Annotated in this window: 54 protein-coding genes and 1 tRNA gene (2 of these 55 only partly in view); 31 read left to right on the top strand and 24 right to left on the bottom strand. The window is 62.9% G+C overall.

The genetic code is table 11. The features are described 5' to 3' along the window. Both AU381_RS08635 and AU381_RS08630 read left to right on the top strand, forming a co-directional pair. On the top strand, nt 1–286 hold the final stretch of the coding sequence (locus AU381_RS08635; protein WP_064241320.1) for an ABC transporter permease subunit. The gene continues 626 nt to the left of window position 1, outside the view; only the last 286 of its 912 coding nucleotides appear in the window; the start codon falls outside the window, past its left edge; the stop codon is at nt 284–286. A 3-nt stretch (nt 287–289) separates the two neighbouring features. After that, a complete protein-coding gene (locus AU381_RS08630) occupies nt 290–1,111 on the top strand; it encodes an ABC transporter permease (RefSeq protein WP_064241319.1) in 822 nt (273 codons plus the stop codon). An 8-nt stretch (nt 1,112–1,119) separates the two neighbouring features. Here AU381_RS08630 and AU381_RS08625 read toward each other — a convergent pair whose 3' ends face one another. Then, complete coding sequence (locus AU381_RS08625) at nt 1,120–2,940, bottom strand: AsmA family protein (protein ID WP_064241318.1); 1,821 nt, start codon at nt 2,938–2,940, stop codon at nt 1,120–1,122. A 166-nt stretch (nt 2,941–3,106) separates the two neighbouring features. Here AU381_RS08625 and AU381_RS08620 point away from each other — a divergent pair, with 166 nt between their 5' ends. Continuing rightward, on the top strand, nt 3,107–5,059 hold the full coding sequence (locus tag AU381_RS08620; RefSeq protein ID WP_064241317.1) for an acetoacetate--CoA ligase: 1,953 nt from the start codon (nt 3,107–3,109) through the stop codon (nt 5,057–5,059). Nucleotides 5,060–5,330: 271 nt separating this feature from the next. Here the strand turns inward: AU381_RS08620 and AU381_RS08615 are convergent, their stop codons facing one another. Beyond that, on the bottom strand, nt 5,331–7,013 hold the full coding sequence (locus tag AU381_RS08615) for an ABC transporter permease (protein WP_064241316.1): 1,683 nt from the start codon (nt 7,011–7,013) through the stop codon (nt 5,331–5,333). Nucleotides 7,014–7,094: 81 nt separating this feature from the next. Beyond that, entirely contained in the window at nt 7,095–10,520 is a 3,426-nt protein-coding gene (locus AU381_RS08610; RefSeq protein WP_064241315.1) for a PAS domain S-box protein, read from the bottom strand. Nucleotides 10,521–10,749: 229 nt separating this feature from the next. On the opposite strand from AU381_RS08610, the gene AU381_RS08605 reads away from it, so the two are divergent. After that, nucleotides 10,750–11,196, top strand: a complete 447-nt coding sequence (locus AU381_RS08605; protein ID WP_064241314.1) for a phasin — start codon at nt 10,750–10,752, stop codon at nt 11,194–11,196. Between the two features lie 161 nt (nt 11,197–11,357). Continuing rightward, nucleotides 11,358–11,434 (top strand) — tRNA-His (locus AU381_RS08600). Nucleotides 11,435–11,451: 17 nt separating this feature from the next. Here AU381_RS08600 and AU381_RS08595 read toward each other — a convergent pair. After that, nucleotides 11,452–12,333 carry a LysR family transcriptional regulator gene (locus tag AU381_RS08595; RefSeq protein WP_064241313.1) on the bottom strand — a complete coding sequence of 294 codons (882 nt, stop codon included), beginning with the start codon at nt 12,331–12,333 and terminating at the stop codon, nt 11,452–11,454. Between the two features lie 114 nt (nt 12,334–12,447). Here AU381_RS08595 and AU381_RS08590 point away from each other — a divergent pair, with 114 nt between their 5' ends. The 3 genes from AU381_RS08590 (at nt 12,448) to AU381_RS08580 (ending at nt 16,302) form a co-directional block, all read left to right on the top strand. Further along, a complete protein-coding gene (locus AU381_RS08590) occupies nt 12,448–13,944 on the top strand; it encodes a CoA-acylating methylmalonate-semialdehyde dehydrogenase (protein ID WP_064241312.1) in 1,497 nt (498 codons plus the stop codon). A gap of 194 nt (nt 13,945–14,138) precedes the next feature. Continuing rightward, nucleotides 14,139–15,257 carry a YjgN family protein gene (locus AU381_RS08585; RefSeq protein WP_064241311.1) on the top strand — a complete coding sequence of 373 codons (1,119 nt, stop codon included), beginning with the start codon at nt 14,139–14,141 and terminating at the stop codon, nt 15,255–15,257. Next, nucleotides 15,247–16,302, top strand: a complete 1,056-nt coding sequence (locus AU381_RS08580; RefSeq protein WP_064241310.1) for a M48 family metallopeptidase — start codon at nt 15,247–15,249, stop codon at nt 16,300–16,302. Before AU381_RS08585 ends, AU381_RS08580 begins: the two co-directional genes overlap by 11 nt. Before the next feature lie 103 nt (nt 16,303–16,405). Here the strand turns inward: AU381_RS08580 and AU381_RS08575 are convergent, their stop codons facing one another. Together AU381_RS08575 and AU381_RS08570 are read right to left on the bottom strand one after the other, a co-directional pair. Beyond that, entirely contained in the window at nt 16,406–16,909 is a 504-nt protein-coding gene (locus AU381_RS08575) for an acyl-CoA thioesterase (RefSeq protein WP_064241309.1), read from the bottom strand. 287 nt (nt 16,910–17,196) lie between these two features. Next, entirely contained in the window at nt 17,197–18,240 is a 1,044-nt protein-coding gene (locus AU381_RS08570) for a Fe(3+) ABC transporter substrate-binding protein (protein ID WP_064241308.1), read from the bottom strand. A gap of 186 nt (nt 18,241–18,426) precedes the next feature. Here AU381_RS08570 and rirA point away from each other — a divergent pair, with 186 nt between their 5' ends. The 9 genes from rirA (at nt 18,427) to AU381_RS08530 (ending at nt 26,751) form a co-directional block, all read left to right on the top strand. Further along, nucleotides 18,427–18,891, top strand: coding sequence for an iron-responsive transcriptional regulator RirA (gene rirA / locus AU381_RS08565; RefSeq protein WP_064241307.1), 465 nt, complete (start codon nt 18,427–18,429; stop codon nt 18,889–18,891). Between the two features lie 302 nt (nt 18,892–19,193). Next, nucleotides 19,194–20,789 (top strand): ABC transporter substrate-binding protein, encoded by a 1,596-nt coding sequence (locus AU381_RS08560; RefSeq protein ID WP_064241306.1) that lies wholly within the window; start codon nt 19,194–19,196, stop codon nt 20,787–20,789. 208 nt (nt 20,790–20,997) lie between these two features. Next, on the top strand, nt 20,998–22,002 hold the full coding sequence (locus tag AU381_RS08555; protein ID WP_064241305.1) for an ABC transporter permease subunit: 1,005 nt from the start codon (nt 20,998–21,000) through the stop codon (nt 22,000–22,002). Nucleotides 22,003–22,012: 10 nt separating this feature from the next. Then, entirely contained in the window at nt 22,013–22,921 is a 909-nt protein-coding gene (locus AU381_RS08550) for an ABC transporter permease subunit (protein ID WP_064241304.1), read from the top strand. Nucleotide 22,922: 1 nt separating this feature from the next. Then, entirely contained in the window at nt 22,923–23,777 is an 855-nt protein-coding gene (locus tag AU381_RS08545) for an ABC transporter ATP-binding protein (RefSeq protein ID WP_082909725.1), read from the top strand. Next, nucleotides 23,774–24,601: an ABC transporter ATP-binding protein gene (locus tag AU381_RS08540; RefSeq protein WP_064241303.1), complete on the top strand. Its 828-nt coding sequence runs from the start codon at nt 23,774–23,776 to the stop codon at nt 24,599–24,601. The genes AU381_RS08545 and AU381_RS08540 overlap by 4 nt, the downstream gene beginning before the upstream one ends. 191 nt (nt 24,602–24,792) lie before the next feature. Then, nucleotides 24,793–25,137 (top strand): RidA family protein, encoded by a 345-nt coding sequence (locus AU381_RS08535; protein ID WP_037413132.1) that lies wholly within the window; start codon nt 24,793–24,795, stop codon nt 25,135–25,137. A 151-nt stretch (nt 25,138–25,288) separates the two neighbouring features. Continuing rightward, complete coding sequence (locus AU381_RS30265) at nt 25,289–25,459, top strand: hypothetical protein (protein WP_082909723.1); 171 nt, start codon at nt 25,289–25,291, stop codon at nt 25,457–25,459. A 164-nt stretch (nt 25,460–25,623) separates the two neighbouring features. Beyond that, nucleotides 25,624–26,751, top strand: coding sequence for an AI-2E family transporter (locus AU381_RS08530; protein ID WP_064241302.1), 1,128 nt, complete (start codon nt 25,624–25,626; stop codon nt 26,749–26,751). Nucleotides 26,752–26,765: 14 nt separating this feature from the next. Here the strand turns inward: AU381_RS08530 and AU381_RS08525 are convergent, their stop codons facing one another. Beyond that, a complete protein-coding gene (locus AU381_RS08525; protein ID WP_064241301.1) occupies nt 26,766–27,563 on the bottom strand; it encodes a response regulator in 798 nt (265 codons plus the stop codon). A 243-nt stretch (nt 27,564–27,806) separates the two neighbouring features. Between AU381_RS08525 and AU381_RS31205 the strand changes: the two genes are divergently transcribed. Next, nucleotides 27,807–27,926, top strand: coding sequence for a NepR family anti-sigma factor (locus AU381_RS31205; protein ID WP_425288615.1), 120 nt, complete (start codon nt 27,807–27,809; stop codon nt 27,924–27,926). Between the two features lie 122 nt (nt 27,927–28,048). Here the strand turns inward: AU381_RS31205 and AU381_RS08515 are convergent, their stop codons facing one another. Beyond that, nucleotides 28,049–28,300 (bottom strand): glycine zipper domain-containing protein, encoded by a 252-nt coding sequence (locus AU381_RS08515; protein WP_064241299.1) that lies wholly within the window; start codon nt 28,298–28,300, stop codon nt 28,049–28,051. Between the two features lie 406 nt (nt 28,301–28,706). Between AU381_RS08515 and AU381_RS30085 the strand changes: the two genes are divergently transcribed. From AU381_RS30085 to AU381_RS08500, 4 genes are all read left to right on the top strand, one after another. Continuing rightward, nucleotides 28,707–29,087, top strand: a complete 381-nt coding sequence (locus AU381_RS30085; protein ID WP_162273409.1) for a hypothetical protein — start codon at nt 28,707–28,709, stop codon at nt 29,085–29,087. A gap of 68 nt (nt 29,088–29,155) precedes the next feature. After that, nucleotides 29,156–29,320, top strand: a complete 165-nt coding sequence (locus AU381_RS27700) for a DUF1328 domain-containing protein (RefSeq protein ID WP_064506654.1) — start codon at nt 29,156–29,158, stop codon at nt 29,318–29,320. 215 nt (nt 29,321–29,535) lie between these two features. After that, nucleotides 29,536–30,789, top strand: coding sequence for an NAD(P)/FAD-dependent oxidoreductase (locus AU381_RS08505; protein WP_064241297.1), 1,254 nt, complete (start codon nt 29,536–29,538; stop codon nt 30,787–30,789). Between the two features lie 144 nt (nt 30,790–30,933). Then, nucleotides 30,934–31,179, top strand: coding sequence for a hypothetical protein (locus AU381_RS08500; protein WP_064241296.1), 246 nt, complete (start codon nt 30,934–30,936; stop codon nt 31,177–31,179). A gap of 75 nt (nt 31,180–31,254) precedes the next feature. Here AU381_RS08500 and AU381_RS08495 read toward each other — a convergent pair whose 3' ends face one another. Beyond that, nucleotides 31,255–31,830: an MgtC/SapB family protein gene (locus AU381_RS08495; protein ID WP_064241295.1), complete on the bottom strand. Its 576-nt coding sequence runs from the start codon at nt 31,828–31,830 to the stop codon at nt 31,255–31,257. 124 nt (nt 31,831–31,954) lie between these two features. Next, nucleotides 31,955–32,356 carry a hypothetical protein gene (locus AU381_RS08490; RefSeq protein ID WP_064241294.1) on the bottom strand — a complete coding sequence of 134 codons (402 nt, stop codon included), beginning with the start codon at nt 32,354–32,356 and terminating at the stop codon, nt 31,955–31,957. A gap of 291 nt (nt 32,357–32,647) precedes the next feature. Here AU381_RS08490 and AU381_RS08485 point away from each other — a divergent pair, with 291 nt between their 5' ends. Next, on the top strand, nt 32,648–33,793 hold the full coding sequence (locus tag AU381_RS08485; RefSeq protein ID WP_064241293.1) for a fumarylacetoacetate hydrolase family protein: 1,146 nt from the start codon (nt 32,648–32,650) through the stop codon (nt 33,791–33,793). A 206-nt stretch (nt 33,794–33,999) separates the two neighbouring features. After that, a complete protein-coding gene (locus AU381_RS08480) occupies nt 34,000–34,365 on the top strand; it encodes a hypothetical protein (protein WP_064241292.1) in 366 nt (121 codons plus the stop codon). 35 nt (nt 34,366–34,400) lie between these two features. On the opposite strand, the gene AU381_RS08475 is transcribed toward AU381_RS08480, so the two are convergent. Both AU381_RS08475 and AU381_RS08470 read right to left on the bottom strand, forming a co-directional pair. Continuing rightward, nucleotides 34,401–34,727: a hypothetical protein gene (locus AU381_RS08475; RefSeq protein ID WP_064241291.1), complete on the bottom strand. Its 327-nt coding sequence runs from the start codon at nt 34,725–34,727 to the stop codon at nt 34,401–34,403. A 3-nt stretch (nt 34,728–34,730) separates the two neighbouring features. After that, on the bottom strand, nt 34,731–35,528 hold the full coding sequence (locus AU381_RS08470; RefSeq protein ID WP_064241290.1) for a DUF899 domain-containing protein: 798 nt from the start codon (nt 35,526–35,528) through the stop codon (nt 34,731–34,733). Between the two features lie 92 nt (nt 35,529–35,620). Between AU381_RS08470 and AU381_RS08465 the strand changes: the two genes are divergently transcribed. From AU381_RS08465 to cax, 5 genes are all read left to right on the top strand, one after another. Further along, entirely contained in the window at nt 35,621–36,838 is a 1,218-nt protein-coding gene (locus tag AU381_RS08465; RefSeq protein ID WP_064241289.1) for a hypothetical protein, read from the top strand. Nucleotides 36,839–36,881: 43 nt separating this feature from the next. Next, on the top strand, nt 36,882–37,514 hold the full coding sequence (locus AU381_RS08460) for a Vgb family protein (RefSeq protein ID WP_064241288.1): 633 nt from the start codon (nt 36,882–36,884) through the stop codon (nt 37,512–37,514). Nucleotides 37,515–37,635: 121 nt separating this feature from the next. Beyond that, on the top strand, nt 37,636–38,118 hold the full coding sequence (greA, locus tag AU381_RS08455; protein WP_064241287.1) for a transcription elongation factor GreA: 483 nt from the start codon (nt 37,636–37,638) through the stop codon (nt 38,116–38,118). A 394-nt stretch (nt 38,119–38,512) separates the two neighbouring features. Then, on the top strand, nt 38,513–38,920 hold the full coding sequence (locus AU381_RS08450; protein ID WP_064241286.1) for a potassium channel family protein: 408 nt from the start codon (nt 38,513–38,515) through the stop codon (nt 38,918–38,920). A gap of 173 nt (nt 38,921–39,093) precedes the next feature. Next, on the top strand, nt 39,094–40,239 hold the full coding sequence (gene cax, locus AU381_RS08445) for a calcium/proton exchanger (protein WP_064241285.1): 1,146 nt from the start codon (nt 39,094–39,096) through the stop codon (nt 40,237–40,239). Between the two features lie 66 nt (nt 40,240–40,305). On the opposite strand, the gene fabI is transcribed toward cax, so the two are convergent. The 7 genes from fabI to AU381_RS08410 form a co-directional block, all read right to left on the bottom strand. After that, a complete protein-coding gene (gene fabI / locus AU381_RS08440) occupies nt 40,306–41,091 on the bottom strand; it encodes an enoyl-ACP reductase FabI (protein ID WP_064241284.1) in 786 nt (261 codons plus the stop codon). Nucleotides 41,092–41,107: 16 nt separating this feature from the next. Beyond that, nucleotides 41,108–42,292 carry an acetate/propionate family kinase gene (locus AU381_RS08435; protein WP_064241283.1) on the bottom strand — a complete coding sequence of 395 codons (1,185 nt, stop codon included), beginning with the start codon at nt 42,290–42,292 and terminating at the stop codon, nt 41,108–41,110. Between the two features lie 4 nt (nt 42,293–42,296). After that, nucleotides 42,297–43,253 carry a phosphate acetyltransferase gene (locus tag AU381_RS08430; RefSeq protein ID WP_064241282.1) on the bottom strand — a complete coding sequence of 319 codons (957 nt, stop codon included), beginning with the start codon at nt 43,251–43,253 and terminating at the stop codon, nt 42,297–42,299. Nucleotides 43,254–43,279: 26 nt separating this feature from the next. Next, nucleotides 43,280–45,481, bottom strand: coding sequence for a DUF3141 domain-containing protein (locus AU381_RS08425; RefSeq protein WP_064241281.1), 2,202 nt, complete (start codon nt 45,479–45,481; stop codon nt 43,280–43,282). Between the two features lie 319 nt (nt 45,482–45,800). Next, on the bottom strand, nt 45,801–46,316 hold the full coding sequence (locus AU381_RS08420) for a CYTH domain-containing protein (RefSeq protein ID WP_064241280.1): 516 nt from the start codon (nt 46,314–46,316) through the stop codon (nt 45,801–45,803). Between the two features lie 95 nt (nt 46,317–46,411). Continuing rightward, nucleotides 46,412–47,359, bottom strand: coding sequence for a DUF2950 domain-containing protein (locus tag AU381_RS08415; RefSeq protein ID WP_064241279.1), 948 nt, complete (start codon nt 47,357–47,359; stop codon nt 46,412–46,414). Nucleotides 47,360–47,376: 17 nt separating this feature from the next. Further along, nucleotides 47,377–48,747 (bottom strand): DUF3300 domain-containing protein, encoded by a 1,371-nt coding sequence (locus tag AU381_RS08410; protein ID WP_064241278.1) that lies wholly within the window; start codon nt 48,745–48,747, stop codon nt 47,377–47,379. Nucleotides 48,748–49,247: 500 nt separating this feature from the next. On the opposite strand from AU381_RS08410, the gene AU381_RS08405 reads away from it, so the two are divergent. After that, nucleotides 49,248–49,718, top strand: coding sequence for a hypothetical protein (locus tag AU381_RS08405; protein ID WP_064241277.1), 471 nt, complete (start codon nt 49,248–49,250; stop codon nt 49,716–49,718). Between the two features lie 210 nt (nt 49,719–49,928). On the opposite strand, the gene ppk2 is transcribed toward AU381_RS08405, so the two are convergent. Genes ppk2 through AU381_RS08385 form a run of 4 tightly spaced genes read right to left on the bottom strand, consistent with a single transcriptional unit; the run spans nt 49,929 to nt 54,297 of the window. After that, entirely contained in the window at nt 49,929–50,786 is an 858-nt protein-coding gene (gene ppk2, locus AU381_RS08400) for a polyphosphate kinase 2 (protein WP_064241276.1), read from the bottom strand. Nucleotides 50,787–50,827: 41 nt separating this feature from the next. Beyond that, entirely contained in the window at nt 50,828–52,549 is a 1,722-nt protein-coding gene (locus AU381_RS08395) for a SulP family inorganic anion transporter (protein ID WP_064241275.1), read from the bottom strand. 16 nt (nt 52,550–52,565) lie between these two features. Further along, a complete protein-coding gene (locus AU381_RS08390) occupies nt 52,566–53,795 on the bottom strand; it encodes an HlyD family secretion protein (protein WP_064241274.1) in 1,230 nt (409 codons plus the stop codon). A 4-nt stretch (nt 53,796–53,799) separates the two neighbouring features. Beyond that, a complete protein-coding gene (locus AU381_RS08385) occupies nt 53,800–54,297 on the bottom strand; it encodes a hypothetical protein (protein WP_064241273.1) in 498 nt (165 codons plus the stop codon). 455 nt (nt 54,298–54,752) lie between these two features. Between AU381_RS08385 and AU381_RS08380 the strand changes: the two genes are divergently transcribed. Continuing rightward, nucleotides 54,753–55,892 carry an AI-2E family transporter gene (locus AU381_RS08380; protein WP_064241272.1) on the top strand — a complete coding sequence of 380 codons (1,140 nt, stop codon included), beginning with the start codon at nt 54,753–54,755 and terminating at the stop codon, nt 55,890–55,892. 39 nt (nt 55,893–55,931) lie between these two features. Here AU381_RS08380 and AU381_RS08375 read toward each other — a convergent pair whose 3' ends face one another. After that, nucleotides 55,932–56,467: the 3' portion of a hypothetical protein gene (locus AU381_RS08375; protein WP_064241271.1), read on the bottom strand. Its footprint extends 1,201 nt past the window's final position; the window shows 536 of its 1,737 coding nt (coding positions 1,202–1,737); its start codon lies off the right edge, out of view; its stop codon occupies nt 55,932–55,934.

Genomic DNA, 56,467 nt, shown 5'->3' with positions numbered 1-56,467 from the left:
TACCCCGATCAGGGCCTTCTGGCGCGTCACCTTCCCGCTGTCGCTGCCGGGCGTCGTCGCGGGCTGCCTGCTGGTCTTCATCCCGGCTGTCGGCGAGTTCGTCATTCCCGACCTGCTTGGCGGCTCGGAAACGCTGATGATCGGCAAGACGCTGTGGAGCGAATTCAATTCGAACCGAGACTGGCCGGTATCGTCGGCGGTTGCGATCATCCTGCTGATGATCCTCGTAGTCCCGATCGTCTATTTCCAGAACGTCCAGGCCAAGGCCGATAGCGAGGGCAGATAGGACATGGAAAAATGGTCCCGCTTCAACATCGCCTCCGTCGTCCTGGGGTTCGGCTTTCTCTACCTGCCGATCGTGCTTCTGGTGATCTTCTCCTTCAACGAGTCGAAACTGGTGACGGTCTGGGCCGGCTTTTCGACCAAGTGGTATAGCCAGCTCTGGCACAACCAAGGGCTCCTCGATGCCGCCTGGGTGACCATCCGCGTCGGGCTGCTGTCGGCCACCTGCGCGACGGTTCTCGGCACATTGGCGGCGCTCGCGCTGGTGCGCTATTCGCGCTTCCGCGGCCGTGTGCTTTTCTCCGGTATGGTCTATGCGCCGCTGGTCATGCCGGAGGTGATCACCGGCCTGTCGCTGCTGCTGCTCTTCGTCGCGATCGGGTTCGATCGCGGTTTCTGGACGATCACGCTCGCACACATCACCTTCACGATGTGCTTTGTCGCAGTGGTCGTACAGTCGCGCCTGTTGAGCTTCGACCAGTCGATCGAGGAGGCGGCGCTCGATCTCGGCGCGACGCCTGTGCGGACCTTCTTCGCCATCACCCTGCCGGTGATCGCCCCGGCGGTGTTTTCAGGCTGGGTCCTGGCCTTCACGCTGTCGCTCGATGACCTCGTCATATCGAGCTTCACCACCGGGCCAGGCGCGACAACGCTGCCGATGAAGATCTACAGCCAGGTGCGCCTTGGCGTGACGCCGGAGATCAATGCGATCTGCACCATCCTGATCGGTATCGTGGCGCTGGGCGTCGTCGTCGCTTCGATCGTCACCAAGCGGCGAGAGGTCCAGCGGGAAAGGGATGAGCGCGCCGCCATTGCGGCGATCGGATGACTTGCGGGCTATTTCGGGGCGACGAGCACGGAAAGCGGCGATATGACCGGATTCGGCCAGGAGCCGCCGACGAAGAAGCGAACCGGTTGGTTGCCGCCGGGCGTCTCGGCTTGCAGTGTTCCGGCAAGCGCGAGGCTGCCGTTGCGATAGGGGACGACGCCGGCAACGGACAAGTTACCCGACGTTCCGGCGAAATCGGCCCGGTCGAGCCGCGCCGTGCCGTCGGCAAAGCTGGCCTTTACGTTCGCCACCTTGAAATCGAAGCTGGCCTCATTCGCTTGAGAGAGCGAAAAGAACTCGCCCTTTCGCACGAGATCGGCGAAGGCGTGGGCGTCGAAACCGGCGATGCTGCCATTCGCCAGTGAAAAAGCGAGATTGCCCGAAAAGTCGCCAAGGCCGGCCGCCCAGACGGCGCGATCGGTTCCGATGTCGATACTGAGAATTCCCCGGCCGTCCGGGACCGGACCGCGGATGCCGAAGCCGCTGAGCACCGCGGCGAAATCCGCGTCCTTGAGGCGCGCCTGAAGGCGACCGCCGTGCTCCAGCCCTTCTTCCGAGAGCACGACCCGGCCGCTCAAGCTGCCATTGGCATAATTGCTGTCGCCAATGTCGAGTGAGGCGCGGCGGCCATCGATCATCACTCCTGCGGCCACGTCCGTGAGGTGCAGGGGACCGGCGAGGACCTCCTGGGAGGAAAGCCGAACGTCCGTGTGCCAGGCGCCGACGAAGGCTTCCACCAGGCGCCATAGACGGTCGTCCCGGCCAAGCGGTGTGAGCGCACTGACCGGTACGCCGTTGAGGTCGATGCGATCGAAGGCGAGCGTCCCCTCGAGGGTCGGCGCCTTGCCGTCCTGCAGCGCGATGTCCAGCACGCCCGTTGCGCTGGCGCCGCCCATCGTGAACGCCAAATCGTCCAGCTTGAGCGTCTTCTCGCCGGTGGTCACCCTGGTGTCGATGCTTATTCCACCCGGCGGGAGCGTCGCTGCCGAAGTGCCCTGGTACCATTCGACGAGCGTTGCGAGCGAGGTCGCGGACATCTGGAGATGGCCCGACGCGAAGGGAACGGACGAAAGATTGCCGACGCCCTCGAAGGAGAAGGTCAGCGGCGCCGATGTGATCGACGTCTTGAGAAACGCGTTCCGTCGCGCGAAGAGAGTGAGGGGGTCCTCGCAGACGAACGCCCAGGCAAGCTCCTCGCCGCCAAAGCGCGCCGACAGTTGCGCGCTCAACCGTTCAGCGAAGGAGGGCCACTTGATCGTGCCGGAGATTCCGGGAATGTCGACGTCGTTGCCACCGGCCATTCGGTCGAGCACGCGCAGCCGGCCATTGACGATCGCGATATCCCCGAAGGCGCTTGCCTGCGCCGATGCCGCAGCCTCGGGCGGGGTGAGCCAATGCGGCCTTTGCCAGTTGATCGTGCCGTCGGCCTGGCGCTCGATCGTGATGACCGGATCGACAAGGCTGATTTCCTCAAGCGCCGGTTCGCCGATAAGGGCCGAAAGCGGGCTGAACGATGCGCTAATGCGGCCGATTTCGGCAAGCGGTCGGGGTTCGGAGCCGGTCGATTCGATCGTCGCCGAAGGCAGGATCAACAGCGGTTCCGGCCAGAATCGGATCTCCGGTTCACCTTTGATCCTGCTCTTGCCGCCCGACCAGCCGTCAAGCGTCCGCTCCATCGCCGCGCGCACGCCGGTTGTCGAAACGAGCAGGGGCAGAGCGGCGTTGTACCCGACGGCGAGAACGACGCCGATCGCGGCAGACCAGACGTAATGGCTGCGGCGCAGGCGCAGCCTCAAGACGCGCGATATTTTCCGGATCGGTCTGGTCATTTCGGTCAGGTCGGCATCGCCTCGGTGAAACCGTCTGGATAGGCCCTGAAGAGGGTAAATGCAACTGACATGGAAATGTCGCGCTGGCGAGTGCCGGGCCGGCATGCATGCTGTTTATTTTGCGTTGCAGCATGGTATAGAACAGGGCAGAGGAGTGGAGGAAAACATGCAACCAGATCGACCTTTGTGGGTTCCTGATGCCGAGACGCTTGCGCTGAGTCCGGTGGCGCAGTTCATGGCCTGGTGCGAGGAGCGCTTCGGCCGTGAGTTTTCCGATTACGATGCCTTTCACGAGTGGTCCGTGGCGGCGCGCGGCGATTTCTGGACGGCCGTGTGGGAGCATTGCGGTGTTATCGGCGAGCGCGGAGACCGAGCGCTGATCAATGGCGAGCGGATGCTGGAAGCCCGCTTCTTCCCCGACGCGAAGCTCAATTTTGCCGAAAACCTGCTGCGTGCAGGCGGTAGCGATGACGCCCTGATCTTCCGTGGCGAGGACAAGGTCCGTTATCGGTTCTCCCGGGACGAGCTGCGCAGCCTCGTGTCACGCCTGCAGCAGGCGCTGAAGGCGCGAGGGATCGGCGTCGGCGACAGGGTCGCGGCAATGATGCCGAACCTGCCGGAGACAATCGCGCTGATGCTCGCCGCGGCCTCGGTCGGCGCCATCTGGTCCTCCTGTTCCCCGGATTTCGGCGAGCAGGGTGTTCTCGACCGCTTCGGCCAGATCGGCCCGAAGCTTTTCGTCGTCTGCGACGGCTACTGGTACAACGGCAAGCGCCAGGACGTCGATGCGAAGGTGCGCGCCGTTGCGAAAACGCTTCGTGTGCCGACGCTCGTCGTCCCCTATGCGGGTGACAGCGCCGCGCTTGCGGCAGGCATCGACGGGGGTGTGACGCTTCCCGATTTCATCGCCGCTTTCGAAGCCAAGCCGCTTGCCTTCGAGCGCCTGCCCTTCAGCCATCCGCTTTACATCCTGTTTTCCTCCGGCACGACGGGCGTGCCGAAATGCATCGTTCATTCGGCCGGCGGAACGCTTCTCCAGCACCTCAAGGAGCACCGGTTCCACTGCGGTCTCAAGGAGGGCGAGAGGCTCTTTTACTTCACCACCTGCGGCTGGATGATGTGGAACTGGCTGGCCTCGGGTCTCGCCGTGGGCGCGACCTTGTGTCTCTATGACGGCTCGCCTTTCCATCCGGACGGCAACGTCCTCTTCGACTTCGCCGCCGAGGAGCGCTTCGCCGTCTTCGGTACCTCGGCAAAATATATCGATGCGGTGCGCAAGGGCGGTCTCACACCGGCCACGACGCACGATCTCTCGGCGCTGAGACTCCTCACCTCGACCGGCTCGCCGCTGTCGCCGGAGGGTTTCTCCTTCGTCTATGAGGGGATCAAATCGGACGTCCAACTGGCGTCGATCTCCGGCGGCACCGATATCGTCTCCTGCTTCGTGCTCGGCAACCCGCTGAAGCCGGTCTGGCGCGGCGAAATCCAGGGACCGGGGCTCGGCCTCGCCGTCGACGTCTGGAACGACGAAGGCAAGCCGGTGCGCGGCGAGAAGGGCGAACTCGTCTGCACCAGGGCGTTTCCGTCGATGCCGGTGATGTTCTGGAACGACCCCGAGGGCGCCAAGTATCGCGCTGCCTATTTCGAGCGCTTCGACAATGTCTGGTGCCATGGCGACTTTGCCGAATGGACGCCGCATGGCGGGATCATCATCCACGGACGCTCCGACGCGACGCTCAATCCGGGCGGCGTGCGCATCGGCACGGCGGAAATCTACAATCAGGTCGAGCAAATGCCGGAGGTTGCCGAGGCCCTCTGCATCGGCCAGGATTGGCAGGACGACGTTCGGGTGATCCTTTTCGTGCGCCTGGCGCCGGGCGTCGAGCTGACGGAGCAGTTGTCTCAGGCGATCAGGACGCGGATTCGCACCGGCGCCTCGCCGCGGCACGTGCCGGCCAAGATCATCGCCGTCGCCGACATTCCGCGCACCAAGTCCGGCAAGATCGTCGAGCTTGCGGTGCGCGACGTGGTGCACGGCCGACCGGTCAAGAACAAGGAGGCGCTGGCGAATCCCGAGGCGCTCGAGCTCTTTGCTGGACTGGATGCGCTGAAGAGCTGAGGACCGGGCGTCCGTTAACCTGTTCGCCGCTGCGGAATTAACCAAGCAAGCCGAGTTGCGGCTCATTGGCTAAAATTGCCGGGTCCGGCGGTAAGGTCTTGTTTACGTTTGCCGGGGCATGGTCGATCCAACTGGAGGCCGGTGCATCAAGGCGCCGGTGCCGCAGCAGCGATGCTGTAACAGACATGACGTCCCGAGTTCTCGAGCATTTGTTGGTTAGCATGACTTCAGAGGCGGCCGCGAGCTGCCTCTTTTTTTGCCCGGATGGGCTCTAGGAGCGACTTTCAAGCGACCGCGACACTAGAATGACCGGGATCATGCCGGCGATGACGATGATCATCGCGGCGACGGAGGCATCCTCGACCTTTGCGCGCGAGGCATCCTCGTAGACGAGCGTGGCAAGCGTGTTGAAATTGAACGGCCGCAGCATGATGGTCGCGGAAAGCTCCTTCATCGTTTCGATGAAGACGAGCAATGCGGACGTCAGCACCGCCGGGCGCATCATCGGCAGCAGCACCGAGCGCAAGGTCTGGGCGCTGGTTCGGCCGAGCGCGCGGGCTGCCATGTCGAGATGCGGCGAGAGCTTGTGGAAGCCGGCCTCGAGCGTCCCCTCGGCCATGGTCAGGAACCGCACCGCGCAGGCATAGACGATCGCAAAGCCGGTGCCGCTGAGGATGAGGCCGGTGGAGACGCCGAAAACGTCGCGCATCCAGGCGTCGAAGGCATTGTCGAGCGCCGCGAGCGGAAAGAGCACGCCGATCGCCAGAACCGTGCCCGGCACGCCGTACCCGAAGGAGGCGAGCCGCCCGGCGACTTCCGTGATCGGAGAGCGGCCGGTGCGGGCCGCATAGGCCAGAACGAACCCCAGGAAGACGGCGGCGAGTGCCGTCAGTCCGGAAACAAGGACGCTGTGCAGCAAAGCGTCGAGGAGGCGCGGCGCCAGGAACTGGTCGAGGCGCCTCAGCGCGTAGTTGCCGAGGATCAGCAAGGGCACGGCGAAGCCCGATAGGACAGGCAGCAGGCAGACGAGCATTGCCGTCCATTTCTTCCAGCCGGAAAGCTCGAGGCGCACTGCGTCGTGGACGGCGGCCGTCGTCTTCTGGCTGGAGAAGCGCTGGCTGCGACGTGCGGCGCGCTCGACCATCATCAACGCGCCGATGAAGACCAGCATGATACAGGCGATCTGCGCCGCACCGGCAAGGCTGCCGCGGTTGAGCCAGGTATCGAAGATCGAGAAAGTCAGGGTCTGGACGCCGAGAAACTCGACCGCGCCGATGTCGTTCATCGTCTCCATGGCGACGAGCGTCAAGCCGATCATGATGGCTGGTCTTGCCATCGGGATCTGGATTTTCAGGAAAACCTTGACCGGCCCGGCTCCGAGCGTGCGCGCCACATCGGCCGCCGCACGGCCCTGCATCAGGAACATCGAGCGGCAGGCAAGATAGATATAGGGATAGAGGACCGAGCTCATCACCAGCACCGCGCCGCCGAGCGAGCGCACGTCCGGAAACCAGTAGTCCCGGCTCGTCTGAAAGCCGAAGAGCGCCCGGATCAGCCCCTGGACCGGTCCGGTGAAGGTCAGGAGCTCTCCGAAGGCATAGGCGGCGAGATAGGCCGGGATCGCGAGCGGCAGCACGAGCATGGCGGAGAGAAACCGGCGCAGAGGAAATTCGCAGGTCGCCACCAGCCACGCCGTCAAGATGCCGACGACGGCCGTCGACGCGCCCGTCAGTCCCACGAGCATCAGCGTTCTCAAGGTGGCGCGGGGGATCACATTCTCGATGAGGTGCGGCCAGTCCGCACCGCCGCCGGTCACCGCAAGCCACGCAATCGCGACGATCGGCATCAGCACGATTGCGGAGGCGAGGCCGGACCAGGTTGCGAGCAGCCGATGCGTCAGGCCCGTGCCCGACCTGGCATAGCGTCGCTTGAGGCTCTTGGCGGTGAAGTACAAACGATCCGTTCCGGGGCAAGGTGCTGCTGGCGGGAGCCAAACTGGCTCCCGCAGGTCAACATTTCCTTACAGCATCGGCCCTCAGTTCGCCAAGACGCGTTGCGACGGGAAGGATACTTCAACCAGCGTCCCCTCGTTCGGGGCGGAGCTGATGGCGAAATGGGCGCGGTTCGCCTCGGCCATCGCCTTCGTCAGCGGCAGCCCGAGGCCGGTGCCCTCGCCACGCTTGCGTCCGCCGGTCGTCACCTGCCTGAACGGTTTCATCGCCTGATCGAGCTCGTTGCGCGTCATGCCGATCCCCGTGTCGCGAATCCTGAGGATGACGCTGCCGTTCGTCTCGTAGGAGGTCGACACGACGATCTGCCCGCCGGACGGCGTGAAGCGGATGGCGTTCGCCAGTATGTTGAGCGCGATCTGCTTGATCGACCGGCCGTCCGCCACGACCTCCGGCACCGAGCCGGACAGCGAGGTGCGGATGATGACGCGCTGGCTGTTGGCCTGCGGCTGCACCAGCGATACGGCTTCGGAGACCGCCTCGTTGAGGTCGACGGCACTGAAATCGAGCTCCATCTCGCCCGCCTCGATCTTCGAGATGTCGAGCAGGTCGTTGACGATGTCGAGCACGTGCCGCCCCGACCGGCCGATATCGCCGGCATATTCGATGTAGCGAGGATGGCCGATCGGTCCGAAATGCTCGCTCGCCATCATGTCGGAAAAGCCGATGATGGCGTTGAGCGGCGTGCGGATCTCGTGGCTCACCCTTGCGAGAAACTCGGTCTTGTGGGCGTTTGCGGTCTCTGCGGCACGCTTGGCGTTGCGCAGTTCCTCCTCTGTCCGCTTCCATTGGGTGATGTCGCGTATCACGGCGCAATAGCCGTTGGAGGAGGAGAGCCGCCCGATGGTCATGAACAGTGGAATGAAGCCGCCGCCCGCTTCCCGGCCGATCACTTCCCGGCCATCGTTGAGCACGCTTGCGACGCCATGGCCGGAAAGGCCGTGGAGGTAGTCGATCACCGCCTTCTGGCTCTCATGGGCGAAGAGGGCGGCAAACGGCTTTCCGCGCATCTCCTCTTCGTCATAGTTGAAGAGTGCGCTCGCCGAGCGGTTCATCGTGCGGATGTCGCCGTCCTGCCCGAGGACCACCACTCCGTCGGTGGCCGTCTCGAGGATCGAGCGAAGTTCGTCGATTTCCATCCGCAGCCGCGCCTCGACTCCCGGCGAGGCGTCTGCGTGGAGCGAAGCCTCATCGGCAGCGCGTGCGGCCGCGGGAGCCAAAGCGAGCATGAGCGCGCTTCTCCCCTCCCACTGGATCGAATGGAGGTGGGCGTTGACCTGCGCAAGCTGACCATTGGCGCGGACCAGGGTCATCGTCCCATCCGGCTCACTCTCATCGGATTCGCCGCCATAGGCGAAGAGCGCTTCCAATCCTCCCTCCTGCTCGAAGGCCTCGAGTTTCGGGTAGCCGGTCAGCCGCAGGAATTCCGGATTGGCGTGCAGCAGTTCGTCGCCATGATGAATGAGGAGCGCGACAGGCAGCCGATCAAGGATTTCGCTGCTCATGCCGACGCCGCTGCGCGGGGCAGGGGGCGCATCATCGCGGGCCGCAGGCCCCATGTCGTCTGGCCGGGCGGCAGGCGCCTCGTCCGGTGATGCACTTTCCGTGTCGGCGGAGGCGGTGGCTTCGGCCGCAGGCGTCGCGCGTGCCGGGCGCTCGTCGTCCTCGCCTGCCGCATCTGCCGGCGTGGCAGGCTCGCCGAAATGGGCGCCGAGCTGGCGCGCAATCTCGCGGAAGGCCGCCTGCTCGCCGCGCGTCAACACCCCCGAACCCGCCGGCCGGCGCTCGTCGAGATCGATGACCTTGTCGGAGGGCGGCCGCGCCGGCGTATCGATAATGCGAAGGGCAGGCCGCTCGCCGGCAAACGGGCCCTCCGCCGCCGGTGTTTCTCCCGCCGCGCCGTCGACGAACTCGCTTTGCGGGGTATCGGCCGCGTCGGAAGCGTGAGATTCCGCTTCTGTCCAGCCCTGAGCCGTTGTCGGTTCCTCGGGCGTTTGTTCCGCCTGGCCCTCGACGGGCACGCCCTCGTGCCGGGGCGTCTCGGTACGGCCGAGCGCCAGCCCGCTCGCCTTCTCGTCCTCCACCGCGTCGGCGACCCTGACGATGCCGAAGCCGCGGAATCCATCGAACTCTCGCGAGCGGGAATAGGTCGGCAGCGCGGCGAGATCGACCGGCACCTTGAGGCTGGTCCCCTCCACGGGCCAGAGGATGGTTTTGCCGGACCAGGTGTCGCGGCGATGCAGAAGCTCATTGATCCTGTTGTCGGGATCGAGATCGTAGCGGGCCGCAAGCTCGGCGAAGGTCACGCCGACAACGTCGGCCGATTTCGGGCCAACGGCGGCTGCGAATTCCTCGGAAATTTCGTTGAACCGCCCCTCCGCGTCGATCTTCCATACGAACCGGACTGCCCGGCTACCCGGCGTGAAGGTAAAGCCCGACGCCGCAGCGGTGCCGCTGTCGGCGTCCGATGCCGCCATTTCCGGCGCGGGCCCGTGGGTTTCGGCGCCCGGCGTCGGCTGCGACGGCTCTGCCGCCTCGTCGTCGGACTGGAGAGCCAGTTCGCCCTGTGCTTCATTGATTGGCGCCGCATCGGCCGGCTCGTCGGCCGTGTCCACCTTTGTTGCCGGCATGGTCTCGGAAGCGTCCTCCCGCACCGTTGTTTCGGCAGGCTCGTCCGGTGCGGCCGACGAAAGCGCATCCTGCCCGGTCTCGACCTCCGCCGACGCTGCCGCGGCGATTGCGTCTGGCGCGTCCTCGGCACTGGTCTCTCCGGCATCCGGCGCTTCGATCGCCGTTTCCACGGCAAAGAGAAGATGGAGTGCCGGGTGATCGGAAATCTTGCCGATGGCGGCGGGCAATTGCCCCTTCTCGGTGGCGACGAGGCGCTTGATCAGCCGGTCCTTTTCGCGCTTCACCGCCGTCACGAGCGTCCGCCGGATTTCGGCCGACAAACCCAGGTGCTCGAAGCCGTGCGATTGGGCGACGACGCCACCGTCATCGTCGAGCACGGCCATATGCGTATCCGGTCCGTCCAACCCGGCGATCATCGCGGCGGCGCGTTCTTCCGTCGAAAGCGCCTTGCCATTGCGCGGCGCGGTGAAGAGAACGGCGTCCTCGCCCGGGCGGATGCGGACCATTTCCACCGTCGCATTGAGCGGCAGCCGGCGGAAACCGGCCGCTATCCGGATCAACAGCTGGCGACGGTCGCCGACTGCGGCAAGCTGCGCTGCAGCAGCGCGCAACTGGCGCAGCGAGAGGTCGTTCGCGTTCAATGCCCCATCGATGAAATCGTAGACCGAAGCGACGCCGAACAGCTTGGCGCCCTCGTCGTTTGCCCACAAGACGCGCGCCAAGTCCTTCGAAAAAAGAACCGACGCATCGCCGCGGGCAAAATGCTCCCGCACCCGTGCATGCACGGCAATGTCGATGAAAGGGTACTGTCTCGCGGGCATGGGCAGGCCTATTGACGGGGCGCTTGCGTGTTAACACTCTATTAATACCCGCCGCATCTGCGAGGGTCCAGCGACGGCCCCCTCTCCGCCACGCCTTTCGCCCCGCAAGGTTAATTGCGGTGATTTGTGCGATGCACAATTTTGTTGCAATGCACAAAGATATCGATTATAGGATCGGCATAACCCACGAAGGCGCCTCTTAAGAGGGCCGCACCAAGGAGCGCATACAATGGCTACCAAGAAGACCGAAGACGCATTTTCCCTTTCCTTTGACCCGGCCAAGTTTGCCGACAGCTTCCGCGAGTTCGCCGAAAAGGGCGCCGTGCAGTCGAAGGACGCCTATGCCAAGATGAAGACCGCCGCCGAAGAGGCAACGAAGACCGTCGAAGCGACGCTCGAAAACGCCCAGTCCGGCTCCGTCGAACTCGGCCTCAAGGCCATCAACGCGCTGCGCACCAATGCCGAGAACTCGCTCTCGCACATGGAAGCGCTGCTCGGTGTCAAGTCGCTCTCCGAACTCGTCGAGCTGCAGACCGCCTTCGTCCGCAAGCAGGCCGAAGTGGCCGTCGAGCAGGCCAAGACGATGCAGGAAGCCACCCGCAAGGTCGCCGAGAACGTTGCCAAGCCCGGCAAGGAAGCCGCCGAAAAGGTCGTCTCCACCTTCAAGAAGGCCTGATCGGTCCCATACGACCGTTCAAATTTGCTCAAGGGACCGGATGCTTGCCATCCGGTCTTTTTGCTTGATAATCTGAAGTTAAGGCTTGCAAATCGGCCGAAGTGACCGTATGTGAGCCGCCAACGCGACGCCCCAAGCGATTTGGGTCGCGCGCCCCGAGTGCGGTTGTAGCTCAGTTGGTTAGAGCGCAGGTTTGTGGCACCTGAGGTCGGTGGTTCGAGACCACCCAACCGTACCATTTTCTTCTCACCATCCTCACACAAATATCTGATGTTCCGCCGTCACCAGTTCCTGCAGGAATGAGACGACCGTGCGGACGCGCACCAGTTCGCGGGCGCTCTCGTGGTAGGTGGTCCAATAGGCGCGCCGGATCGTCGTCTCGGGCAGGAGCCGCGTGAGTTCCGGATATTGCCGGGCGATATAGTTGTGCAGGATACCGATGCCGGCGCTGGAACGGACCGCCTCGGTCTGCCCGGTGGCGCTGGAGATCTCGAAGGAGGCGTCCCAGCTTCGCATGATCTCCGCGGAGAAATTGAGCGAGGGCGTGAAGATCAGGTCCTCCACATAGCCGATCCGGCGATGGTGCTTGAGATCGTCGATCGTCCGCGGCGTGCCGTAGCGGGCAAGATAATCCGCCGATGCGTAGAGACCGAGTGTATAATCGGTGAGCTTGGACGAAACGAGACGCCCCTGTTCGGGCCGCTCGATGGTGATCGCGATGTCGGCCTCGCGCTGCGACAGCGAGAAGGAGCGCGGCACCGGAACGAGCTGCAGCTTCAGTTCCGGATGGCGCGCCGTCAGGCGCCCGAGCCGCGGCGCCAGGAAGGAGACGCCGAACCCGTCCGGAGCGCCGATGCGCACTGTGCCGGCGATCGCCGTATCGATCCGGCCGATCTGCGATTGCGCGGCGAGCATTTCGGTTTCCATGCGCTCGGCGGCGGAAAGGAAGATTTCACCCTCGGCCGTCAGTTCGCAGCCGTTCGGGCGCCTGACCAGGAGCCGCGTCTTCAGCGTTTCCTCAAGGGCGGTGACGCGCCGGCTGAGGGTCGCGTGATTGATGCCGAGCCTTTTCGAGGCGGCGAGGATCTGGCCCGTCCGCGCCACCGCGAGAAACACCCTGACGTCGTCCCAGTCCATGCTGTCACTCCAAGGAACGTTAATTTTTGCACAACGGTTGCTGAATTTAGGAAATTGATTTGTTGAAATCGTAGTGCGATCATGCACCCAAGATCAAGACCAGGAGGAACACCCATGTATGAAGTAGGACATTTCATCGACGGCAAGCGCGTCGCCGGCAAGAGCGGCCGCGTCAGCAACATCTTCAACCCGGCAACGGGCGAAGTTCAGGGCACCGTGGCGCTCGCGAGCGACGCGGAACTTGCGGCCGCCGTCGAGAGCGCCAAGACTGCGCAGCTCAAGTGGGCCGCCACGAACCCGCAGCGCCGCGCCCGCGTCTTCATCAAGTTCGTCCAGCTCTTGAACGAGAACATGAACGAACTGGCCGAGTTGCTCTCCCGCGAGCACGGCAAGACCATCGACGACGCCAAGGGCGATGTCGTGCGCGGCCTCGAGGTCTGTGAATTCGTTATCGGCATCCCGCACCTGCAGAAGAGCGAGTTCACCGAAGGCGCCGGTCCCGGCATCGACATGTATTCGATCCGCCAGCCGGTCGGCGTCGGCGCCGGCATCACGCCGTTCAACTTCCCGGCGATGATCCCGATGTGGATGTTCGCGCCGGCGATCGCCTGCGGCAACGCCTTCATCCTGAAGCCGTCCGAGCGCGACCCGTCCGTGCCGGTCCGTCTCGCCGAACTGATGATCGAAGCCGGCCTGCCGGCGGGCGTTCTGAACGTCGTCAACGGTGACAAGGGCGCGGTCGATGCGATCCTGACGCATCCGGATATCGCCGCCGTCTCCTTCGTCGGCTCGACGCCGATCGCCCGCTATGTCTATGGCACCGCGGCAATGAACGGCAAGCGCGCCCAGTGCTTCGGCGGCGCCAAGAATCACATGATCATCATGCCTGACGCCGATCTCGACCAGGCCGCCAATGCGCTGATCGGTGCCGGCTACGGCTCCGCCGGCGAGCGCTGCATGGCGATCTCGGTCGCCGTTCCGGTCGGCGAGGAAACCGCCAACCGTCTCATCGACAAGCTGACGCCGATGGTCGAAAGCCTGCGCATCGGTCCCTATACGGACGAGAAGGCCGACATGGGCCCGGTCGTCACCAAGGAGGCCGAGCAGCGCATCCGGAGCCTGATCGACAGCGGCATCGAACAGGGCGCCAAGCTCGTCGTCGACGGCCGCGATTTCAAGCTGCAGGGCTATGAGGACGGCCATTTCATCGGCGGCTGCCTGTTCGACCACGTGACGCCGGACATGGACATCTACAAGACCGAGATCTTCGGACCGGTTCTCTCGGTCGTGCGCGCCAAGAACTACGAGGATGCCCTGTCGCTGCCGATGAAGCACGAATACGGCAACGGCGTCGCGATCTATACCCGCGACGGCGACGCGGCACGCGATTTCGCCTCCCGCATCAACATCGGCATGGTCGGCGTCAACGTTCCGATCCCGGTTCCGCTGGCCTATCACTCCTTCGGCGGCTGGAAGGCCTCGTCCTTCGGCGATCTCAACCAGCACGGTCCGGACTCGATCAAATTCTGGACCCGGACCAAGACCATCACCGAGCGGTGGCCCTCGGGCATCAAGGACGGAGCGGAGTTCTCGATCCCGACGATGCGCTAAAGAAGAGAAAATCCTCCCATTCGAGCCTCCATCGGGAGGCTCTTTTTTGTTGCATTCTGCGCAGGGCTGCAACTAACGTCGGGGTTGACGGGTGCGATCGATTGATTCGCGCATTCGTTGCGCAGGATGCTGCCGACCGCTACCGGGATGACGTGGTCGCCGCAGCTTTGGGTCTTTGGTCGAGGGGATAGATCATGGTTTTGGCTGAACCGTTGCCGGCAACGGGTGTCGGACAGGGTAGTTTCGGGCGCGCGGCCCAGGGGGACGTTCAGCGCCTCTCCTTTACCGGCAGCGGCAGCGAGTATTTCGGGATCTGGATCGTCAACATCCTGCTGACCATCATCACGCTCGGCGTCTATTCGGCCTGGGCCAAGGTCCGCCGCAATCGCTATTTCTACGGCAACACCGTGCTGCTCGGCCGCGGTTTCGAGTATCACGCCAGAGGCGGCCAGATCCTGATCGGCCGTCTCATCGTCTTCGCCTATCTGATCCTTTACAACGTCCTGCTGACGTTCGTGCCGCTTGCCGGCATTGCGCTCGTCCTGCTGTTTCTCTGCTTCGTTCCGTGGCTCGTCGCCCGGGGCCTTCGCTTCAGCGCGCGGGTGACAAGCTATCGCAATGTCCGCTTCGACTTCGTCGGCCGCGCCGGCGGCGCCTTTCTCGCCTTCATCGTCGGGCCCGTCATCGCGTCGCTGACGCTCGGCATTCTGGCGCCGCTCGCCAGCCGCTGGACCTATCGCTATATCGGCAGCAACCTGCGCTATGGGCAAAGGGCCTTCTCGACCGAGCCCTCCGTCGGGGCGATCTACAAGACCTGGGGCATCTCAGCCGCGATCATCGTGCTTGGCTTGTTGATTATCGGATTTTTCGCCTTCCTCAACATCGCGCTTTTTGCGTCGGCGATCGAGAGCCCCGATTTGCTTCCCGCCGAGATGCAGATGTCGCTCGTCGCGCTGATGGTGGTCGGCTACATCCTGTTTTTCGCGATCTTCGGGGTGGCGGCGCTTGTCTACCGCGCCGGGGTGCGCAATATCGCCTGGTCCGGCACCACCTTCGACGGCAAGCACCGGCTCTTGAGCGATCTCTCGCGCCTGCGCTACTCTTGGATTGCCATCTCGAACGTCGTCGTGACGCTCATAACTCTCGGTCTGATGCGGCCTTGGGCCGCCGTTCGGATGGCGCGCTATGTCAACGAACATACCGGCGTCCGCTTCGACGGCAATGTCGGCGAAATCTTCTCGGCGATCGCCCAGGAAGGTTCGGCGGTCGGTGCCGAGTTCATGGATATCGAAGGCTTCGACTTTGGCTTCTGACAATTCGGCCATTGCGCAGGGCGAGTGGCATCCCGCTGGATCGAGCCGCTCGGTCGGCTCCGGCCTCGTCGAGGCCGGGGAGCGCCTGGTCGCCCGCGACGAAACCGGTGCCGAACTCGCCGGGGGCAGCCTGTCGGCCATTGAGATCTCCGCGCGGGTCGGCCGCATTCCGCGCCGGGTCACCTTTCCCGACGGTTCACTTTTCGAGACCAGCGACAACGACGCAATCGACCGGTTCCTTTCGGGCAAGGGCCGGGGCGGGGCAGGGCTTGTCCATCGGCTGGAGCGCTTTCACCCGCGTCTGGTCGGCTTTGTCGCCGCAACCATCCTGCTCGGTGCGGTGATCTACCGCTACGCGCTGCCGGCCCTAGTGGAGGTCGCCGTCGTCGTCACGCCGCCGATCGTGCCCCGCATCATGTCCGCGAGCACGCTCGAGACCATGGACCGGACGCTGCTTGGCGGGTCGAAGCTGGACGAGGCGCGGCGCGGCAAGATTGTCGACGGATTCCGTCGCATTGCGGGGCTTTCAGCCGCGGGTGAGGCGGCCTATTCGCTCAATTTCCGGGAAGGCGGGCCGATCGGCCCCAACGCCTTCGCGCTGCCCGACGGCACCCTGATCCTGACGGACGAACTCGTGGAACTCGCGGGCGACGACACGGATATGATCGTCGGCGTGCTGGCGCACGAGATCGGCCATGTCGAACACAAGCACAGCCTCCGGCAGATCTATCGCGCCGCCGGGGTTGCAGCACTCATCATGCTGATCGCCGGCGATATCGGCTCGGGAGCCGAAGACATCCTGGTGGAGGGAGGCGGCTTGCTCGCGCTCTCCTATTCGCGCGCCGCGGAAGCGGAAGCGGACCGGCATTCCGTTGCGCTGATGATGAAGGCGGGCCTCGATCCGACGGCGATCGCCCGCTTCTTCGAGCTGTTGGAGACGAAGCTCGACGATCGCTCAGAAACGAGCATCTTCTCAACGCATCCGGGGACGCCGGAGCGCCGAAAGGCGATCCTCGACCTGATTGCCGAATTGCGGAAGAACTAGAGCATTTTGCAGTCAGGTGGAATCACCTGACGTCGCACAAATGCGGCAAAAACAAAGGGTTAGAGCGGCGGCGCGATCATATGTGAGCGCATCCCGCTCTAAACTAATCTTCGCCGGAAATGGTCGCGGAACCGGCAGCCTGGAAACGCTCCTCGAACTCCCGGCGCAGTTCCCGTCTGACCTCGGCGGCACGGTAGCGGCGTTCCCTTATGCCGGGCTCCGGCCGGTATGGCGGCACGCTCGTCGGTCGTCCTTCCGCATTGACGGCGACCATCGTGAAATAGCAGGAGTTCGTGTGCCTCCGTTCGCCGGTGCGGATGTTTTCGGCCTCGACCCGGATGCCGACCTCCATTGACGTCCGGCCGGCGTAGTTGATGGAAGCGCGAAAGTGGACCAACTCGCCGACATGGATGGGCTGGCGGAAAACCACCTGGTCGACGGAGAGCGTCACCGCATATTGCTTCGAGTAACGCGAGGCACAGGAGAAGGCGACCCGGTCGAGGAGGTTCAGGAGCGCCCCGCCATGCACCTTGCCGCTGAAGTTTGCCATGTCCGGCGTCATCAGCACGACCATTTCGAGCTGGCTCTTGTCGTTCGCTTCTTCCATTTCCCCTCCGACTCGGGCCGCTTCAGGCCCTGATTTCAACGTCAGGAGAATCCTACCGTTGGATCGGCCCGTCAATGCGCCTTTGTCCGCCGCCGTAGTCGTGGAGGGAACCTACGGTCGAGCGGACTGCTGCATGTTTCCTGAAATCGTAGCCGATTTAAGGATAAAAACATGCAGCGATTCAGGGTGCTACAGCGTCCTTTGTGCGTCTGATAAGACGCACGGCGCTGTAAACGAAAACAGCGGGCCTCGCGCCCGCTGCTTCGTCTTGCATGGAACCGATCGTCTTATTCTTGCGGCCCGTCGTTATATCCGACCTTGTCGACGAGTTCGGACGCCTTCTTGCGATTTGCCGCGATCTCGGCAAGCGGCAGCGTGTCGGGCTTGATCGTTCCGAAGGACTTGACGACCTCTGACGGCTCGGCACCCGGTAGCACCGGATATTCGAACACCTGTTCGGCGTAGATCTTCTGGGCTTCGCCTGCCGAGAGAAATTCCATCAGCTTGACGGCATTCTCCTTGTTCGGCGCGTTCTTCGCGAGCGCCATGCCCGAGATGTTCACATGCGTGCCGCGGTCCTTCGCATTCGGGAACAGGACCTTGATGGCCGAAGCCCATTCCTTCTGCTCGGGGTCCTTCTCGTTCGTCAGCATGAGACCGACATAGTAGCTGTTGCCGAGCGCCACATCGCATTCTCCGGCAAAGATCGCCTTTGCCTGGTCACGGTCGCCACCATCGGGCTTCCTGGAGAGATTGTCCCTGAGCCCCGTCAGCCACTTCTCCGTCTCGGCCTCGCCGTGATGCGCGATCATCGAGGCGAACAGGCCGATATTGTACGAATGCTGGCCATCGCGGGTGCAAAACTTGCCCTTCCATTTCGGATCGGCAAGTTCTTCATAGGTGATGTCGTTCTGCGCCACGCGTTCCTTCGAAGCATAGACGACGCGGCCACGCGTCGTCAGGCCGAACCAGTTGCCGTCCGGGTCGCGGAAATGCGCCGGGATATCCTTGTTGATCGTCTCGTTGACGAGCGGCTGGGTCACGCCCGCATCCTTCGCCTCGGTGAGGCGGCTGATGTCGACGGTCAGAATGACGTCGGCCGGAGAATTCGCGCCCTCTGCCTGAATGCGCTCGACGAGGCCCTTGTCGAGGAAGAGCACATTGGCGGTGATGCCGGTTTCCTTGGTGAAGGCGTCGAGCAGCGGCTGGATGAGATCGGGTTGGCGGTAGGAATAGATGTTGACCTCGCCATCGGCGCGGACCGGCGCCGTAAAGGCAAGGAACGCCGCCGCGACCGACAGGGTGCCGATCAGCGCTTTCGAGACATGCATGGTGTTCTCTCCGTTTGGTGCTTATAAGTTAACTAAGCCGGTCATATTTCTGGACTCCAAGCGAACGACAGTCAACCGCGAAACGGCGGAGTAAAGCCTTCGTGAATTTTTCCAGTTTTGGAATTGTTCCAAACTGCGTTCCGTCCTATATGATGCAGGACGAATTTCTCGATTCCGGAGTGGATGATGCGTCTGACGAAGCAAACAAACTACGCGGTTCGCATGCTTATGTACTGTGCTGCGAATGGCGAGAAGCTCAGCCGCATTCCTGAGATCGCCAAGGCATACGGTGTTTCCGAGCTGTTCCTGTTCAAGATCCTGCAGCCCTTGACCAGGGCCGGGCTTGTTGAAACCGTGCGCGGCCGCAATGGCGGTGTGCGGTTGCCGAAGCCGGCCTCGGAGATCAGCCTCTTTGACGTGGTCAAGGTGACCGAGGACAGCTTCGCCATGGCTGAATGTTTCGAGGCGGGCGAGATCGACTGTCCCCTGGTCGACAGTTGCGGTCTCAATGCCGCCTTGCGCAAGGCGCTGAACGCCTTCTTCGACGTCCTCAAGGGCTATACGATCGACGATCTCGTGAAGGCGCGGCCGCAGATCAATTTCCTTCTGGGGCTGGACGCCGCTCCGCAGCCGCATACGTCGGCCGCCTGAAAAAGTTCCAGTACAACAATGTAGCGCGGAGCCGGTTCTCCGCGCATTTTTGTGTCATCTCTTCTGAGTCTTCCATCGCCAGACCCTCGCGTGAGGGCTCGTTGGGCATTGGCCGAAGTCCCCGAATCGCTGCCGGGTTCGAGCCTCTACCTGTGGAAGAATTTTTCGCATAGACAAATTTCTGAAGCGAGTTATTGCATTGCGACGCCAAATGTCGTTCCATCCGTTCTTGACCGGATGGAAAATTTCTTGCCGCGGTCACAACAATACGAGAACAAAAAACAAATCTGGGAAGCAAGCTCATGAAAAAGCTCACGACTCTCTTCGCAGCGACGGCGCTCGCCACGCTGATGGCCGGCACGGCCTGGTCAAAAACGTTCGTCTTTTGCTCGGAAGGCTCGCCGGAGGGTTTTGACCCCGGCCTCTACACGGCCGGTACCACGTTCGACGCTTCCGCACATACCGTCTATAACCGCCTGCTCGAATTCAAGAAGGGCACGACCGAAACCGAGCCCGGGCTCGCCGAAAGCTGGACGATTTCCGACGACGGCCTCGAATACACCTTCAAGCTCCGTCCTGGCGTCAAGTTCCAGACGACCGAGTTCTTCACGCCGACCCGCGAACTGAATGCCGACGACGTGATCTTCTCGCTGGAGCGCCAGTGGAAATCGGACAATCCGTGGCACGGCTATGTGACCGGCGGCTCTTGGGAATACTTCGCCGGCATGGGGTTGCCGGAACTGCTCGAGTCGATCGAGAAGGTCGACGACATGACCGTGAAGATCAAGCTGAAGCGCAAGGAAGCGCCGTTCCTCGCCAACCTCGCCATGCCCTTCGCTTCGATCATGTCCAAGGAATATGCCGACAAGCTGCAGGCCGAAGGCAAGATGAACCAGCTGAACCAGATGCCGCTTGGCACCGGTCCCTTCGCCTTCGTCGGCTATCAGCAGGATGCGGTCATCCGTTACAAGGCCAATCCGGACTATTGGGGCGGAAAGCAGAAGATCGACGACCTGGTCTTCTCGATCACCACCGACGCGGCCGTCCGGTTCCAGAAGCTTCAGGCCGGCGAATGCCACCTGATGCCCTATCCGAACGCGGCGGACGTCGAAGCCATGAAGGCCGACCCGAACCTCAAGGTGATGGAACAGGCCGGCCTCAATGTCGCCTATCTCGCCTACAACACCACGCAGGCTCCTTTCGACAAGGTCGAAGTCCGCAAGGCGCTGAACAAGGCGATCAACAAGCAGGCGATCGTCGACGCCGTCTTCCAGGGTCAGGCGACACCGGCGACGAACCCGATCCCGCCGACGATGTGGTCCTACAACGAGCACCTCGAAGAGGACACCTACGAGCCGGAAGTCGCAAAGAAGATGCTTGAGGACGCCGGCGTCAAGGACCTGTCGATGAAGGTCTGGGCGATGCCGGTTGCGCGGCCCTACATGCTGAACGCCCGTCGCGCCGCCGAGATGATGCAGGCAGACTTCGCCAAGATCGGCGTCAAGGTCGAGATCGTCTCCTACGAATGGGCCGAATATCTCGAGAAGTCGAAGGCGAAGGACCGTGACGGTGCGGTGATCCTCGGCTGGACTGGTGACAACGGTGACCCGGACAACTTCCTTGACACGCTGCTTGGCTGCGACGCCGTCGGCGGCAACAACCGCGCTCAGTGGTGCAACAAGGAGTTCGACGATCTGGTCACCAAGGCCAAGGAAGCGTCCGACGTCGCAGAGCGCACCAAGCTCTACGAACAGGCACAGGTCGTCTTCAAGCGCGAAGCACCGTGGGCAACGATCGACCACTCGCTCTCGATCGTCCCGATGCGCAAGAACGTCGAAGGCTTCGTGCAGAGCCCGCTCGGCGACTTTGCTTTCGACGGCGTTGACATTGTAGAGTAACCTTGCCGACTGACCCGAAGGGGGCGTTTGCCGTTGGGCGAGCGCCCCTCTTCCTTTTTGCCAGTGCTGCAGCCACGAAGCCGCGGCGATACTGCCTGTTTCCTAAAATCGGTTCCGATCTTAGGATAATACATGCAGCACTTTTAAAGTGCTACAGCGACCTTGCGCGTCCGATTTGCGCGGCGCTGTAGTGGCATGAGGTTTGACTATGTTTCGTTTCTTGCTGGGGCGCTTGGCAGTGCTGATCCCGACCTTTATCGGGGTCTCGATCATTGCCTTCTCCTTCATTCGCCTGCTTCCCGGCGACCCCGTGGCGCTGCTTTCCGGCGAACGGGTGATGTCGCCGGAGCGGCACGCCGAGATTTCTCATCAGCTCGGCTTCGACCGGCATATCGTCGTGCAGTACCTGGATTATCTCTGGGGTATCGTCCGCGGCGATTTCGGCGTATCGATCGTCACCAAGAGGCCGGTGATCGATCAATTCCTGGAGCTCTTCCCGGCAACCGTCGAGCTCTCGCTGTGCGCCATCATCTTCGCCGTCACCGTCGGTATTCCGGCCGGCGTGATAGCGGCGATCAAGCGTGGTTCCGTCGTGGACCAGATGATCATGGGCACGGCGCTGGTCGGCTTTTCGATGCCGATCTTCTGGTGGGGCCTGCTGCTGATCATCGTCGTCTCCGGCATATTGCAATGGACGCCGGTCTCCGGGCGCATCTCGCTGATGTTCTTCTTTCCGTCGGTCACCGGTTTCATGCTGATCGATTCCCTGTTGTCCGGGCAGGAGGGGGCGTTCCGGTCGGCCTTCAGTCATTTGATCCTGCCGACGATCGTTCTCGGCACCATCCCGCTCGCCGTCATTGCGCGCCAGACCCGTTCGGCGATGCTCGAAGTGCTCTCCGAAGACTATGTTCGCACCGCGCGCGCCAAGGGTCTTCCGACTTTCCGGGTGGTTGGCATCCATGCGCTGCGCAACGCGATGATCCCGGTCGTGACCACCATCGGCCTGCAGATCGGTGTGATGCTGGCGGGCGCCATCCTGACGGAGACGATCTTCTCATGGCCGGGCATCGGCAAATGGATGGTCGATTCCGTTTTCCGGCGCGACTACGCCGTCATCCAGGGCGGGCTGCTGATCATCGCCGCCGTCATCATGCTGGTGAACCTCGCCGTTGATCTGCTCTACGGGCTGATCAACCCCCGCATCCGGCATTGAGGAGGGCGATATGACCGAAGTAACCGCAACAAGCCCCATATCGACCGATCCGTCTCGCCGCGCGCGCCTGGCCGAATTCTGGTACTATTTTTCGGAGAACCGCGGCGCCGTTATCGGGCTGGCGTTCTTCCTGTTCCTGGTGGTCCTCGCGCTTTGCGCTCCGCTCGTCGCACCGCATGATCCGACCATCCAGTACCGCGAGTCGGTTCTGCTTCCGCCGTTCTGGCAGGATGGCGGCCGCGCCGAGTTCCTTCTTGGAACCGACGCCGTCGGCCGCGACATGCTTTCCCGCCTCATCTATGGCACGCGCTTCTCGCTGTTCGTCGGCGTGATCGTGACCACATTGTCGCTGAGCGGCGGCATCCTGGTCGGCGTCATCGCCGGCTATTTCCGCGGATGGGTGGATACATTCATCATGCGGATCATGGACATCATTCTGGCCTTCCCGTCGCTCTTGTTGGCGCTCGTCCTCGTGGCGGTGCTCGGGCCGGGTCTCACCAATGCGATGATCGCCATCGCCCTCGTTTTCCAGCCTCACTTCGTTCGCCTGACCCGAGCGGCGGTGATGTCGGAGAAGACTCGCGATTACGTCGTCGCGGCAAAGGTCGCCGGAGCGGGGCACCTGAGGCTGATGTTCAGGACCATCCTGCCGAATTGCATGGCACCGCTCATCGTCCAGGCGACGCTCTCCTTTTCGAGCGCCATACTCGATGCCGCCGCGCTCGGCTTCCTCGGCATGGGCGCGCAGCCGCCGACGCCGGAATGGGGAACCATGCTGGCGGAGGCCCGCGAATTCATTCTTCGTGCCTGGTGGGTGGTGACGCTTCCCGGTCTCGCGATTCTTTTGACGGTTCTGGCAATCAACCTGATGGGCGATGGATTGCGTGATGCTCTCGACCCCAAGCTGAAGAGGTCCTGACATGGCGCTTCTTGAAATCGAAAATCTCGTCGTCGAATTCCAGACGGCAACCGGGCCGTTCCGGGCCGTCGACGGCGTCTCGCTCAGCGTCCATGAGGGCGAGGTCCTGGCGATCGTCGGGGAGTCCGGCTCGGGCAAGTCCGTGTCCATGCTTGCGGCCATGGGGCTCTTGCCCTGGACCGCGAAGGTGACGGCGGACAGGCTCGCCTTCAACGGACGCGACCTTTTGAAAATGCCGTCGGCCGAGCGCCGCAAGATCGTCGGCAAGGACATCGCGATGATCTTCCAGGAGCCGATCGCAAGCCTCAATCCGTGCTTCACGGTCGGCTTCCAGATCGAGGAAGTGTTGCGGATCCATATGGGCCTCGATCGGGCGGCGCGCCGTAGGCGCGCCATTGAGCTCTTCGAGGCCGTCGGCATTCCCGATCCGGCCGAGCGCCTCGGCCATTTTCCGCATCAGATGTCGGGCGGACAGTGCCAGCGCGTGATGATCGCGATCGCGCTTGCCTGCAATCCGAAGCTTCTCATCGCCGACGAGCCGACGACTGCGCTCGACGTGACGATCCAGAAGCAGATCCTCGATCTTCTGATGAAGCTGCAGCAGGAATACCGCATGGGCCTGATTATGATCACCCACAATATGGGCGTCGTCGCCGAGACGGCGGATCGCGTCGTCGTCCAGTACAAGGGCCGCAAGATCGAGGAGGCGGACGTGCTGTCGCTGTTCGAATCTCCGAAGAGCAACTACACGCGCGCGCTTCTCGCCGCCCTCCCGGAAAATGCGACCGGGGACCGGTTGCCGACGATCTCCGAACTTTTCAATGAGCAGCAGGCGCTCGAGGGAGCCGCTCAATGACCCACGTTCTCGAAGCCCGTAACCTGGTTCGCGACTACCACATTCCCGGCAGCCTGTTCCGCAAGGCGCGCACCGTTCATGCGCTGAAGGGCGTCAGCTTCACCGTCGACGAGGGCAAGACGCTGGCGATCGTCGGCGAGAGCGGCTGCGGCAAGTCAACACTCGGACGCATCATCACTCTTATCGACCCGGCAACGGCGGGAGAGCTGCTGATCGAGGGCAGGAAGGTGGATATCGCCAGCGATGGCCTGACCACGGAAATGCGCCGCAAGGTACAGATCGTCTTTCAGAATCCCTACGGTTCGCTCAATCCGCGCCAGAAGATCGGCGACATTCTTGCGGAGCCGCTGGTGATCAACACCAAAGTTCCCGCAGGCGAACGACGCGAGCGGGCGATGACGATGCTGAAGAAGGTCGGCCTCGAGGAGAAGCATTACAACCGCTATCCGCACATGTTCTCCGGCGGCCAGCGGCAGCGCATTGCTATCGCCCGCGCCCTGATGCTCAATCCCAAGCTCTTGGTGCTGGACGAGCCCGTTTCGGCGCTCGACCTTTCCGTCCAGGCGCAGGTCCTGAACCTGCTTGCCGACCTGCAGGACGAGTTCAAGCTCACCTATGTCTTCATCAGCCACGACCTCTCGGTGGTGCGCTACATCGCCGACGACGTGATGGTGATGTATTACGGCGAGGCGGTCGAATACGGCAGCCGGGACGAGGTGTTTTCCAATCCGCAGCACAGCTATACGAAGACGCTGTTTGCGGCCACGCCGCGGGCCGATGTGGCGAGCATCAAGGCGCGGCTCGCCCGCAAGAACGCCGCCTGAGCGGCGCCATGCCGGCCGCATGGCTGGCGGTCGGAAAATTCCCACGAGCCGCGTCGCTCGCGCGGTTGCGGCTTGTTGGAGTTCTCGTTCCGATCGTGTAGAGCATCTGCGCCGCCACTGACTTCGGGCTTGGCGGCGCAAAGCCGAATTGGCCGGCAATCCTTGTTCGGCCCAACACCAGGATGACGAATATGGAAATCAAGCGTTTTGAAACCGGTCCGCGGATGAGCCAGGCCGTGGTCTATAACAATACGGTCTACCTGGCCGGCCAGGTGGGCAACGCAGGAGACGACGTCGTCACCCAGACCAAACAGGCGCTGGCCGAAGTGGACCGTCTGCTGGCGCTCGCCGGCACGGACAAGACGCGCATCCTCTCGGCCACCGTCTGGCTCGCCGACATGGCGGACTTTGCCAAGATGAACTCCGTCTGGGATGCCTGGGTGCCGCAGGGCCACACGCCTGCCCGCGCCACCGGGGAAGCCAAGCTCGCGACACCGGAATACCTCGTCGAGGTCATCGTCACGGCAGCCCTCTGAGGCGTCGCATCAAAGCCGCGACACTCATCCTCCGACGCCGCCGGCGGTAACGCTCGGCGGCGTTTTGCTGCGCGCTGCCGATGCGGCACGGCAGGAACGATTCCCCTCCTCGGAGCGTTTATCGATCGTTCCGCACGTGGAGGAAGTGCCCATGCTCTACTGGCTGCCGCGGCTTTGCTTGCTGCTGATCGCCGGGGTGGTTCTGGGCTTCGGCCTTTTCCCGCGAACGTCGGAGGACGTGGCCTATACTCTGCTGATGATCCTTGCGGGGCTGGCGCTGCTTTCCCTGACGCTTCACATATTTCCGCCCGAGAAGCATTGACTGCGGGACCGCCGAGATCACGGGCGGAAACTGCCCACAGCTTACCTCTTCCTCGACTCGACGCTTGCGGACGCGCGCCGCACGGGGCCGGCAGTCCCATGGTCCACTATGGGAGAGAGAAGCGGCCGGGCACGCAGAGCAGAGCAGTTGGATGAGGCGCGCCGATGGACGCGAAAAGTGTAGCGGCTGTCCGTAGCCGCAAGCGCAACGCCGAAAAGGAAATTGCCTTGGCGGAGGCGACGAAGGCTGCGGCGCGAAAACGCGACGGCATGGATCTCCTCGTCGCCTGGAGCATCGTCGGGTTGTTCGTCGTCGCCTGTTCGGCCGCCGTTTACGCGATGGCGGCGATTCTGATGCCGATTGCTTTTGCCATCGTCGTCGGCATCGTGCTCGGCAGGGCGGCCGACGAGCTGGCACGTTTCGGGCTTCCGCCGATCCTTGGTGGCCTTTTGCTGGCGCTGTTCTTCGTGCTCGGCCTTTCGTCGCTCGTCAATGCGCTCCTGGGGCCGATCACCGAGGTCGCGCGCGAGGCGCCGAGATTGGCCGAAGGCGTGGTGGAGCGTGTCCTGCCCTTCATCGAGCGCTTCGAGTGGGGGAGGATTGCGCTCGCGCGAAGCATCGGCGCTGACGCCTTCGCGGACGTCATTGTCAAGAATGCGGGGCCGCTCTTCGGCGCGGTCGCGGCGAGCGTCACGCCGGCACTGATCCAGACGCTGATCTTCCTGGCGGCGCTCGTCCTGTTCCTGCTCGGTCGCGTGCAGCTGCGCAGCACGATCATCCTTGCGTTCCCCAGCCGCGAGGGCCGTCTGAGCGCGATCCGGATCATGAATGCCCTCGAAGATGGGCTGACGCGATACTTCTCGACGGCGAGCCTTATCTATCTGGCGCTGGGCGCCCTCACCATGATGATCGCGCTGGTCGGCGGCCTGCCGATGCCGCCTTTGTGGGGTCTCTTCGCCTTCGTCTCGAGCTTCATTCCCTATCTGGGCGTCACGTTCATGACCCTGTCGCTGCTTGTTGGCGGCTTGATGACCCATGATGCCCTGGTCGTGGCGCTCGCGCCGGCGACCGCCTTCTTCCTCATCCATCTCGCCATGGAGAACCTGGTCGTCCCGGCGATCCTGGGACAACGCTTCAAAGTCAATCCGTTCCTGATCTTCGTCGCCATCCTGTTCTGGACGTGGATGTGGGGCGCGGTCGGGGCGATCCTCGCCATGCCGCTCTCGCTGATCGCCATGACCATTTTCGAGCAGCTGCGCGCCCCTCCGCCGGAGCCGCAACTGCCCGGGTGACGCTTAGTCTTAGCCTACCGGCTTCCCGCGTGTGCTTGTTCGTCGAAGAACAGCGCCTGGCTGATCAGCGCCTTGACCATCTCCGGATTGAAAGGCTTCGTCACAAGGAAGGCCGGCTCCGGCTTGTTGCCCGTCAGCAGCCGCTCGGGGAAAGCGGTGATGAAGATCACCGGAACGGCCGCCTGCGTCAGGATATCGTTGACCGCGTCGATCCCGGAGCTCCCGTCGGCGAGCTGGATATCCGCGAGAACCATTTTGGGCGAGGTCTGTCGATAGATATCGATAGCCTCGCGATGCGTGCGGGCGATGCCGGTGACCCGATGCCCCAGGCTCGTCACCATGTCCTCGATGTCCATGGCGATGAGCGGCTCGTCTTCGATGATCATGATGTCGGTGGCCACCTGGCGCGAAATCTCTTCCGAAGCATCGGCCAGGAGTTTGGCAAACGCGCCCTGGTCGACCGACATGATTTCAGCCGCCTCGCCGCTTGAAAACCCTTCGACGGAGATCAGCAGGAATGCCTGTCGCGGCGCGGGCGCGATCAGCGACAGATTGGCGGCGGCTCTCTGCTCCCAGGCGTACGGCGAGGCCAGATTGGACCGATCGACCTTCACCTTTTCGAAGAGGGAACAGAACAGCTTGTAGAGGCCTATTCGATCGCTCGATGCCGAGGGGAAGAGCCCGACGTCTTCGATCAGCGCCTCCAGGACGGCGGCGACATAGGCATCGCCAGCCGCTTGCGAGCCGCTGACGGCGCGGGCATAACGCCTGAGATAAGGAAGATGTGGCGCAATCCTGGTGGAAAGTGACATTTAGGCCTTCCTAAACTATTGTCCGTAAAGTCCCAATTACGGGCGGTGGTCGTGACGCAGGATACGTCAATGTGGTGCACACGTCTTCCGAATTCAGGAAACAGTTTGCAGACGACGCATACGAATGGAAAACAGCCGGGGATTTGAGCCTTCGGTGTGCGGAATTGAAAAATGAACGATCGGTCCAACGGGCGTGCGCGAGGCATACTAGCTGCTGGCGTCGGAAAAAATGATGCCAATGCCGTGATCGCTTCCAAGCTGAGAGCGCTCTATCAAGCTGTCGAGACCGAGCCCGTCCCCGAGCAGTTCATCGACCTTCTCCGGCGCCTCGACGAGGCCGAGAGAGGGCAATCGGAGGACTGAGAGAGGAAGCTCGACATTGGCATGCCTGACCCTCCCTCTACAGAAGGGAGGGTCGCGTGCCTCTCGCCGGAACGTAGGCCACTATCGACGCGGCCCCGAATCCGCTTTCGCGAGGGCCGCCATCAGCACCGTGCGGTGTAGCGGCGACCGTAGCGGTCGCGATAGACGCAATAGCCGGGTTCGCTCGCGCGGCCGATAAGGGCGCCGGCAACGCCGCCCACAGCCGCGCCGACCGCGGCGCCTCCGACATCGTCCGTTACGGCGCCGCCGATGATCGCGCCGGAAGCGGCGCCAATTGCTGCACCCTTTTCCGTCTGCGTGCAGGCGGCGGCGAGGGGAAGAATTACGCTGGCGACGAGAAGGATCTTCTTCATGGTGCTTTCCTATCCGTGGTTGGTTTACTGAAATGGGCGGCGAGCAAAGGAAATTGTCCTGCCGCGGCAGGCCGCAATGCAGATCGTGAGGAAAGGAGTGAAGGTGCCCAGCGCCGCACCGCTCCAGAGCCATAATTGCGGCGCGAACAGGCTTCTCCTGGGACCGTCAGAACAGGCGCAGCGAAGGCTTGCATTCCCATCTCCCTTGGACCAGCCGCCGCTGCGGCGCACGTTATTGTTGTCAGAACGCCGATTGGCGCCTTTTGTTCCGCGCCGGCTCGGGGTGCCACGCCCGGTTGTTGCCGAGGGGGCCTGAAATCCTATCTTCGCAACATGTCTCGGGGGAGAGTAACCGCGCCTACTTGCGGCGTCGGCGCTCGGACTGGTCTAGATTTTCGAGCAAGGATTGAAAACGTTCGTTGCTCTTTTCTTCCGTGTGCATTTCAAGATCACGCAGCGTTCTGCCGATATGCAGATTATGGTTGCGCACACCCGCCTCGTGCAGGGTGATCTCCGTCACCGTCTTGAGTATATGTCGCGAAGGGATCTTCATTGCTTACCTGAGGAATTCTGTTTCCCGAAGAACGCCAAGCCCTGGCGAAGGTTCCTGACGTGCTCGCGCGGGGCGCAGTTGCGGATTGATTTCTTTCCTTTGGCTAAGAATATGGTTTCTGCTTGGTTAATGGCCTTCGGGGCGCCGGAACAAAGGCGAGAGGCACGGCGTTTGGATTTCAGTTCCTACAGCGCCGCGTCTTATCAGACGCACAAACTCGCTGTAGCACTTTGAATTCCTGCATGTTTTTCCTTTAATCGGCTTCGATTTAGGGAGGCATGCAGTAGGCAAGGAGATAGCAAATGCTCTACTATGCCCTCATCTTTCTTGTGGTCGCCATCATCGCCGGCATTCTCGGCTTCGGCGGCATTGCCGGCACCTCGGCGGGAATCGCTCAGGTCCTGTTCTTCCTGTTCCTGATCTTCCTGGTCATCTCGCTCGTCATGGGCCTCTTCCGCCGAACATGACGAGGGACCACTGACTTCGGAGCGGATCGTTCTCCGCTCCGCACCTATTTCCCAAGACACTGTTTCCTTTATGGGTGAGGCTTGAGCCTCGCCTTTTAGCGCGGCTCCGCTGTTCCCTTGCCCGGCCTCGTTCGCTTGGCTATTCATGCGTGTCCCCTCGAACGCTGAAGAAGTGACGCGTCGATTCACCGGGGCGAAAGAACGGGGCATCGTCTATGAAAACTGATGTAGTGGTATTGGGCGCCGGGATCGTCGGCATTTCGAGCGCCATTCACCTGGCGCGGCGTGGGAAATCGGTGGTTCTTCTCGATCGCCGCGGTCCGGGCGAGGAGACTTCCTATGGCAATGCCGGCCTCATTCAGCGAGAGGGCGTTTTCCCCTATGGCTTCCCGCATGATTTCGGGGCGCTTTTCCGCTACGCGTTGAACAACACCATCGATGCCAGCTATCACTTCCGCGCGCTGCCGAGCCTCGTGCCTTTTCTCGCGCGTTACTGGTGGCACTCGGGCTTCACGCAGCACCAGCGCATCGCCAATCTTTACGCACCGCTGATCGAGAACTCGATCGCCGAACACAGCGATCTGATCGACGCGTCCGGTGCCGGCGACCTTATCCGCAAGGACGGCTGGATGAAGGTGTTCCGAACCGAGAAGGAGCGCGACGCCGCCTACAAGGACGCTGAAAAGCTCTCGGCCGGATTCGGCGTCAGCCACCAGAAGCTCTCGAGCAGCGAGTTGAGGGCCATCGAGCCCTCGATCCAGGTGGAACTGGCCGGCGGCCTGCGCTGGACCGATCCCTGGTCGATCCGCGACCCGCACAGCCTGATCAAGGCTTATCTCGGCTATTTCGAGTCCATTGGCGGCCGGCTCGTCTCAGGCGATGCGGCAACGCTCGAGCATATCCTGGAGGGAGCCGGATGGCGCGTTGCGACGCCGGAAGGTCCGCTGGAAACCCGCGAGGTGGTGGTCGCCCTCGGCCCCTGGGCCGATACGGTGACGCGCAAGCTCGGCTATCATTTCCCGCTTGCGGTGAAACGCGGATATCACATGCATTACGGCACCAAGGACGGAGCGCAGTTGAACAATTGGGTGCTCGACGAGGAAATGGGCTATTTCCTGGCGCCGATGCTGCGCGGCATCCGCCTGACGACGGGGGCCGAATTCGCGCTGCGCGACGCACCGAAAACCCCCGTGCAATTGACCCGGGCAGAGCGCGTCGCCCGCGAATTCTTCCCGCTCGCCGAACGGCGTGACGAGGAGCCGTGGCTGGGTGCGCGGCCCTGCACACCGGACATGATGCCGATCATCGGCAAGGCGCCGAGACACGAGGGCCTGTGGTTCGCCTTCGGCCACGCCCACCACGGAATGACCCTCGGCCCGATCACCGGTCGGGCGCTGGCGGAGGCGATGACGGGAGAAAAGACCGTGATCGACCTTGCGCCATACCGGCCGGACCGCTTCCTCGCCTAAACCCGGTTCGGCCGCGCAATTTTTTTCCCCCTCGGGAACCAATGCGGCCGACGAGTGTTTCCCCCGCGGCTGAAGGTAAAGTTCGGTGCGCTCGTTCTTTGCCTTTCGGCGGTCGCTCAGGCGGCGAGGGAGGGAGCCCGGTCCATGAAAAAGCAGACGATCGAATTCGCCGGCGAGGCCGTGGGCGCGCTGATGCCCGACAATGGGCGATTGCGATTTGTTGCCGTCAAATACAGCGTCTGGCCGCTCGATGGCCGGATATTTGCGACCGCCGAGGAGGCGCTTCGGGCCGTCGCCGCCCTGCATGTCTTGCGGCAGAGGGGGCCGGTCGGGGCAAGAGCGGCACCGACGGGGCGTGGCGAAGCTTTTGGTGCTTCCGGATCGGCCTAGGGCGATACCATACCGTCGCCGATCAAGCGCGCGAAGGTCGTCCCCAAAATACGACGAAATGCGGGATGTTGCTCCTCATCCGCTCCGGTCGTCGGAGCCGGAAGGTGCCTTGGACGCAGCGTCGCTCCTGGGCCTCCCCGTTTCTTTGGAGCCGTATTCCTCTGTCCCTTCCGGCGCTTTCCATTGCAGCGCCACCTCCATCCGCCCGAGGATGAAGAGGACGATGAGGCTGGCCACGGCGGCGAAGGCGGAAATCAACCAAAAGCCGAAGCCGATCGACAGGCCGACGGCACCGGCAAGCCACATGCCGGCGCCCGTCGTCAGGCCTTTGATCTCGCCCTTCGAGAACACGATCATGCCGGCAGCAAGGAAAGCGACCCCCGCGGTCACCGCTTCGACGACGCGGATCGGGTCGATGCGGACCTCCGGGCCTGAAAGGCTCGTCATATGCACGCTTTCGACCGCGACCACGGCGAAGATCGCCGAAGCGAGGCTCACAAGAATATGCGTCCTGAGGCCCGCCGGGCGCTGGCGCTTTTCCCTTTCGATGCCGATGAGGGCGCCGAGCAGGATCGCACCGCACAGCCGTGCGAATATCACCGGATAGGGCGTGCGCGTCCCAACAAGGATGTCGGCAAGAATCTGGTCCATGAAACTGCTGATCGTGGTGGAAGTGAACTGAAAATCTAAGACGACCCCGCGCCGGAGCGACGCAACTCAAGACTCGGTTTAAGGGCGAGGAGACGTATCCCCGCCCGAAGATGGTTTTTGCCGGTCACTGTGCCGGAGGGGTCTGCGGCTGCGTCGTCGTACCCCCAGGGGCCGGCGCCGGTGTCGTCGGCTGAGGCTGCGCTTCCGGCGCGGGCGGTGCCGTCTCCTGCGTCGTTCCGGATGTCGTTCCACCGGCTGGCGGGGTCGCCTCGCCGCTTGTGGCCGGTTGGTCGGTCGAGGGTTGCGTCGTAGTTGTGGTCGACGAGGTCGGAGTATCCTCCGCATCTCTGGTGAGTTCCGCCGGCAGCCAGGCGATCAGCGCAAGCACGAGACCGGCAAGCAGAATGACCAGCAACGGCCATGTGCTGCGGCTCGCGCGCGTCTCGCGCACTTCGGTGGGCGGCGCCGGCTGTCCCGTCACCGGATCGACCTGCGGCCTATCCTTCCACTGGTCCTGTGGGTCCATGGCATTAACTTCCTTTCTGGCTATCGTCCCTTCGGCGCCAGCATCTGGCGGCCACGATTCCCTAAATCAGCGAGGACTTAAGGAGGGGCGCTCGACCATCGCAAGTATAGTTTAGAGCCTCTCCACGGCAGATGGAGAGCCGCTGAAATATTAAACGCGCCAGATATTGCAAGGTTCCGTTGCGGCCTTCCCCGAAACACACCTCAGTTTGTAGAAGGTCCTTTACAGAGAGGTGGTCCGACTGCAAAAAAAACCGAATGAGAATGCGCCGGAAGAGCAAAAGCGGGAGGGATGGAAATGACCAAGGCCTATGAAAACGGAACCTTCGTCGGCCGGGCGTGGCGCCCGGATGTCGAGGGGCCGAGCCTGGTGACCGTCCGAAGGGGAGAAGTGATCGACATCACCTCGAAGGCGGTGCCGACGATGCGCGATCTCCTCGATCTTCCCGATCCCGTCGCCCATGTTCGTTCGGTCTCCGGGGAGGTCATCGCGTCCGTCGACGCTCTCCTGACCAGGGCGGAGCGGGACCGGGACGAGATACATCTTCTCGCCCCTTGCGACCTTCAGGCGGTCAAGGCCTGCGGCGTCACCTTCGCCCGCTCGATGATCGAGCGGGTCATCGAGGAGCGCGCCGCCGGCGACGCCGCACGGGCCGAGGCGATCCGCACGCGGATGACGGCGATCATCGGCGATAGCCTGCGAAACCTGAAAGCCGGTTCGCCCGAAGCCGCCGGCGTAAAGGCCGCACTGATCGAGGAGGGCGTCTGGTCGCAATATCTCGAAGTCGGCATCGGCCCCGACGCCGAGGTCTTCACCAAGGCCCAGCCGCTCTCGACGGTCGGCTGGGGAGCCGCGGTCGGCCTGCATCCCATTTCGCGCTGGAACAATCCGGAGCCGGAGATCGTCCTGGCGGTTTCCGCCGCCGGGCGCGTCAAGGGTGCGACCCTCGGCAACGACGTCAATCTGCGCGACGTCGAGGGGCGCTCGGCGCTGCTTCTCGGCAAGGCCAAGGACAACAACGCTTCCTGCGCGATCGGGCCCTTCATCCGCCTCTTCGACGAGACCTATTCGATAGACGACGTGCGCAATGCGGATCTCGATCTCTTGATCGAAGGCCGGGACGGCTTCCGTCTGAAGGGGGCGAGCACGATGCGCGAGATCAGCCGCGACCCGCTCGACCTCGTCCGCCAGACGATCGGGCCGCACCACCAATACCCGGACGGGCTGATGCTCTTCATGGGGACGCTCTTCGCCCCGGTCGAGGACCGCGGCGAGCCGGGCCAGGGCTTCACCCACAAGATCGGCGACGTGGTGACGATCTCGAGCCCCGCCCTCGGCAGCCTCGTCAACACGGTGCGTCTTTCCACCGATTGCCCGCCCTGGACCTTCGGAACTGCAGCGCTGATGCGCAATCTCGCCAGACGCGGGTTGCTCTAGCGCGTCGCGGTTAAACGGGTTCACGCGATGCGCTTCGGGCTTTTGTTTTTATGCATGTCCTTGTCCCAAAGCCGTTGCACACTTTTGGGCAACCGCATCGGGCCAGAGGGCGTCGGCAATATCGGGAGGATTGTATCCCGACGTGGTTCCGCGCAAGCTCGGCCGGCTGAATCGGGTGTTGTTTGAAGCAGGGGCTGGGGCCGAAAATGAAAGTCGCTGTCGGCTTGGCTGCGGTCAGCCTGTTCTTTGCAACGGCAACGGATCCGCTGCGGGCGGAACCGCTAATGACCGTCAACGATGTGAGCGACGCGCTCAGCAAGTGCTGGACTCCCCCGGCCGACAGCAAGGATTCCTTTGTCACGCTCAAATTCGCCTTCCGCGGCAATGGTACGCTGATGGGCCCGCCCCAGCCAACGGCGATCCGCGTCACCGGAGATGCGGACCAGCGCAAAGCCTTCGTCGCCGCCGCGACGGCGGCCCTTGAGAACTGCATGCCGCTGGAATTTTCCAAGGAACTCGCCGACGAGATCGCGGGAACGGTGTTTACGCTGCAGTTCTATTCGGCGGACTGACGGGGAGCGAAGTCGTTCTGGTGGCCTCCTGTCTGTCATTTGTTGCGAACGTCGAACCAGGACGACGGGGCAGCGCCTCGCCGGCTGGAGATCAGCCTCAGCCAGGGCGCCGTATGAAAGGCGCTCATCAGAGCATACATCGGGACCATGCCGGTAACGGCGTAGGCATCGCCCGCCGGCGAGCAGAGCATGTCCGGCGGGCCGAGAAGGCCGGTAAGCAGCGCCATGATTGCAAAGGTCGGCGCCGCCGCCAGGGACAGCCAGTCGGCTGCCCTGGGGATGGCGCTGTTGCCGGCCGGGGCGTCGCCAGTTCCGCGATCGGCGGCCGACGTCCTAGTTGGGCTGTCGGAATGGCGCAGCATTTGTCAGTCCCGGCCATACTCGTCGTTTCGACGCCACCAGACGCCGTTCTCATTGCGGCCCCGAGGGGCGCGGTCGAGCCATTGGTACATGCCCCAAACACCGTCCAGTCCGCGCGCATAGCTGGAATAGCTGTGGTAGACGACGCCTTCATCGAGCACGAAGGCGCTGAGGCCTGGCCTGTCGCGGGTATAGGTGGCGACGTCGGTTCCGGTCATGGCTGCGATCTGCGCGACCGGTCCCTCGCTGCCGCGCAACTGCCATTCCTGAACGGTCTTTCCTGCGAGTGGTTCGGGTGCCGGCGGCTCGCGGCGGAAGTTGTATTCAATGCGGCCGTCGCGCTGTTCGTCCGCGGTGAACCAGACGCTGAAGTCCCGGTTGAAGTCGCCATCGTTCGAGGACGCCCAGGGAAAGCTCCAGCCCATCCGCTGCTTGTAGGCCTCGAGTTTGGCGAGCGGCGCCCGCGAGACGGCCGAGAAGGCGACATCGTGGTTTTCGAGATGGACGACGATGCCGTTGAAGCCATCGGCAATGGAGGAGCAGGACGGGCAGCCGGCCGTGTAATCGGGACCGAACATGAAATGGTAGACGAGCAGCTGCGAGCGCCCTTTGAAAAGATCCTTGAGCGAGGCGCTTCCCGCGTCGGTCTCGAACCGGTAGTCCTTGTCGATCCTGACCCACGGCAACGCCTGGCGCTGCCGCGCCAGTTCATCGCTCCGCCGCGTCAGTTCCTTCTCGGCATCGAGCAGTTCCAGCCGCGCCGCCAGCCATTCTTCGCGCGTCCCGGTGCTATGTTCCGTCATCGCTTTTCTCCTTCTTTCGGCTCGATGGGTCACGGGATAGAGTTAGCTCCGGAAATGGATGCGGTGGGAGTTACAAGTGTGACGGGATTTCGATGGATTCGCTGATCACCGCTGCGGCGCGCGCGCTTGCGACAGGCGATCCGCTCGGCGCGCTGAAGCGGGTTGCGCTGCGCGACGATCCACCGGCGCTGGCGCTCAGGGGCATCGCCCTGGCGCAGCTCGGCGACCTCGCTCGGGCAAAGACCCTCCTCAAGAATGCCGCGCGCGCCTTCGGTCCGAAAGAGGCGATGGCACGCGCCAGGTGCGTCGTCGCCGAGGCCGAAATCGCCCTCGTCGCGCGCGATCTCTCCTGGCCTGCAAAGGCCCTCGACACGGCGCGGGCGACGCTCGAAATGCATCGTGACTGGATAAATGCCGCCCATGCGCGAAATCTCGAGGTGCGGCGCCTGCTGCTGGTCGGCCGGCTCGACGAGGCCGAGCGCGCCCTCGCTCACGTCGATCCTACACTGCTTCCGCCCGCCTCGCGGGCCGCCTACGAGCTGGTGGTTGCCGGAATCGCCATTCGCCGGCTGCAGACCAAGGCGGCGCGTTCTGCGCTGGCGCGCGCCGAACAAGCGGCGCGCCAAGCCAATATTCCCGCACTGTCGGCGGAGGTCGAAAGCGCGTCCCTCGTCCTCGACACGCCCGCGGCGCGCCTGATCGCTGGGGGCGGGGAGCGCTCCCTCCCGCTCGAGGAGGTCGAAGCGCTGTTGGCGTCGCAAGCACTTGTCGTGGACGCCTGCCGCCATGTCGTGCGGGGCGGAGGCCTGGTGGTGTCGCTTGCGACGCGGCCGGTCTTGTTCGCGCTGGCACGCGCACTCGGGGAGGCCTGGCCCGGCGACGTGCCGAGAGGCACGCTCGTCGCGCGCGCCTTCCGGGCAAAGCATGCCGATGAATCGCATCGCGCAAGATTGCGTGTCGAGATCGGTCGGCTTCGGGCGGAGCTTGGCAAGCTGGCAGAGGTGAGGGCGACGAAGCGCGGTTTCGCGCTGGCGCCGCGGGCCGGCGAGGTCGTCGTGCTGGCGCCGCCGCTTGAAGGGCAGCATGCGGCGGTGCTCGCCTTTCTTGCCGACGGTGAGGCTTGGTCGAGCTCGGCGCTCGCGATTGCCCTTGGCACCAGCCCGCGCACCGTACAGCGGGCGCTGGAAACGCTTTCGGCTGCGGCCAAGGTACAGTCGTTCGGCCGCGGGCGGGCGCGCCGCTGGATGAGCCCGCCGGTACCGGCATTCCCGACAACCTTGTTACTCCCCGGTCCGCTGCCGGGCGACTAGGATCGGCGCGTCAAACGATCTCTTGTTATCGAGGGCTGCACGCATGAAACATTCTCAGGCCGAAATTCTCCGCGAATATGGACCCTTTCCTGGCGCCGACAACGTGCATGGCGTCACCTTCGACGGCCAGCATGTCTGGTTCGCGTCCGGCGACAAGCTCAACGCCTTTGACCCGGCGAGCGGCGAGACGGTGCGCGCCATCGATGTCGCCGCACATGCCGGAACGGCCTTCAACGGCCGACACCTCTACCAGATCGCCGAGGATCGGATCCAGAAGATCGACCCGAAGACCGGCCGCGTGCTTTCGACGATCCCGGCACCCGGCGAGGGGGGCGACTCGGGGCTCGCCTGGGCCGAAGGGACGCTCTGGGTCGGGCAGCACCGCGGGCGCAAGATCCACCAGATCGACCCCGAAACCGGAGCGATTCTTCGCACCATCGAATCCAACCGCGTCGTCACCGGCGTCACCTGGGTCGACGGCGAGCTCTGGCACGGCACCTGGGAGGGTGACGAAAGCGAGGTGCGGCACGTCGATCCCGCAACGGGCAAGGTGCTGGAGAGCCTCGAGATGCCGGCCGGAATGGGCGTGTCGGGGCTGGAGTCCGATGGCGGGGGGCGGTTCTTCTGCGGCGGAGGAAAGAGCGGGAAGGTGAGGGTGGTGAGGCGGCCGAGGTGAGAGCAGCCGCGGATTACCGACAGCTCGATATTGGCGGTCGGTCGGTTATCGTCGTATGTTCGGTGGTCAGTTCCTCTTTACGAGCTGTGAGAGTGCAACACGTCTAAACGGAGTCCCAATTTTGAGCGTTGCCTTCACCAAGGAAGAAAGCGCCGAAACAGCTTCCGAAACTCTGCTGCCCGGCCGCCCGATTTCACCACACCCGAACCTCGTGACGAAAGCGGGATTGAAGGCTCTGGAATCGCAGCTCCAACAGGCTCGCGAGGGTTATTCTGCTGCAAGCGCGATCGAAGACGTGAATGAGCGGCGGCGGCAAGCTGCCGGGCCCCTGCGTGATCTGCGCTACTGTGCGGAAAGAGTTCGCACGGCTCAGGTAGTCCCCGATCCGACTTCAGGAGAAACTGTGGCTTTTGGCAGCACGGTAAGCTTCAGCCGTGAGGATGGGCGGGTGCAGACCTATCGAATCGTCGGAGAAGACGAAGCAGACCCGAAACTTGGGTCTATTTCCTATGTGTCTCCGGTCGCCCGGATTCTCATGGGCAAGGCGATCGGGGACGTGGTGAGCGTAGGCGGCCAAGAGCTCGAGATTGTCGCAATTTCTTGAAGCACCCACCTTCGGCATTGCCAGCGCCCTTTGCGGGAGTGCAAGTGGGGTGATTCCGCGCGCTGCCGAGACGAGATCAATTGTAAGCATGAAACTGGCTGGGGCACCTGCAGAGGGTTGGTCTGACGGAAACTCACCGGCATTTTGGCCGGCCCGCTGACACTAAAGCATCAGATTTTCGGCCGGGATCATGCGGAGCCCTACTTTGCAGTCGAAACATCGCTGGGTGAGTGCCATTCCCGCGTCATGCGAGGTATTGTTGGAGCATTCAGCGGTAAGGCGGCGACCTTCGCTGCTCTGGCGACCGGACTGGCAGCGGTGTCAAGAGCATGTCCAAGGCAATCTGCTGGTAGTGGAGGTGAGGGTGCTATTTCGATTGGCTCTTGCTTGTGGCATGATCGCAGCAACGGTCGCCATACAGGCGTTCTTCATGTCCGCTGGGCTAAATGCTTTTCGTCATATGGAAAAGAACCGGCGAGACGTCTTGGAGCGTTACCCGACATTTGTGACTGTCGCATGGGTAACATACCTTATTCTTCCGATCGCACTTGACGTCGTCCTTTGGGCCGCCCTTTATTACTTTTCGCAAGCCCTGACCAGCCTTGAAGACGCACTTTACTTCTCGACTGTCACTTTCACCACCGTGGGTTATGGCGACATCGTCCTTGGCAAGGAATGGCGCCAGGTCGCCACCTTCGAAGCGATCAATGGATGGATCATTTTTGGGTGGGCAACGGCACTGATGATGGCCGTAATCCAGCGCCTCTATTTTCGCGAGACGGAGCCCAGAGAAAGGGCCTGAGCTTTCAGGGCACCGAGGGCGTGCGGCCGTGGCAGAGCGCAGCGTCATCCGGCTCCCTGGCATACCGCACCGGCCACGTTGCTGCGTGAAATTGACACGGGTCAATGCGCTGCGACGGTCGGCTCTGCATACTATTAAATACTTTTGACAGCTCTGCTGCTGAGGGCACTCCGATGCGCAAGTTCGAAGAAACGAGCACTATTGCGCCGCCTCGCTCCGCAATAGGAACGGTCTTGGCCGAGGTACGGCGAAGCCCTCTTTTTACGCTAATCGTCTTCGTACCCGTCGTTTTCCTTTTTGAGCAGGTATTCCCGGAGGCGCACACCTGGCTATTCGTCCTATCGATTGCGGCGATCGTGCCGCTCGCGGCGCTGCTCAGTCGCGCGACCGAGTCGGTGGCAGCGAAGACCGGTGATGCGGTCGGCGGGTTGCTAAACGCGACACTTGGCAATTTAACCGAACTCGTGATCTCGCTCGCGGCCCTGCAGGCCGGCCAGTATCTGTTGGTCAAAGCCTCAATCGCAGGCGCTATCGTCACCAACACCCTCTTCATGTTGGGCGGCGCCTTCCTCATCGGCGGGCTCAAACATCACCTGCAGGAGTTCAATCGGGTGAACGCACGCTTCCAGGCGAGCCTGTTGTTCCTGGCGACGATCGCAATTCTGGTTCCTTCCCTGATCAGCGAAGTGGATCGGACCCCCGCAGTCGCCTTCTCTCAGAAGCTGAGCCTGGGTTTGGCGATCCTTCTCATCGCTGTCTACGGATTGGGAATGTTGTTTTCCTTGAGGACGCACCGGGAGCTCTTTGCGAGCGCCGGTCATGCCGATGTCGACGAGGCACCATGGTCGCTTCCGGTGGGGACCGTCGTGCTGACTGTTGTCACGCTTTTGGTCGCGATGGTCAGCGAGATATTCGTCGGCTCCGTGCAAGTCGCCGCGCAGCATCTCGGGATGACACCCGCCTTCGTCGGCTTCATTGTCGTCGCCCTCGTGGGGGGAGCCGCGGAGATGACCAGTGCCTTCTCGGCCGCGCGCGCCAATCGCCTCGACCTGAGCGTCGGCATCGCGCTCGGCAGCGCGGCGCAGATCGCTCTCTTTGTCGCGCCTGTCCTGGTGCTCGTCAGCTATTTCATAGGACCGGAACCGATGTCCCTGCAGTTTTGGCCGGGCGCGGTCGCAATGATGCTAATCGCCACTATGGCGGCATCTCTCTTGTCCAATGGCGGGCACGCAGCGTGGTACGCGGGCGTGATGGCGCTCGCCGTCTACGCGATATTCGCGCTGACGCTGTTTCTTTTACCACCTGGAACGGGCCAATGAGCGAAAGTCGGAGGAAGGAGCTGCAAAAGCCCATCTTTAGTGCTCCCTCGAGATGGCTGCCTGATGTCAGTCGATGATATGGTAGCCGCCGTCGACGTAAAGCACCTGACCGGTGATCAGCCGCGCCGCGTCGTGCGCGAGAAACGCGGTCGCCACCCCCACGTCGTCGATGTCAATGAGTTCACGCGTCGGCGACTTCACCTTCGTCTTCTCCAGCAGCGCGTCGAATTCCGGGATGCCGGAGGCAGCCCGGGTGGCGAGCGCTCCGGGAGAGATCGCGTGCACGCGAATTCCCTTGGGGCCGAGCTCGGCCGCGATATAGCGCACGGCGCTTTCGAGCGCGGCCTTGGCAACCCCCATGACATTGTAGTTCTCCACCACCACCTGTGAACCGTGATAGGTCATGGTGAACAGCGTGCCGCCCCTCTTCATCAGCGGTTCGGCGAGGTGCGCCATGCGAATGAATGACCAGCAGGAAATCTCCATCGTGGTCAGGAATCCCTCGCGCGGAACGTCGGTCACCCGCCCGCCAAGCGTGTCCTTCGGTGAAAAGGCGATCGAGTGAACGAGGAAGTCGAGCTCGCCCCAGGTTTCGCCGATCCGCTCGAACACGGCCTCGATCTGGCCGGGCACGGCGACGTCCAACGGGAGGAAGATCGGAACTTCGAGCTCGCGGGCCAGCGGCTCCACATGGGGCTTCGCCTTGTCGTTGAGATAGGTGACCGCGAGCTCCGCACCGAAGGCGCGGAAGGCACGGGCGCAACCCCAGGCAATCGAGCGGTCGTTGGCAATGCCGACGATCAGGCCCTTGCGGCCTTCGAGGAGCTTGGCCTTGGCGGTGGGAATCGGCATCGACGTATCTCCTCAGTCAGGCTGTGTGAGCGCGGATGAGCGCCAGCGTGTGGCGCGCGATCATCAGTTCCTCGTCGGTCGAAATGACGTGAAGTGCGACGCGGCTCCTAGGCGTCGAGATCACCCCCGCGCCGGCCTCGTTCGCCACGGCATCTAGTTCGGCGCCAAGCCAGGCGAGACCCTCGGCGATCCTGGCGCGGATCGGCGGCGAATTCTCGCCCACCCCCGCGGTGAAGATGAAAGCATCGACGCCGCCCAGCGCCGCGGCAAGCATGCCCGCGTTCAGCCCGCAGCGATGCACGAAGTGGGCGATCGCGAAGGCAGCACGGGGATCATCGCTTGCCAAAAGCTCACGCATGTCGTTGGAGATGCCGGATAGACCCTTCAGGCCGGCATCATGGTAGAGAAGATCCGAGACCGCCTCGACAGTCAGGCCCTTCTCTTTGATCAGGTAGAGCACGACGCCCGGATCGAGCTGGCCCGGCCGTGTTCCCATCGGCAGGCCATCGAGTGCGGTGAAGCCCATGGTGCTCTCGATGCTGCGGCCGTCGCGCAGCGCGCACATCGAGGCACCGCTTCCGAGATGGGCGACGACGACCTTGCCGCCGGCGACCTTCGGTGCCATCTCACGCAGCCGCTCGGCCACGTATTCGTAGGAAAGACCGTGGAAGCCGTAGCGCCGGACGCCCTGGTCATGGAAGGTCCGCGGCAGGGCGTAGCAATCGGCATGTTCGGGATGTCCGCGGTGAAACGCCGTGTCGAAGCAGGCGACCTGCGGGACGTCGGGATTGATCTCCATGGCGAGGCGGATCGGCGCCAGATTGTTCGGCTGGTGCAGCGGCGCCAGGTCCTGATAGCTCGCAAGGCGATCGACCACCGTCGCATCGATGAGCACGGGCTGCGTGTAATCGGGGCCGCCATGGACGACACGGTGGCCGATTGCACGCAACTCGAAACCGTCCAGCGTCAGCAGCCACTCCCGCGCCGCGGAAATGGCGTCGGGCAGGTCGCCAATGGCTTTGAGGTCGTAGCCGCGATCGACGAGGACCGCCCCGTCGGCCCCGTTGGCCTTTAAGTGCGGCCGCGTACCGATGCCGCTGATCTGGCCGCGCACCTGGCGCTCAAGCCCCCCATCCGCGATGCCGAAAACCTGGAACTTCAGGCTCGACGATCCGGCATTGACGACAAGGATCGCGTCCATGGTGCTACACCGCCGCCACTTGTGTTGCCCGTCGCCGGGCCGCAAACAGCGCGGCGACGGCGCAGGACGCGAGGCGGGTGCGAACCGTATCCGCCCGCGAGGTGAGCACGATCGGCACGCGCGCGCCGAGAACGATGCCGGCCGCATCGGCATGGGCAAGGAAGGTCAGGTTCTTGGCGAGCATGTTGCCCGCTTCGAGGTCCGGCACCACGATGATCTGCGCGTGGCCGGCAACGGGCGATCTGATGCCCTTGATGCGCGCGGCTTCCGGGTCGATGGCGTTGTCGAAGGCAAGCGGCCCGTCGAGCAGGCCGCCGGTGATCTGGCCGCGCTCGGCCATCTTGCAGAGCGACGCTGCGTCGATCGTCGAAGGGATCTTGGTCGTGACCGTCTCCACCGCCGAGACGATGGCGACACGCGGTTCGCCGAGGCCGATCGTCACCCAGAGGTCGATGGCGTTCTGGACGATGTCGCGCTTGGCTTCGAGGTCCGGGAAAATGTTGATCGCGGCATCCGTGATGAAGAGCGTGTCGGCGTGGCCGGGCACATCCATGACGAAGACGTGGCTGATCCGTCGGTCGGTCCTGAGGCCTGTGGCGGAAGCGGCGACTTCATGCATCAGTTCGTCGGTATGGAGGCTCCCCTTCATCAGAAGTTCGCCCTTGCCTTCGCGGATCAGTTGGACCGCCTTGGCGGCGGCGGCGTGGCTATGCGGCGCATCGATGATCTCCCGGTCGCCGAGATCGAGCCCGTACTCCGCCGCGACGTAGCGGATCTTTGCCTCGGGCCCCACCAGCAGCGGCTTGATCAGCCCCATCTCCGCGGCCTCGAGGGCGCCGCGCAGCGAGGTTTCGTCGCAGGGATGGACAACGATGGTGACCGCGGGCACTTCGGCCCGCGCGGCAGCGATCAGGCGGTCGTACTTGGACGGCTGGGCCGTCAACGCGGTCACCTCGGACATGGGGTCGGTCCTCCTTGCCTTGTCGATCAGGACGACGTGCGCTGGCGTGCGGTCTTCGGCGCCACGAAGCGGACTGCTTCGCTGCCGACGCCGAAAAGCCTGGCCACCCGCTCCAGCCGCTCGGCGGCGACGCCCGTCAGCGCACCCGAGGCCTCCAGCACCTCCCGAAGGGCGCCGAAGCCGGAGCGACGCTCCTCCAGATCTTCCGGCAACAGCTGCGGAATTGCCGCAAGCGCCGCCTCCTCGTCGAGCAGCAGGATGAAGAACTGCTTGCGCAGGAGCGCCTTGAATTCGGCAAGCGGCAGTTGGCTGGCGGTCGGATGCGCGCGCCGCAGCCGGCGGATCGCCTCGAAGCCGCGCTCGTCGGCGCCGCCGCGCGCCTTTCCGACGAACAGCAATGCCCTTGCCAAGGCTTCGCGAAGACCCCCTTGGGTGATCTCGGCCTTGAGCGCGTCGATCCGCTGCTTGACGAGTGCCTGGTGCAGCTCGCTCTTTGCCGGCTTGCGCGGCGGCCGGTCGGACTTGGTATCGATGCCGACTGCGGCTTGGAGGGCGGGCGAACCGTAGAGAGCGCGGAAGGTCTCCTCCGCAAGCCGTTCCGCCGACCGGCGCCAGGCTTCCAGACCGTCGACGATCTGCCGCGACATGTTTTCCTGCAGCGCCAGGAACGGATTCTCGGCAGCTGCCGGGCTACGGTTTTCGCGGACACGCTCGGCGACGGCCGGGACCCACGCCATGAAAGGATTGCTCGGGCCGAAGAACTCGTACTGGAGGCGCAGCGGGTGCATGCGCCGCATCGCCTGAGCCACGGCCGGTGTCGCCATTGCCGTGACCGCGGGCTGCAGGCAGGTGCGGTAAAGGGCCTGGTTGATCTCGGAGACCTTTGCTGCCGTAGCGAAACGGCGCTCATCCTCGAGATCGTTGCCGCCCAAGGCGCGGATGTCGTCGAGCGTGCGCGCCTCGCAGCGCATGACCCATTCCCCGGCAACCAGTTCCCTGCCGTCGACAACCTCGTTTGCCGGCTTCAGCACCGCTTCATAGAGCCCCGGCGGCAACACATCGATCAGATCGATGTTGGAGGCAAACTCGTCGTGCTCCTTCCGGGCGACGCCGGCGGAGACGAAGATGCCGAGATGGCCGATCTTTTCATGGACGGCGTAGACGATGGTCTGGCCGTGGGCGCGGATTTCCTCCACGCTGTCGTAAAGGTCGAGAATCCAGTCGAGTGCCTGCTGCGGCGGCGTGATGTTGTCGCCCTTGGAGCAGAACACGACGACCGGCGCCTGGATGCTGCGCAGGTCGATGGCCGTTCCGTCCGAGGTCCGGATCTCGCCTGCGGCGAGCTTGTTGCCGACGAAGAGTTCATCGACGATGAACTGCATCTCCTCGGCGTTCAGCGTCACATGGCCGCCCCACCAGCGCTCGAAGCCGAGATAGCGCTCGGCTTCCGTGTCGATCTTCGAATAGAGATTGTACTGCTTGCTCCAGAGCGTGTTGGCGGGGTTCTGGTTTTCGAAGTTCTGGACCAGCCAGGCGCCGTCGAATATGCCGGCGCCGAGATCGCTCGTGAGCGCTGTCAGCCAGCTGCCGCCGAGGAGGCCGCCCGAATAGCGCATCGGGTATTGTCCTCGCACGCCTGCCCAATAGGAGAGCGGCGTCCCTGCGAGGATGATCGGGCCGAACAGGTCCGGACGGAGCGCAGCAACGATCATCACGGCCCAGCCCGCCTGGCAATTGCCGATCACGCAGGGCTTGCCGTCCGCGTCGGGGTGGCGGGCTATGACGGTTTCCAGGAAAATCGCTTCGGCGCGGGCGATATCCTCGATGGTCTGGCCAGGAACAGGCTCGGGAAGAAAGCCGATGAAGTAGCAGGGATGTCCGGCCTTCAAAGCCACGCCGATCTCGCTGTCGGCCTTGAAGCCGCCTATTCCGGGGCCATGGCCGGCGCGCGGATCGACGACGACGAAGGGCCGCTTCAGCGGGTCGATGACGATGCCATCGGGCGGGATGATCCGGACGAGCGCATAATTGACCGGCCGATCGAGGCTGCGGCCATCAAGGACCAGTTCCGCATCATAATTCAGGACGTGCGGGGCGGTGCGCTCCGTATGCTCTTCGTACTGCCGGGCCCGCTGGCGCATCACATCGAGAAAGAGAATGGAGCGCTGCCACGCATCGAGAGAATAGGCGAGTGCATCTGCAAGGTTCGGGATGGTCGGCTGAGGCATTGCCTACTCCTCGGCTTGAACGAAGGTCGGTCCCAATCTCTGATCGCATATACAGCAACAGTGCATGTCGAGCATTGATCATCGTCAAACCAGGTGGCTCCCGAGCCGCTGAGTACGAGGCTGCGGAAAACGCAATGGAGTCTTATGCCGCACGCATGTACTTGAGGCATGGTGCCACGCCTCAAAAGGCCGCTCTCCTTCTCGACCGCGAGGCTGCACAAATATCCCGCACCTTGCTCTGCTCTGGGTCGACAACAGACTACGGGATTGCAGCCACCTCACGCTGACTGTCGAGGACACCCAACACCGCGACTTGGATTCACCTTCTTGGTGGGTCCACCCGTCCAACAGGCGAGGGCGAGAATGGCATTTGAGTTGCCGCGCGGCCTTTCATTGCCAGGGTGCGATTTGAGTACAGCGGATTTCCGGTGATCTCCCCGCCGATCCATTTCGGGTGCGGTGGATCTTCCCAAGGGTTGCGCAATTCCACTTCAGCGATCACCAGGCCATCATTCGTGCCGGAATAGACGTCGATATGCCAGAGATAATCAGCATAGCGAACCTGGTATCGAGTCTTCTCGACGATACCCAGCGCGAACTCGAACATCTGCAGCGCGTCGGAATATGGTATCGTATATTCATACTCCTCGCGTCTCATATGGTCTCTTCGGAACTTGAACGTCAAAGTCGCCCGCTCCGCATCGATAATCCTCACGCGCAACATTCTGTTTGTCGTCGCGATGAGATAGGCCTGCCGCAGTTCGGAGCCAGTAGTGGCGTACTTCCGCCACCGATCGTCCAGGACCTGAAACTTGCGCTCGATCTCAAGTGCCATTGTTTCGCCTATGCGGAGCCGAGCGGCGAACCGTCTTGACGCGAGAAGCCGCGCTCTTCATCGATCCGGGTAGCGCGCCTACTTCCCGACGGTACTCAGTCGGGCACCACGCTCCACTTGTCGTCCGGATCGAAGCGGTCGATGAAGGGCACGATCGCCTCGGTGCTAGAACCGAGGTCCCGTTCGTAGACGATGCCGTGCTGGTTGACGACGAAGGTCTTGACGCCCGTTTCGGCATATTGGACCGGCCAGGCGATCAGGGCGTAGCCGCCGATCATGTTTTCGTTGATGACATAGTCGTACTGGCCGCCGGCGATGTTGTCGCCCTGCGAAGTCAGAATACGGAACCGGTAACCGAAATAGCCCTCGCCCGCTTTGGCCTTTTCCAAGGCCGCCTCGCTGATGGCATCGCCGACGGGGCTCTCGCCGTCCCCCTGGTCCGGCGGCCAGTAGAGGCCGTCGGTCTGCCCGGGACTGCTGATCAGCTTCCGGGCATATTCAAGGACGCCGTCCGCATCGCGGTCCTGAGCCGCATAGTCCTTCTGCGCCTCGACATAGGCGCGTACCGTCTCGATCGCCTCGAGTTCGTTCTCGCCGACGCGTCGGTTGAGAACTTCCTCGAGCCCGACATAGGTGTCGAAGGCCCATTTGCCGTCCTCGCCCTTGACGATCGGGAACGGCATGGGCCAGAGCCGGTCGCCGATCTCGATGATCTTGCGACCCTCGAGGTCGCGCATGCGGACGTTGCGGGCCGCCCCTTCACGAATAATTGCAAAGGTCTCCATCGCCCCTTCGCCGCCCTTCAGTTTCGCTGCGTCGAGCCCCAGCAGTTTTGCAAGGCCCTCGAAATCATTGGCGGCAAGCCGCTCCTTGAAGGCCTCCACCGCCTTGGCCGGATCGTCGAAGGCGGGCGGGTCGTCGGCCGCGGCATAGTCATCGATGTCCGGCGGCTGTGCCTGCGCAAGCGCGGCATCGCCCGGTGCAATGGCGAGCGCAAGCGAGAGGACCGATCCGAGCAGCAGTCCGTGCAAAAGCCTGGTCATCGTCGTGCTCCCCTCCCTCACCGTCTGCGCCCGCCACCGCGGCCGCCGCCGCGCGCCATCGGCGGTCTGCCACCGCCGCGGCTCATCTGCGGCCGTCCGCCGCCACGATGGCCGCCGCCCATGCTGTGGCCGCCGCGCCGCGACGAGGCCACCTCGCGCCGGCCGGTGTTGACGTTGCCGAGGCCCGAGGGCTTTTTGGGCCGGTTCTGCGCCTTCGCCGCCATCTTCTTCTTGCCGGCCGGCCGGTTGACCGAAGACTTCTGGCCCTTTGGACGGTTGACGCTCGGCTTGCCGCCGCCAGCCTTTGCCTTCGCCGCCGTCCGGCCGCCGGGCCGTGCCGCGGCTTCGCGTCTCGGTTGGGCCTTCAGGCCCTCGAGTGTGCTCTTGCGCACATCCTTGAGCTCACCGCCCCCGCCGCCCGGTCGCGCTTGCGGCCGATCCCGATTGATCGCGGCGGCGCGGTTGCGCAGGTTGTTGTCGCCCCTGGCCTTGATGTTGTTCTTGATGTTCGACCGGTCGAATTTCTGGAGCTGATCGCGGTCGAAGCTGATCTTGCTGCGGTCGACATTCTTCCAGTCGATGTCGTTGAAGTTGACCTTGCCGTCGAAGTCGATGTCGTTGAAGCACTTGTTGCAGTCGACATCGATGTCGCCGTCCCAGCGGCCACCCCACACGCCCCAATCGTCCCAGTCGACGATGGCGCCGAAGATCGCGCCGGTGACGGCGCCGGCGAAGAAGGCCGCGCCCGGATACCAGTAGGCGGGATAGGGGTCGTCATAGTAATCGATCGGCACCGGCGCGTAGTCCGGCTCGTAAAGCATCTCCGGCGGATACTGCGGCACGTAGATGACTTCCGGGTTCGCCGACTGGATGATGATGTTGTCACCCTCCTCGACCACCTTGATCTTGTCGTCGGTCTCGATGATGTCCTTGGCCACCGCCTCGTCGCGCAGTTGCTGGATGGCGATCAAAACGTCCTTCTGCTGATTGGCGATCGCCTCGCCGAAGGCCTGCGTCCATTCGAGGTCCTCGCTCATCATCTTGACGATCTCGGGATAGTTCAAGAGCGAGATGATGCTGCCGTCCCAGCTTTCCTTCGGTTTCAGCTCGGGCTTCTTCTTGCGGGCCTCGAGAAACCGCTCCGCCTCTATGATCTGCAAGGGATAGAGCGAGGCGGCCGAGACGAGTGCCACCAGCTCGTCCGGATAGAGAGCGATGCGGGCGACCAGGACCTCGAGTTCGTCGTCGTTGAGCGGCTCGGGCGCCGCCTCGGCAGCCACGGGCGGTGGGATATCCTTCTGTTGGGCCTGCGCAAGACCGTTCGGAGTAAGGAGCGTCAGCGCTACTGCCGCGGCATAGCGAAGCATGAGGGTCCGCTTCTTGTCCATTTTCTCCCCCGGGGAGTGTCTCAGCTTTGAGAATGATCGAGGATCCGGTGCGACCATGCTCGCATCGCGGACCGAATTAGTGTCGACGCTTTCGCAATATTCGATCGCGGGCCATTGCCGTTGCGGTTCCCAACAGTGAAAAGGCAACCATCGCTGCTCGAATTCTCTCGCAACCAAGGCTGCAAGTCGTTGATCGCGATCAACGTCGGAAAAATTCGGTGCTCACTCCCCGCTTGAAATCGCTTGTGGTGCAAAAGCGCCTGTCTTCGACGAACGGCATGCGAGGGTCGAGCAGGCGGGGCTCCTGATCCCGGAACTCCATCGTCCCCAGGGGCTCGCTGGCGAGCCCCTGGGGACCGCGAGGACAACTCGCATTTGTTCCAAATCAATGACATGCCCCATGTCCGTTTCTAGAGTTATGGGCGCGGGCGAGCCGGTCCGAATTCGATCGAACGCGCACCGCCGCTACGACAGCACTGTGCCCGAAGTGGAGCAAAGCAATGTCGGACCATAAGAACATTGATGCAGGCGCAGCACCTCCGAGCGCGGAAGACCTTCGCAAGCAGGTTCTCGAGCGGGAAATGGAGGAAATGGAAAGGGAGCGGAAGCTCAAGACGATCGAGGAGCAGAAACACGCCGACTTCGCTGCCGATTTCTTGAAGAAGCACGTGACGGAAGAAGAGATCGCTATGGTGCGCCGCCTCGTCGCCAATGCCGTAAAGGCGGGCAAGTTCGAGGCGATGGTCTACAGCTTCCCTTCCGAGCTCTGCACCGACAGCGGACGGGCGATCAACAGCGGCGATCGCGACTGGCCGTCAACGCTGCAGGGCAAGGCCAAGGAATTTTTCGAGCGTTATCAAACCTATGGGAAGCCGCAGGGATACAAGTTGAAGGCGATGATCATCAACTTTCCCGGCGGAATGCCTGGCGACGTCGGCCTCTTCCTGAACTGGGCTCCGGACAAGGCCTGAGCCAGCCTGCATATACTTTTCGAGCGCGGCTGCGGGGTGAAAGCGCCGCGTGATCCTTTTCGCTATCGAATGTTTCCTTACGTGCGACAGCGAGGTTTGCGCATTTGTAGCACTTGCCGTTCGCTGGAATCGCCTGACGTCGCACAACGGTGGTGCGAACGCATATGAGTGGGATACCGCCCAAGACGACGAGCGAGCTGCGCAGTTTCCTCAATACACGTTCGGCACCGTGCGGCGGATTCGCGTGTCTTCGACGAAGTCATCGGGCCGCTTTTGGCGCTTGCCGAGCTCCGGCTCCTCGAACTTCACCCGTTCATAAGGAATCGAGGACAGAATATGCGAGATGCAGTTGATGCGGGCGCGCTTTTTGTCGTTCGACGGCACGATCCACCAGGGCGCATAGTCGGTGTCGGTCATGCGGATCATGTCGTTATAGGCGCGTGTATAATCCCACCAGCGTCGATAGGATTCGATGTCCATCGGGGAGAGCTTCCATTGGCGTAGCGGATCGTCGATGCGTTGGCGAAAACGACGTTCCTGTTCTTCCTCGCTGACGTCGAGAAAGTATTTTAGCAGTACGATGCCGCTTTCGATCATCGCAGCCTCGAAGCGCGGTGCGAGCTCAAGGAAACGCTGGGCCTTTTCCTCGCTGCAGAAGCCCATGACGCGCTCCACGCCGGGTCGGTTGTACCACGAACGGTCGAAGATCACGACTTCGCCGGCAGCCGGGAGTTGCTGGATGTAGCGCTGCATGTAGATCTGTGTCTTCTCCCTGTCCGTCGGCGCCGGCAGGGCAACGACGCGGAAAACGCGCGGGCTGACGCGCTCGGTGATCCGCTTGATCACGCCGCCTTTGCCGGCGGCGTCGCGCCCTTCGAAAACGATGACGATGCGGGCTCCGGTCTTTTTCACCCAGGCCTGCAGATGGGCGATCTCCTCCTGTAGTCGGGCGAGCTCCTTGCCGTAATCACCATTCGACCGCCGGTCGGGCTCTTGCGTCTCGTCGAGCTCGCTGCCTTGCGTGTTCCAGTGGTTGTTTCTCTTTATGTTTTCCTTGTGCTTGCCCATGCTACCCTCCACTCCTCTGGCTTCACTGTCTCGATCGGACGTTATTTCTGCGGCCCGGCGCCCGCTAAACGGGCGGCGCCCCCATGTCCAGCCTCGAAGGCGAGGAGGGCGTCCTCCATTCCCTCGAAGATCATTGCGGGCCCGATTTTGCCGATGACGCCGGCGCGATCGAGCAGGGCGCGCGCATCGGTGTGCAATTCCGCCAATCCAAGTGCGATTCCGCGCTTCTTGAGCTCCTCGTACACTTCCTCGATCATGGCTGCCGCGGTGCTGTCAATCTGCGGAATTGCGCTTGCATCTATCACCAGCCAGCGGGTCTGTGCCGGCAGTCCCTCCGCGATGGAGGTCAGGCGCGTCTGGATATAATCGGTATTGAAGAATAACAGGCTGCCCTGGATCATACAGGCGCCGAAGCCCGGGACTGCGCGCGCCTCAGCTTCGCGATGCAGCTTGTAGAACCCGTCGCGGCCGGGAATGCGCCCGAGCAGCGCGTCGTGCGGATACATGCTCTGGATCAGGATATAGACCAGCGTAGCGGCAATCGCGATTACCACGCCATTGAGAACACCCAGTCCAATCGGTCCCCACATAGCAATCAGCGCAAATGCGAACTCCATGCGGTTGACACGCCAGATCTGCTTCAGCGCCGCCAGATCGATCAGGCTGAGGGCCGTTGCAGCCAGGATGGCACCAAGTGCCGGGATCGGCAGGATGCGCAGGACGTTGCCAAGAAACAGCAGGACCGCGATCAGGGTTCCCGCCGCCACGAGACTTGCGACCTGCGAGCGGCCACCGACGGCGAAGTTTACGGCCGTTCGCGAGTCGGAGGCCGTTACGGGAAATGTCCCGAAGAGCCCGGCAGCCACGTTTGCAGCGCCGAACCCGGTGAGCTCGCGGTTCGGATCGACCCGATACCCGCCGAGCGACCCGAAGCTACGGGCGGCGATGACCCCGGAGCCGAAACTGACAAGAAAAATTGCAGCTCCGCCGACGAGCATTGATTCGTAAGGAAGGTCTCCCATTCGAGGCAATGCGATCGACGGCAGACCTTCCGGGATGCTGCCGACGACCGCTATGCCGCGTCCTTCGAAATCGAAGAGGAATGAAAGGAACACGGAGATCACGACGACGATCACTGGTCCGGGAACGGGGGAGTTGAGCGCGCGAGCCACCTGCAGCAGTGCGAAGCATCCCATGGCAAGTACCAAGGAGGGCCAATGGATCGATCCGGCTTCCTTCACGAGCTCGACGACAGGCCCGACAAGACCCTCCGACTGAATGTCAACGCCCGTGAACCGTTTGATCTGTCCGATCAGGATGGAAAGGGAAATGCCGGCGAAGAAACCTGTCAGAATCGGGCGAGAGAGAAAGGTTGCGAGCACCCCCAGCCGCACGGCGCGGGCAATGAGACACAGAATTCCGACGACGAGTGCCAGCAGTGCTGCCGCCGTCACGCGGTCCGTTGTTACGCCCGGCGTGGCGAACACCGTCATCAACACCGCGGCGAGTATGGTCATCGTCGCCGCATCGGGTCCGACAATGAGCTGCCGCGACGGGCCGAAGAACGCGTAGGCCACCAGCGGCGTGATGCTGGCGTATAGTCCCGACTCGGGGGGAAGGCCCGCGATAGCGGGATAGGCGATCGCGCTAGGCAGCCCGACGGCCGCTATGGCGAGACCGGCCGAGAAGTCGTTGCGCAGCCAACTCGCCTGATAGGCCTTGAAGTTTGCAAAGAGGGCTGGTCGGGGGAGAGACAGACGCATGCGGCCGGCCTCCGCATCAGTGTCCGGTCAGAACCAGCGTCTGCACCGGCAGGAGCAGCGCGTGCAGCCTGAGAATCATCGCGTGCACCAACGCCACCGCATCCACCATATGCAGGAAGAACCAGCGCCATGTGCTTATGTCCGGTGAGTGCAGCTCGTCATGATTGCTCGTGTAGGCGTTGGCGATGCAGTTGCTTCCCGGTGGCACGCCGGAGAGTTCGCCCTCGAAGAGCGGCTCCAGAATGGTCGTCAACGTTCCCGACCGGGCCATCTGTTGGACGTCAGCGAGCTGATCGGTCGGCCGAACCTGACCGGCGGCGATGACGTCCTGAACCTCGGTGACCACCAGTGGGATAATCGTGAATGGCTTGCCGACGCAGGTCGCCTCGGCAATCATTCCGGGCTTCATCACCTGTGCCTCGATCTGGCCGAAACCGGCAACCAGTCCTATGCGCCGATCGTCGGGCACCAGAATACCGGCCGAGCGGATCATCGGGTTGACGATGTCACCGGGCCGCAGGGCGAATTGCTGGACCATCCCGCCGGTACCGGCGCGCACGACCGTCTTGTCCAGCTCGACCTGGGCTTGGGCAAGGGCAGCCTCGGCGCTGGCCCTCTGCGCGGGCAGTAGCGAGCCGATTTTCGTCTCCAGCGTTTGCTTGTTCGAAACGGCGGCGGCGACTGCTCCTTTGCGCGCATCCACGGCCACCTGGCGACGTTCGATTTCGCGTCTTGCCACTACATTCGGATTGAGGCGATTGAGCTCGACTTGCGTCTCGAGCTCGTCCAAAGCCTGTTGGTAGGCGCCCTCCGCCTGCGCGATCAAACCGTCAGCCGCCGCCAGTTCGGTCGTCGCAACCGTTTTCTCGGCATCGATTTCCGCGACGCGCCGCCGGGCGGTTTCAAGGGCTGCCCTCTGTTCCGTATCGTCGAGGCGGAAAATAGGTGCGCCGGCTGCGACCTTCTCGTTGATGCCAACGAAAACCTCGGCCACTCGACCCGTCGATTCCGGCAGGATCGTCACGGTGCGGAATGCGGCCGTGACGTTCTTCGTAGAGGGGTGAAAGTAGAAAATCAGGGTGATCAGAGAAACGGTCAGGATCACGCAGGCGGTGATTCCGTAGCGCAGTTCGAACCACATCGAATAGAGATTGATCTCGCGGCCGATGCGCTTGCCCTGCGCATAGCGGCGGAAGAGGAAGTCCGGAAAGATCGTGAGCAGTGAGCAAATCAGGAATTCCAGCATGGGTTCAGCCTCTCCGCTCCACCTTCTCGTCCCGTTTCGCAGGCGCGACTTCGAGCGGCACCCACTGCGGTACGTCCGGTGACTGCATGCCCGGTTGGGGTGCCGATACCTCCGACTCTGCTTCGATCCCGTGTGGTGCTTGCCCCTCTGCAACCTTGTCGCGGCCGGCAATCATCTCCAGAGAGCGGGCCATCGATCTGACGGGGGAGGAAAAATCCGGGAATTCGATCATGGCGAGCAGCAGGGCGGCGATCCAGAAGAGATGATTATGGGTGAAGAGCGCGATCAGCCCCAAGGCGCCGACGATCTGCAATTGCACCTTGCTGGCGCCATGCGCCATGTGCTCGGGCAAAGCGTGTAGCCGCAGGTAAAGGATGCCGACCAGGAAGATCATCAACAGAACGAAGACGGTCATTACGTTGAACAGGACGTCCGTCTGACCCGGCGCGGTTATAAAAGGCGGCAAGTGCTCGACTGCGGCGGGATGCAACGCTTCTTCCATCTCTGCGCTCCTCTTTGCCGAACGCCGCCGTGAGCCCATGGCCGTGGCGAAAGCGCTTAACGCCCAAGGAAAAATTGAGACTGCTCTTCCTGATCACCTTGATTATTCAAGGAGAATGATAAGCAAAATGTGCTCCGATGGCATTGATCGCCGTCAATATCGGTGCGTGACCAGCAATGACGGGAGGCTCGACGCGGACCCGCCCCTCGTTGATGTATCTGTGAGGGGACGCTCGGACGGGGAACGTCGAATGGCGTATGCTACGGTATCTTACTGCCGCCCGGCCGCAGCCGGCGTAGCATCTCCAAGCACCAGAGTCGGGGGGCGGTGGAGGCGGACCGTGCGGGAGACGGCGTCGTTCAGGTCAATTTGCGGATCTCTGAACGCAGGGCGTGTCGTGCATCCGACATTCTGGCTTGCTTTGAATCTCTGCCGCAAAGAAATGAGGCGCGAGAATGGATGACGATCCATACAGGATGAGTCCGCTGCGCGATGGGCCGGCCAATCGAATATCCGTGGAGGAGAAGATCACGGAAATCGCCAGGATCGGAATCGTCGGCCTTTTCGCCTATTTTTCCCTGACGTTAATAGCGCCGTTCGCGATCATTCTCGTCTGGGCGGCGATCCTGGCCGTAGCGCTTTATCCCGCCTATGCCGCCCTTACCGTCATTCTCGGTGCGCGGCCGCGGTTGGCAGCGGGCCTGATCACGCTGGTGTGTCTCGTCGTCATCGTCGGCCCGCTCGCAGCTATCGCCGTCAGCTTTGCCGAGGGGGTTCAAACGCTGCTTACAAAGCTGAACGACGGGTCAATGCTGATACCACTCCCACCCGAGGGTGTGCGCGACTGGCCGCTCGTCGGCGAGCGCCTTCATTCGGCCTGGAGCATGGCTTCCGGCAGCCTCGACGCTGTTCTGAGGCAGTTCGAGCCGTCTTTGCTGCAGGCGGGGGGCAAGGCACTCGGCAAGATCGCCAGCATCGGTGTCGACCTGCTTGGCTTTGTCGTTTCCGTGATCATTGCCGGATTTCTCTTCGGATCCGGCGAACGGCTTGCCAACACGGCGCAAGGCTTTGCCAGCAGGATCGGCGGCGACAGGGGGATTGGCTTCGTGCGACTGGCCGCAGCGACGATCCGCAATGTGGCTCGCGGCGTCATCGGGGTAGCGCTTCTGCAGGCATTTCTCTGCGGATTGGTGCTGAGCCTGTTCAAGGTCCCTGCGCCCGGCGCAATCGCCTTCGTCGTTCTCATGCTTTGCATCGTTCAGATCGGCCCGGCATTGATTTTGCTGCCGGTAATCGTCTGGGCCTGGGCGGAGATGGATTTCGCTCCGGCAATGCTGCTCACGCTGTTGCTGATACCCCTCTTTGTCATCGACAACGTCATGAAGCCTATCCTGGTCGCACGGGGACTTTCGACGCCAACGTTGGTCATTCTACTTGGCGTGCTCGGTGGCACGCTTGCCTACGGCCTGATCGGCCTCTTTCTGGGGCCGATTATTCTTAGCGTATTCCACGACTTGCTGATGGTTTGGATCCGCTCGGATGCGGTACCGGAAACGCCGTTGCCCGAGCCTTCCCCGATATCGCGCCCGACGTGAGCCCGGCGCAGGTCCAGGGAAGGAGCACCATCGTCGGGTTCACTGTTGGGATATCGAGACCCCCGCCGCGCGCAGGCCTTCAAGGAAATGCTGCTGATCTTCGGGACGATGAATCCGCAATGCGACTTCGCTTCGGATATTATCGAGAAAGCCGGCGGCATTCGTTTCCAGCCATTGCATTTCCACGCGTGCCGCATCCGTCTTGCCGAGCTTCCCAAGGATCGCAAGCAATATCACCCGGTAAATCGGATTGGAGCGAAGATCGGCCAGGCGGGCCCATCGCTCGGCGGCGATGTAATCACGGTCGATGTAGGAGCAGACCGCCAGCGCCGCCTCGAAATAGCCGATCGGGCCCGGGTTCCGCGCGACGGTTTGCGATACGAGCCCGCAACCGCGGCTCCATTGACCCGACAGAGCGAGCCGAAAGCCATATTCCCCGGCGAGTTCAGTGTCGTTGGGATTGATCGCAAAGGCGCGCGCCCCCACCGCCAAAGCCGCGCCCACTTCGCCTCTGAAGAACAAGGTCAGCATCTGCGCCTGAAGCGCCCGGACGTTCTGAGGATCCAGTTCGACGG

Origin of the sequence: Sinorhizobium glycinis, from assembly GCF_001651865.1 — a bacterium.
Classification (GTDB): Bacteria; Pseudomonadota; Alphaproteobacteria; order Rhizobiales; family Rhizobiaceae; genus Sinorhizobium; species Sinorhizobium glycinis.
Note: the sequence above shows the minus strand (reverse complement) of the source record. Positions and strands in the feature narration are given on the sequence as shown.

Bases quoted from the DNA above. Each gene is read 5' to 3' on its own strand.
- fabI (WP_064241284.1), bottom strand. From the start codon at position 41,091: ATGCCGATTCCCACCGCCAAGGCCAAGCTCCTCGAAGGCCGCAAGGGC.
- AU381_RS08430 (WP_064241282.1), bottom strand. From the start codon at position 43,253: ATGTCCGAGGTGACCGCGTTGACGGCCCAGCCGTCCAAGTACGACCGC.
- AU381_RS08560 (WP_064241306.1), top strand. From the start codon at position 19,194: ATGAAAAAGCTCACGACTCTCTTCGCAGCGACGGCGCTCGCCACGCTG.
- AU381_RS08465 (WP_064241289.1), top strand. From the start codon at position 35,621: ATGGATTCGCTGATCACCGCTGCGGCGCGCGCGCTTGCGACAGGCGAT.
- AU381_RS08530 (WP_064241302.1), top strand. From the start codon at position 25,624: ATGGACGCGAAAAGTGTAGCGGCTGTCCGTAGCCGCAAGCGCAACGCC.
- AU381_RS08525 (WP_064241301.1), bottom strand. From the start codon at position 27,563: ATGTCACTTTCCACCAGGATTGCGCCACATCTTCCTTATCTCAGGCGT.
- AU381_RS08435 (WP_064241283.1), bottom strand. From the start codon at position 42,292: ATGGACGCGATCCTTGTCGTCAATGCCGGATCGTCGAGCCTGAAGTTC.
- AU381_RS08610 (WP_064241315.1), bottom strand. From the start codon at position 10,520: ATGCCCGCGAGACAGTACCCTTTCATCGACATTGCCGTGCATGCACGG.
- AU381_RS08425 (WP_064241281.1), bottom strand. From the start codon at position 45,481: ATGCCTCAGCCGACCATCCCGAACCTTGCAGATGCACTCGCCTATTCT.
- AU381_RS08630 (WP_064241319.1), top strand. From the start codon at position 290: ATGGAAAAATGGTCCCGCTTCAACATCGCCTCCGTCGTCCTGGGGTTC.
- AU381_RS08480 (WP_064241292.1), top strand. From the start codon at position 34,000: ATGAAAGTCGCTGTCGGCTTGGCTGCGGTCAGCCTGTTCTTTGCAACG.
- AU381_RS08385 (WP_064241273.1), bottom strand. From the start codon at position 54,297: ATGGAAGAAGCGTTGCATCCCGCCGCAGTCGAGCACTTGCCGCCTTTT.
- AU381_RS08535 (WP_037413132.1), top strand. From the start codon at position 24,793: ATGGAAATCAAGCGTTTTGAAACCGGTCCGCGGATGAGCCAGGCCGTG.
- AU381_RS08550 (WP_064241304.1), top strand. From the start codon at position 22,013: ATGACCGAAGTAACCGCAACAAGCCCCATATCGACCGATCCGTCTCGC.
- AU381_RS08555 (WP_064241305.1), top strand. From the start codon at position 20,998: ATGTTTCGTTTCTTGCTGGGGCGCTTGGCAGTGCTGATCCCGACCTTT.
- AU381_RS08575 (WP_064241309.1), bottom strand. From the start codon at position 16,909: ATGGAAGAAGCGAACGACAAGAGCCAGCTCGAAATGGTCGTGCTGATG.
- AU381_RS08620 (WP_064241317.1), top strand. From the start codon at position 3,107: ATGCAACCAGATCGACCTTTGTGGGTTCCTGATGCCGAGACGCTTGCG.
- AU381_RS08505 (WP_064241297.1), top strand. From the start codon at position 29,536: ATGAAAACTGATGTAGTGGTATTGGGCGCCGGGATCGTCGGCATTTCG.
- AU381_RS08450 (WP_064241286.1), top strand. From the start codon at position 38,513: ATGATCGCAGCAACGGTCGCCATACAGGCGTTCTTCATGTCCGCTGGG.
- AU381_RS08605 (WP_064241314.1), top strand. From the start codon at position 10,750: ATGGCTACCAAGAAGACCGAAGACGCATTTTCCCTTTCCTTTGACCCG.
- AU381_RS30265 (WP_082909723.1), top strand. From the start codon at position 25,289: ATGCTCTACTGGCTGCCGCGGCTTTGCTTGCTGCTGATCGCCGGGGTG.
- AU381_RS08380 (WP_064241272.1), top strand. From the start codon at position 54,753: ATGGATGACGATCCATACAGGATGAGTCCGCTGCGCGATGGGCCGGCC.
- AU381_RS08415 (WP_064241279.1), bottom strand. From the start codon at position 47,359: ATGACCAGGCTTTTGCACGGACTGCTGCTCGGATCGGTCCTCTCGCTT.
- cax (WP_064241285.1), top strand. From the start codon at position 39,094: ATGCGCAAGTTCGAAGAAACGAGCACTATTGCGCCGCCTCGCTCCGCA.
- AU381_RS08585 (WP_064241311.1), top strand. From the start codon at position 14,139: ATGGTTTTGGCTGAACCGTTGCCGGCAACGGGTGTCGGACAGGGTAGT.
- AU381_RS08625 (WP_064241318.1), bottom strand. From the start codon at position 2,940: ATGACCAGACCGATCCGGAAAATATCGCGCGTCTTGAGGCTGCGCCTG.
- AU381_RS08460 (WP_064241288.1), top strand. From the start codon at position 36,882: ATGAAACATTCTCAGGCCGAAATTCTCCGCGAATATGGACCCTTTCCT.
- AU381_RS08590 (WP_064241312.1), top strand. From the start codon at position 12,448: ATGTATGAAGTAGGACATTTCATCGACGGCAAGCGCGTCGCCGGCAAG.
- AU381_RS08405 (WP_064241277.1), top strand. From the start codon at position 49,248: ATGTCGGACCATAAGAACATTGATGCAGGCGCAGCACCTCCGAGCGCG.
- AU381_RS08485 (WP_064241293.1), top strand. From the start codon at position 32,648: ATGGAAATGACCAAGGCCTATGAAAACGGAACCTTCGTCGGCCGGGCG.
- ppk2 (WP_064241276.1), bottom strand. From the start codon at position 50,786: ATGGGCAAGCACAAGGAAAACATAAAGAGAAACAACCACTGGAACACG.
- AU381_RS08540 (WP_064241303.1), top strand. From the start codon at position 23,774: ATGACCCACGTTCTCGAAGCCCGTAACCTGGTTCGCGACTACCACATT.
- AU381_RS27700 (WP_064506654.1), top strand. From the start codon at position 29,156: ATGCTCTACTATGCCCTCATCTTTCTTGTGGTCGCCATCATCGCCGGC.
- AU381_RS08495 (WP_064241295.1), bottom strand. From the start codon at position 31,830: ATGGACCAGATTCTTGCCGACATCCTTGTTGGGACGCGCACGCCCTAT.
- AU381_RS08595 (WP_064241313.1), bottom strand. From the start codon at position 12,333: ATGGACTGGGACGACGTCAGGGTGTTTCTCGCGGTGGCGCGGACGGGC.
- AU381_RS08470 (WP_064241290.1), bottom strand. From the start codon at position 35,528: ATGACGGAACATAGCACCGGGACGCGCGAAGAATGGCTGGCGGCGCGG.
- AU381_RS08490 (WP_064241294.1), bottom strand. From the start codon at position 32,356: ATGGACCCACAGGACCAGTGGAAGGATAGGCCGCAGGTCGATCCGGTG.
- AU381_RS08475 (WP_064241291.1), bottom strand. From the start codon at position 34,727: ATGCTGCGCCATTCCGACAGCCCAACTAGGACGTCGGCCGCCGATCGC.
- AU381_RS08515 (WP_064241299.1), bottom strand. From the start codon at position 28,300: ATGAAGAAGATCCTTCTCGTCGCCAGCGTAATTCTTCCCCTCGCCGCC.
- AU381_RS08420 (WP_064241280.1), bottom strand. From the start codon at position 46,316: ATGGCACTTGAGATCGAGCGCAAGTTTCAGGTCCTGGACGATCGGTGG.
- AU381_RS08500 (WP_064241296.1), top strand. From the start codon at position 30,934: ATGAAAAAGCAGACGATCGAATTCGCCGGCGAGGCCGTGGGCGCGCTG.
- AU381_RS08570 (WP_064241308.1), bottom strand. From the start codon at position 18,240: ATGCATGTCTCGAAAGCGCTGATCGGCACCCTGTCGGTCGCGGCGGCG.
- AU381_RS08410 (WP_064241278.1), bottom strand. From the start codon at position 48,747: ATGGACAAGAAGCGGACCCTCATGCTTCGCTATGCCGCGGCAGTAGCG.
- rirA (WP_064241307.1), top strand. From the start codon at position 18,427: ATGCGTCTGACGAAGCAAACAAACTACGCGGTTCGCATGCTTATGTAC.
- AU381_RS08545 (WP_082909725.1), top strand. From the start codon at position 22,923: ATGGCGCTTCTTGAAATCGAAAATCTCGTCGTCGAATTCCAGACGGCA.
- AU381_RS08390 (WP_064241274.1), bottom strand. From the start codon at position 53,795: ATGCTGGAATTCCTGATTTGCTCACTGCTCACGATCTTTCCGGACTTC.
- AU381_RS08395 (WP_064241275.1), bottom strand. From the start codon at position 52,549: ATGCGTCTGTCTCTCCCCCGACCAGCCCTCTTTGCAAACTTCAAGGCC.